Origin of the sequence: Pseudomonas sp. 14P_8.1_Bac3 (assembly GCF_025466085.1) — a bacterium.
GTDB lineage: Bacteria > Pseudomonadota > Gammaproteobacteria > Pseudomonadales > Pseudomonadaceae > Aquipseudomonas.
The window spans coordinates 57672-106728 of record NZ_JANLOD010000059.1; the positions used below are offsets into that span (position 1 = coordinate 57672).

41 protein-coding genes, 1 tRNA gene and 2 pseudogenes (1 of these 44 running past the window's edge) are annotated in these 49057 nt (G+C 61.1%); 27 read left to right on the plus strand and 17 right to left on the minus strand.

The window, feature by feature from the left end; translation table 11 throughout:
- Window positions 1-65, plus strand: the end of a protein-coding gene (locus NTD84_RS18745) for a bifunctional diguanylate cyclase/phosphodiesterase (RefSeq protein WP_262168387.1). Its footprint begins 3682 nt before the window's first position; the window shows 65 of its 3747 coding nt (coding positions 3683-3747); the start codon falls outside the window, past its left edge; it ends in the stop codon at window positions 63-65.
- Between the two features lie 15 nt (window positions 66-80).
- A tRNA-Ile gene (locus tag NTD84_RS18750) sits at window positions 81-157 on the plus strand.
- Window positions 158-208: 51 nt separating this feature from the next.
- Here NTD84_RS18750 and NTD84_RS18755 read toward each other — a convergent pair.
- Window positions 209-835, minus strand: coding sequence for a peptidase M41 (locus NTD84_RS18755; protein WP_262168390.1), 627 nt, complete (start codon window positions 833-835; stop codon window positions 209-211).
- 137 nt (window positions 836-972) lie between these two features.
- Complete coding sequence (locus tag NTD84_RS18760; protein ID WP_262168392.1) at window positions 973-3327, minus strand: glucose/quinate/shikimate family membrane-bound PQQ-dependent dehydrogenase; 2355 nt, start codon at window positions 3325-3327, stop codon at window positions 973-975.
- Between the two features lie 174 nt (window positions 3328-3501).
- Between NTD84_RS18760 and NTD84_RS18765 the strand changes: the two genes are divergently transcribed.
- From NTD84_RS18765 to NTD84_RS18810, 10 genes are all read left to right on the plus strand, one after another.
- Window positions 3502-3963 (plus strand): Lrp/AsnC family transcriptional regulator, encoded by a 462-nt coding sequence (locus NTD84_RS18765; protein WP_046029956.1) that lies wholly within the window; start codon window positions 3502-3504, stop codon window positions 3961-3963.
- A 176-nt stretch (window positions 3964-4139) separates the two neighbouring features.
- Complete coding sequence (locus tag NTD84_RS18770) at window positions 4140-5822, plus strand: flavin monoamine oxidase family protein (RefSeq protein ID WP_262168397.1); 1683 nt, start codon at window positions 4140-4142, stop codon at window positions 5820-5822.
- Window positions 5823-5834: 12 nt separating this feature from the next.
- Complete coding sequence (locus NTD84_RS18775; protein ID WP_262168400.1) at window positions 5835-6629, plus strand: carbon-nitrogen hydrolase family protein; 795 nt, start codon at window positions 5835-5837, stop codon at window positions 6627-6629.
- A gap of 48 nt (window positions 6630-6677) precedes the next feature.
- The gene (pqqF, locus tag NTD84_RS18780; protein WP_262168403.1) at window positions 6678-9104 is read left to right on the plus strand and encodes a pyrroloquinoline quinone biosynthesis protein PqqF; all 2427 of its coding nucleotides are present in this window, start codon (window positions 6678-6680) and stop codon (window positions 9102-9104) included.
- A gap of 155 nt (window positions 9105-9259) precedes the next feature.
- Window positions 9260-9334, plus strand: coding sequence for a pyrroloquinoline quinone precursor peptide PqqA (pqqA, locus tag NTD84_RS18785; RefSeq protein WP_009045898.1), 75 nt, complete (start codon window positions 9260-9262; stop codon window positions 9332-9334).
- A gap of 87 nt (window positions 9335-9421) precedes the next feature.
- The gene (pqqB, locus tag NTD84_RS18790; RefSeq protein ID WP_262168406.1) at window positions 9422-10333 is read left to right on the plus strand and encodes a pyrroloquinoline quinone biosynthesis protein PqqB; all 912 of its coding nucleotides are present in this window, start codon (window positions 9422-9424) and stop codon (window positions 10331-10333) included.
- 139 nt (window positions 10334-10472) lie between these two features.
- Complete coding sequence (pqqC, locus tag NTD84_RS18795) at window positions 10473-11225, plus strand: pyrroloquinoline-quinone synthase PqqC (RefSeq protein ID WP_262168407.1); 753 nt, start codon at window positions 10473-10475, stop codon at window positions 11223-11225.
- Entirely contained in the window at window positions 11222-11497 is a 276-nt protein-coding gene (gene pqqD, locus NTD84_RS18800) for a pyrroloquinoline quinone biosynthesis peptide chaperone PqqD (RefSeq protein WP_262168408.1), read from the plus strand. The genes pqqC and pqqD overlap by 4 nt, the downstream gene beginning before the upstream one ends.
- Complete coding sequence (gene pqqE / locus NTD84_RS18805; protein WP_262168411.1) at window positions 11490-12644, plus strand: pyrroloquinoline quinone biosynthesis protein PqqE; 1155 nt, start codon at window positions 11490-11492, stop codon at window positions 12642-12644. The genes pqqD and pqqE overlap by 8 nt, the downstream gene beginning before the upstream one ends.
- Window positions 12610-14436: a S9 family peptidase gene (locus NTD84_RS18810; protein WP_262168414.1), complete on the plus strand. Its 1827-nt coding sequence runs from the start codon at window positions 12610-12612 to the stop codon at window positions 14434-14436. The genes pqqE and NTD84_RS18810 overlap by 35 nt, the downstream gene beginning before the upstream one ends.
- 141 nt (window positions 14437-14577) lie before the next feature.
- Here NTD84_RS18810 and NTD84_RS18815 read toward each other — a convergent pair whose 3' ends face one another.
- From NTD84_RS18815 to NTD84_RS18825, 3 genes and pseudogenes are all read right to left on the minus strand, one after another.
- A complete protein-coding gene (locus NTD84_RS18815; RefSeq protein WP_007904205.1) occupies window positions 14578-14736 on the minus strand; it encodes a YqaE/Pmp3 family membrane protein in 159 nt (52 codons plus the stop codon).
- Window positions 14737-14820: 84 nt separating this feature from the next.
- Window positions 14821-14892, minus strand: a pseudogene (locus tag NTD84_RS18820) (transcriptional regulator); the annotation flags it as partial.
- Window positions 14893-15054: 162 nt separating this feature from the next.
- Window positions 15055-16338, minus strand: coding sequence for an aspartate aminotransferase family protein (locus NTD84_RS18825; RefSeq protein ID WP_262168416.1), 1284 nt, complete (start codon window positions 16336-16338; stop codon window positions 15055-15057).
- Between the two features lie 169 nt (window positions 16339-16507).
- On the opposite strand from NTD84_RS18825, the gene NTD84_RS18830 reads away from it, so the two are divergent.
- A complete protein-coding gene (locus NTD84_RS18830; RefSeq protein ID WP_262168419.1) occupies window positions 16508-17428 on the plus strand; it encodes a LysR family transcriptional regulator in 921 nt (306 codons plus the stop codon).
- 227 nt (window positions 17429-17655) lie between these two features.
- On the opposite strand, the gene NTD84_RS18835 is transcribed toward NTD84_RS18830, so the two are convergent.
- From NTD84_RS18835 to bioB, 10 genes are all read right to left on the minus strand, one after another.
- Entirely contained in the window at window positions 17656-19434 is a 1779-nt protein-coding gene (locus NTD84_RS18835; RefSeq protein WP_262168423.1) for an acyl-CoA dehydrogenase C-terminal domain-containing protein, read from the minus strand.
- 220 nt (window positions 19435-19654) lie between these two features.
- Complete coding sequence (locus tag NTD84_RS18840; RefSeq protein WP_262168425.1) at window positions 19655-21451, minus strand: acyl-CoA dehydrogenase C-terminal domain-containing protein; 1797 nt, start codon at window positions 21449-21451, stop codon at window positions 19655-19657.
- Between the two features lie 89 nt (window positions 21452-21540).
- Window positions 21541-22830 (minus strand): GGDEF domain-containing protein, encoded by a 1290-nt coding sequence (locus tag NTD84_RS18845; RefSeq protein ID WP_262168427.1) that lies wholly within the window; start codon window positions 22828-22830, stop codon window positions 21541-21543.
- 310 nt (window positions 22831-23140) lie between these two features.
- Window positions 23141-24946, minus strand: coding sequence for a phenylacyl-CoA dehydrogenase (locus NTD84_RS18850; protein ID WP_262168430.1), 1806 nt, complete (start codon window positions 24944-24946; stop codon window positions 23141-23143).
- Window positions 24947-25224: 278 nt separating this feature from the next.
- A complete protein-coding gene (locus tag NTD84_RS18855) occupies window positions 25225-25521 on the minus strand; it encodes a pyrroloquinoline quinone biosynthesis protein PqqE (protein WP_262168433.1) in 297 nt (98 codons plus the stop codon).
- A 108-nt stretch (window positions 25522-25629) separates the two neighbouring features.
- Window positions 25630-26310: a dethiobiotin synthase gene (gene bioD, locus NTD84_RS18860; protein ID WP_262168436.1), complete on the minus strand. Its 681-nt coding sequence runs from the start codon at window positions 26308-26310 to the stop codon at window positions 25630-25632.
- A complete protein-coding gene (gene bioC / locus NTD84_RS18865) occupies window positions 26307-27131 on the minus strand; it encodes a malonyl-ACP O-methyltransferase BioC (protein WP_262168439.1) in 825 nt (274 codons plus the stop codon). Before bioC ends, bioD begins: the two co-directional genes overlap by 4 nt.
- Window positions 27124-27855, minus strand: a complete 732-nt coding sequence (locus NTD84_RS18870) for an alpha/beta fold hydrolase (protein WP_262168441.1) — start codon at window positions 27853-27855, stop codon at window positions 27124-27126. Before NTD84_RS18870 ends, bioC begins: the two co-directional genes overlap by 8 nt.
- On the minus strand, window positions 27848-29026 hold the full coding sequence (gene bioF / locus NTD84_RS18875; protein ID WP_262168444.1) for an 8-amino-7-oxononanoate synthase: 1179 nt from the start codon (window positions 29024-29026) through the stop codon (window positions 27848-27850). The genes NTD84_RS18870 and bioF overlap by 8 nt, the downstream gene beginning before the upstream one ends.
- A 120-nt stretch (window positions 29027-29146) precedes the next feature.
- Window positions 29147-30202 carry a biotin synthase BioB gene (bioB, locus tag NTD84_RS18880; RefSeq protein ID WP_262168446.1) on the minus strand — a complete coding sequence of 352 codons (1056 nt, stop codon included), beginning with the start codon at window positions 30200-30202 and terminating at the stop codon, window positions 29147-29149.
- Window positions 30203-30294: 92 nt separating this feature from the next.
- Here bioB and NTD84_RS18885 point away from each other — a divergent pair, with 92 nt between their 5' ends.
- The 6 genes and pseudogenes from NTD84_RS18885 to rarD all read left to right on the plus strand — a co-directional run bounded on the left by NTD84_RS18885 (window position 30295) and on the right by rarD (window position 36196).
- Entirely contained in the window at window positions 30295-31035 is a 741-nt protein-coding gene (locus NTD84_RS18885; RefSeq protein ID WP_262168449.1) for a ComF family protein, read from the plus strand.
- Window positions 31036-31220: 185 nt separating this feature from the next.
- Window positions 31221-31985: a TOBE domain-containing protein gene (locus NTD84_RS18890; RefSeq protein WP_262168451.1), complete on the plus strand. Its 765-nt coding sequence runs from the start codon at window positions 31221-31223 to the stop codon at window positions 31983-31985.
- Window positions 31986-32043: 58 nt separating this feature from the next.
- On the plus strand, window positions 32044-33945 hold the full coding sequence (locus NTD84_RS18895) for a PhoX family protein (RefSeq protein ID WP_262168454.1): 1902 nt from the start codon (window positions 32044-32046) through the stop codon (window positions 33943-33945).
- A 204-nt stretch (window positions 33946-34149) separates the two neighbouring features.
- Window positions 34150-35124 (plus strand): serine/threonine protein kinase, encoded by a 975-nt coding sequence (locus NTD84_RS18900; protein WP_262168456.1) that lies wholly within the window; start codon window positions 34150-34152, stop codon window positions 35122-35124.
- Window positions 35125-35127: 3 nt separating this feature from the next.
- Window positions 35128-35238: pseudogene (locus tag NTD84_RS18905) on the plus strand (outer membrane lipoprotein carrier protein LolA); the annotation flags it as partial.
- A gap of 70 nt (window positions 35239-35308) precedes the next feature.
- Window positions 35309-36196 carry an EamA family transporter RarD gene (gene rarD / locus NTD84_RS18910; protein ID WP_262168457.1) on the plus strand — a complete coding sequence of 296 codons (888 nt, stop codon included), beginning with the start codon at window positions 35309-35311 and terminating at the stop codon, window positions 36194-36196.
- Window positions 36197-36410: 214 nt separating this feature from the next.
- Here rarD and NTD84_RS18915 read toward each other — a convergent pair whose 3' ends face one another.
- Window positions 36411-36929: a glycine cleavage system protein R gene (locus NTD84_RS18915; protein WP_262168459.1), complete on the minus strand. Its 519-nt coding sequence runs from the start codon at window positions 36927-36929 to the stop codon at window positions 36411-36413.
- Between the two features lie 557 nt (window positions 36930-37486).
- Here NTD84_RS18915 and NTD84_RS18920 point away from each other — a divergent pair.
- Window positions 37487-39664 (plus strand): malate synthase G, encoded by a 2178-nt coding sequence (locus NTD84_RS18920; protein WP_262168462.1) that lies wholly within the window; start codon window positions 37487-37489, stop codon window positions 39662-39664.
- Between the two features lie 170 nt (window positions 39665-39834).
- On the opposite strand, the gene NTD84_RS18925 is transcribed toward NTD84_RS18920, so the two are convergent.
- Window positions 39835-40281 (minus strand): response regulator, encoded by a 447-nt coding sequence (locus tag NTD84_RS18925; protein WP_262168464.1) that lies wholly within the window; start codon window positions 40279-40281, stop codon window positions 39835-39837.
- A 255-nt stretch (window positions 40282-40536) separates the two neighbouring features.
- Here NTD84_RS18925 and NTD84_RS18930 point away from each other — a divergent pair, with 255 nt between their 5' ends.
- The 7 genes from NTD84_RS18930 to NTD84_RS18960 all read left to right on the plus strand — a co-directional run bounded on the left by NTD84_RS18930 (window position 40537) and on the right by NTD84_RS18960 (window position 48951).
- A complete protein-coding gene (locus tag NTD84_RS18930) occupies window positions 40537-42477 on the plus strand; it encodes a putative nucleotidyltransferase substrate binding domain-containing protein (protein ID WP_262168466.1) in 1941 nt (646 codons plus the stop codon).
- The gene (locus NTD84_RS18935; RefSeq protein ID WP_262168469.1) at window positions 42474-43181 is read left to right on the plus strand and encodes a PolC-type DNA polymerase III; all 708 of its coding nucleotides are present in this window, start codon (window positions 42474-42476) and stop codon (window positions 43179-43181) included. Before NTD84_RS18930 ends, NTD84_RS18935 begins: the two co-directional genes overlap by 4 nt.
- Before the next feature lie 239 nt (window positions 43182-43420).
- Complete coding sequence (locus NTD84_RS18940; protein ID WP_262168471.1) at window positions 43421-43939, plus strand: RNA polymerase sigma factor; 519 nt, start codon at window positions 43421-43423, stop codon at window positions 43937-43939.
- Window positions 43936-44907, plus strand: coding sequence for a FecR domain-containing protein (locus NTD84_RS18945; protein ID WP_262168474.1), 972 nt, complete (start codon window positions 43936-43938; stop codon window positions 44905-44907). The genes NTD84_RS18940 and NTD84_RS18945 overlap by 4 nt, the downstream gene beginning before the upstream one ends.
- Before the next feature lie 235 nt (window positions 44908-45142).
- A complete protein-coding gene (locus tag NTD84_RS18950; protein WP_262168476.1) occupies window positions 45143-47572 on the plus strand; it encodes a TonB-dependent siderophore receptor in 2430 nt (809 codons plus the stop codon).
- A 72-nt stretch (window positions 47573-47644) separates the two neighbouring features.
- Complete coding sequence (locus NTD84_RS18955; RefSeq protein ID WP_262168478.1) at window positions 47645-48775, plus strand: PepSY-associated TM helix domain-containing protein; 1131 nt, start codon at window positions 47645-47647, stop codon at window positions 48773-48775.
- Complete coding sequence (locus NTD84_RS18960) at window positions 48772-48951, plus strand: hypothetical protein (RefSeq protein ID WP_262168479.1); 180 nt, start codon at window positions 48772-48774, stop codon at window positions 48949-48951. The genes NTD84_RS18955 and NTD84_RS18960 overlap by 4 nt, the downstream gene beginning before the upstream one ends.
- The last annotated feature ends 106 nt before the right edge of the window (window positions 48952-49057 follow it).

The following is a 49057-nucleotide window of genomic DNA, read 5'->3' on the forward strand; positions in this document are numbered from 1 at the left end:
CGACGTTTCTTCGTATACGGGTTTCAGACTTTTCGGATAGCACAGCCGAGAAACCGTCGCTATAATCCGCGGCCTACTGAGGGCCTATAGCTCAGTTGGTTAGAGCAGAGGACTCATAATCCTTTGGTCCACGGTTCAAGTCCGTGTGGGCCCACCAAATAAAGAAAGCCGCGCTGAATGCGCGGCTTTTTTGTGTCTGCAAATCGCCTCAGCGATCAGGCCTGGAAAACCGTCGAGCGTAGTGCAGGTCCAGCGTTTCGCCCGTCAGCACGGCCTCATACGTATCCGCAACCCGACCCCATTGCTCCACGATAACCATGCGGTCAACCAGCATTAGGGCCAATTCGGCAATGGTGGCCGTCCGTTCCTCGATGACCGTCTGCGTCCGGTCCCACAAGTGATCCGTCATCGCTTTCAGCTCAGCCGTGACGCGGTCAGATGCCGCGGGATCGGTATCGGGATAGCTGAGATTGCGCAGCAGCTGCTGAAGCTCTTTCAGCTTGGCGTAATCCTGTTCTGCCCCCGAAGCGCCTTTGAGGATCGTGACCGCTTTCAACTTGTCGACGCACTTTCCGGACGATAAGGTCTGCCCCATGGCGCCGGCCATCAGCACCATCATCCGGGCTTCCAAATGCGCTTTCATGGCGTCTATCGACGAAATCGAACGCGCCAAGGTTATGGAAGCGCTTCCCTGGTGCCGCAAGTCCATGGTCACAGACAAACTCACGCCGCCTGTTGCAAATCCCAAGGTGCGGGCCACAACGTAATGGCTCATTTCGTGATGGGCAATCTGCAACGCATGATCCCGTACAGCGGTGGGCATGTTCCTCGTCATCTCAGCGCCTCGCCTCCCCGATTACGCATTCGACTACGAGGGACAGTCGCTGTCCATCCTGTCATGCGTTGAGCACGATTCGCTCAGGCAAAAAAGCCGCGCAAGTGCGCGGCTTTTTCGTACGAGCGATTCAGCCTTTACTTGGGCAGCGCGTACGCAATCACGTAGTCCCCGCGATCCGTCGACTGACGCGCGCCGCCGACCGTCAACAAGATGTACTGCTTGCCGGTTTTCGGCGAAACGTAGGTCATCGGGCCGGACTGACTGCCGACCGGCAAGCGAGATTTCCAGATTTCATTGCCGTTGCCGGTATCGAAGGCACGCAGGTAGAAGTCCTGGGTGCCGGCGAAGAACAGCAGGCCCGATTGCGTGGCCAGTGAAGCCCCGAGGGTCGGCATGCCAATCGGGATCGGCAGGTGCATGCGGATGCCCAGCGGGCCGGTGTCCTGCACGGTGCCGACCGGGACTTGCCACATCAGTTTGTGGGTCTTGAGGTCGATGGCGGACATCGTGCCGAACGGTGGCTTCTGGCACGGAATGCCCGCCGCCGAAAGGAAACGTTCGCGCATCGCGCCAAATGGCGTGCCTTCCTGTGGCACTACGCCCATTTCGATACCACTGGCACCGGCGGCGATCTTGTTGCGCGGGATCATGTAGTTGGCGAGGCCCAGGCGCATGTCGTTGACGAACATGTAATTCGTGTTCGGATCAACCGACACGCTGCCCCAGTTCATGCCGCCCAGCGAGCCCGGGAACTGCAGCGCACGATCGAGTCCCGGCGGAGTGTAGACGCCTTCGTGACGCATGCCTTTGAACTGGATGCGGCACATCAACTGGTCGAACGGCGTGGCGCCCCACATGTCAGCTTCAGTCAGGGTCTTGTTGCCAATGGACGGCATGTCGACCGAAAACGGCTGGGTCGGCGAGTAGCGTTCGCCGGGCACGTTGCCCTGCGGCACCGGACGCTCTTCGACACGGGCAATCGGCACGCCGGTTTCACGGTTGAGCAGGAAGATTTCGCCCTGCTTGGTGACTTGCGCCAGCGCCGGTTGCACGCCGCCCTTGTCGTCCGGCACGTCGTACAGCAGCGGTTGCGCCGGCAGGTCGAAGTCCCACAGGTCGTGATGTGTGGTCTGGAAGTGCCAGCGTACCTGACCGGTCTTCACGTCGATGGCGACGATGGACGAGTTCCACTTGTCATCGAAGGCGGTGCGTTGGCCGCCGAAGAAGTCCGGGGTGGCGTTGCCGGTGGGCAAGTAGACCAGACCCAGTTTGGCGTCGTAGGACATGGCCGACCACACGTTCGGGGTGCCACGGGTGTAAGTCTCGCCGGCCGGTGGGCGTTTGGTGGTGTTCGGATTGCCCGGATCCCACGCCCACACCAGTTCGCCACTGCGAACGTCGTAGGCGCGAACCACGCCGGGTGGTTCGCCGGTGGAATAGTTGTCGGCCACGCGCCCGCCAACGATCACCACCTCACCCGCGACCAATGGCGTCGAGGTCTGCTGGTAGTAACCGGGTTTCACTTCGCCCATGTCGGTGGTCAGATCCACCGTGCCCTTGTTGCCAAACTCTTCACACGGCTTGCCGGTGTCGGCGTTGATGGCGATCAGACGAGCATCGCCCGTCGGCAGAAACAGACGTTTCGTACAGGCAGTTGGCTGAACGTCTGAAGACATAGGGGTTTCGGAGTAACCCAATCCCCGGCAACGCTGCCAGTTTGGCGCAGTGCCTTGTGGATCAAATTTCCAGCGCTGGGTGCCGGTGTCGGCATCCAGGGCGAAGACTTTGCCGTAGGCCGTGCAGGTGTAAACCGTGTCGCCGATTTGCAGCGGGGTGTTCTGGTCTTCAGCGCCAGCGCCGGTACTTTGCGGAATATCGCCGGTGCGGAAAGTCCACGCCACCTGCAATTTGTCGATGTTGCCCTTGTTGATCTGGTCCAGCGCAGCAAAGCGGTTGCCCGCGGTGGTGTTGCCCCAGTGGGCCCAATCTTTCTGCTCGGTGCCGGGAGTGACGGGCGTCACCGCAGGTTCGATGTCGGCCTTGACCACGTGGGTCGGCACGAACATGTAAGCCATAGTGGCGACGATGCCGAGGCCCAGAATGCCGGCGAGGCCGTAAGCACCGCGTCCCGCCGTCGCCCCCGACGCACGCACCAGCATCGGGTAGATCAAGGCCACCACCAGGCCGATCACCGCAAACGTCAGCACCCGCGATACCAGTGGCCAGTATTCAAAACCGCTGTCCCACACGGCCCAAATCGCGGTCAGGATCAGTGCCACCCCATACAGCCGCGCGCCTTGTGGGTTGCGACGGGCGATCATCAGCCCGGACGCCAGCATCGCCACGCCCATCAGCAGGAAATACCAACTGCCTCCCAGCACGATCAGGTAGCCGCCACCAGCCGCGAGGCCGAGCCCAATCAGTGCGATCAGGACACCCAGTCCCGCCAGCAACCATTTGCCGCCGCCGGCAGCTCCAGAATTATTCATGTCGGAATTTATCCCCATTTGTGACAAGCGCGGAATAATGTACTACCTGGTTACTTATGGCAAATTGTCGCAGGCAAAAATGGCATGAACGGTATCCAGCGTAGATCAAGCATCCGCATTTCGGGCTGTGCCTGTAACATGCTGACCCAATGATTTGCATCGCTGGAGACCCCCTTGCCCGACATCCGCCCGCCTGTTCTTGACGAAATCGACCGCCAACTGATCGCGGCGCTGCAGATCAATGCCCGCGAAAGCGTGGCCATGCTCGCCCGGCAATTGGGCATCGCCCGTACCACCGTGACGTCGCGGCTGGCGCGGCTGGAGAAGGCCAAAGTGATCACCGGTTATGGCGTGCGCCTCGGTCAACGGGTGGTGGACGGCGGGTTGCAGGCGTATGTCGGGATCACCGTGCAGCCGCGGTCCGGCAAGGAAGTGCTGCGCCGCCTTAGCGCCATGGCCCAGGTACAGCAGTTGTGCGCGGTGAGTGGCGAATTCGATTACGTGGCGTGGTTACGCACAGATTCGCCGGAGCAACTGGATCAGTTGCTGGATCAGATTGGCAGTGTGGATGGGGTAGAAAAGACGACCACTTCGATCATCCTGAGCAGCAAGATTGATCGCGGGCAGCCGGTCTAGGCACAGTTCCTCTTACATTGATCAGTGTGTAGTTATAGATCGTCATATTGGTCGACAACTCATCAAAACGACGACACATTGCGTCTTATTAACGTGTTCTACGCTCTCTAGAATGGCTGCCATCTTTTCCTATACTCAGACGCGCACCCCGCGTCCGGTCGCTAGCAAGGTCAGCCATGAACAAGAACAATCGCCATCCTGCAGACGGTAAAAAACCGGTCACCATTTTCGGCCCGGACTTTCCTTTCGCCTTCGACGACTGGATCGAGCACCCGGCGGGCCTCGGCAGTATTCCGGCGCACAACCACGGCGCTGAAGTGGCGATTGTCGGCGCGGGCATCGCCGGTTTGGTGGCCGCTTATGAACTGATGAAACTGGGCCTGAAACCGGTCGTCTACGAAGCCTCGAAATTGGGCGGCCGTCTGCGCTCCCAGGCTTTCAACGGCACTGACGGCATCGTCGCCGAACTCGGCGGCATGCGCTTCCCGGTCTCGTCCACGGCGTTTTACCACTACGTCGACAAGCTCGGCCTCGAGACCAAGCCTTTCCCGAACCCGCTGACGCCGGCGTCGGGCAGCACGGTGATCGACATTGAAGGCAAAACCCATTACGCACAGAAACTGGCGGATCTTCCTGCACTGTTTCAGGAAGTGGCCGACGCCTGGGCGGATGCGCTGGAAGCCGGTTCACAGTTCTCCGATATCCAGCAGGCGATTCGCGACCGTGATGTGGGGCGCCTAAAAGAGTTATGGAACACCTTGGTGCCGCTGTGGGACGACCGCACGTTCTACGACTTTGTCGCCACCTCCAAAGCGTTCGCCAAGCTCTCGTTCCATCACCGCGAAGTGTTCGGCCAGGTCGGCTTCGGCACCGGCGGCTGGGACTCGGATTTCCCGAACTCGATGCTGGAAATCTTCCGGGTGGTCATGACCAACTGCGACGATCACCAACACCTGATTGTCGGCGGCGTCGAACAAGTCCCGCAAGGCATCTGGCGCCATGTGCCAGACCGTTGCGTGCACTGGCCCGAAGGTACCAGTCTCAAATCGCTGCACCGAGGCGCGCCGCGCTCCGGGGTGAAAAAAATCGCGCACGCCGCGGACGGCCGCTTTGCCGTCACCGACAACAACGGTGACACCCGCGAATATGCGGCGGTGCTGACCACTTGCCAGAGCTGGCTGCTGACCACCCAGATCGAATGCGACGAAACCCTGTTCTCGCAGAAAATGTGGATGGCCCTGGACCGCACGCGCTACATGCAATCGTCGAAAACCTTCGTGATGGTCGACCGGCCGTTCTGGAAGGACAAGGACCCGGAAACCGGTCGTGACCTGATGAGCATGACCCTCACCGATCGCCTGACCCGTGGCACCTACCTGTTCGACAACGGTGACGACAAGCCTGGGGTGATCTGCCTGTCGTACTCGTGGATGAGCGATGCGCTGAAAATGCTTCCGCACCCGGTGGAAAAACGCGTGGAGCTGGCGTTGAACGCGCTGAAAAAGATCTACCCGAAAGTGGACATCGCAGCGCGCATCATTGGCGACCCGATCACTGTGTCCTGGGAGGCCGACCCATATTTCCTCGGCGCGTTCAAAGGCGCCCTGCCCGGTCACTATCGCTATAACCAACGCATGTACGCGCATTTCATGCAGGACGACATGCCGGCCGAACAACGTGGGATTTTCATCGCCGGCGACGACGTTTCCTGGACCCCGGCATGGGTGGAAGGCGCGGTGCAGACCTCGCTCAATGCGGTGTGGGGGATCATGAAACACTTCGGCGGTGAAACTCACGCCGAGAACCCGGGTCCAGGAGATGTGTTCAACGAGATCGGTCCGATCGCCCTGCCCGAGTAAGAGGAGTCCTAAATGCGCGTAGCCCTTTACCAATGTCCACCGCTGCCCCTGGATGTCGCCGGCAACCTGCAACGCCTGCATCGGCTGGCGCAGGAAGCGAAAGGCGCCGACTTGCTGGTGCTGCCGGAGATGTTCCTGACCGGCTACAACATCGGCCCCGATGCCGTCAGCGTGCTGGCGGAGGTGCACAACGGTGAGTCGGCCCAGCAAATCGCGCGCATTGCCAAAACAGCCGGGATCGCCATTCTGTACGGTTATCCCGAGCGCACCGAGGACGGGCAGATCTACAACGCCGTGCAGTTGATCGACGCCAACGGCGAGCGCCTGTGCAACTACCGCAAGAGCCACCTGTACGGCGACCTCGATCACTCGATGTTCAGCGCCGGGCAGGGTGAGTTTCCGCTGGTGGAGCTCAATGGCTGGCAGCTGGGTTTCCTGATTTGTTACGACCTGGAGTTTCCGGAAAACGCGCGCCGCCTGGCGCTGGCCGGCGCCGAGTTGATTCTGGTGCCAACGGCGAACATGATTCCCTACGACTTTGTCGCCGACGTCACCGTGCGCGCCCGAGCCTTCGAAAACCAGTGTTACGTGGCCTACGCCAATTACTGCGGCAATGAAGGCGACATCCATTATTGCGGCCAGAGCAGCATCGCCGCACCGGACGGCCGCCGCGTCGCCCAGGCTGGCCTGGATGAGGCATTGATCGTCGGTGAGCTGGATCGCCAGTTGATGGTCGATTCCCGTGCGGCCAACCGCTACTTGCTCGATCGCCGCCCGGAGCTTTACGGCGACCTGAACAAGCGCTGATACCGCTTTATCCGCTAGCATTAGCGCTTCTCTGTTCTGGAAGTGCTCATGCCTGCGTTGAATCCCCCTTGCCCCCCTACCGAAACCCTGGCCAATGGTCTGCGGGTGACGCTGCGTCATGCCCCGCATTTGAAGCGGTGCGCGGCAGCGTTGCGGGTCGCGGCAGGCAGTCATGATGTGCCATTGGCGTGGCCGGGGCTGGCGCACTTTCTTGAGCACCTGCTGTTTATCGGCACTGAGCGGTTTCCCGCTGATCAAGGATTGATGGCCTACGTACAAGGTCACGGCGGCCCGGTGAATGCGCGGACCAGTGAACGCAGCACCGACTTCTTTTTCGAACTGGCGCCCCGAGCATTCGCCGGTGGGTTGGAGCGTCTGTCAGACATGCTCGCCCATCCGCGTATGACTCTGGACGATCAGCAGCGGGAACGGGAAGTGCTGCAGGCAGAGTTTGTCGCCTGGTCCCAGGATGAGGGGGCGCAACAGCAGTTGGCGCTGTTCGATGGGCTTTCACCGAGTCATCCGTTGCGCGGGTTTCATGCGGGTAATCGCGACAGCCTGCCGGTGCAGCAAGCGGATTTTCAGCAAGCGCTGAAAAATTTTCATCAGCGGTTTTATCAGACCGGGCAAATGACGCTGAGCCTGGTCGGGCCGCAAAGCATTGAAGAGATGAAGCGCATGGCGCTCAATTTCAGCGCAGTCATTGCAGAAGGAAAGCATGTTCCTCAGGCGGCACCTGCGCCGCTGATGCAATCTTCCGAGACAATGTATCAACAGGTGAGCGAGGGTCGACTCGACCTGCTGTTTACGTTCGAATCGCTGCCCCCTTCGTCGGCTGAAGCGCTGGCGTTCCTGTGCCATTGGCTGAACGCCGCAAAACCCGGAGGGCTGCTGGCTGAGTTGCGCTCACACGGTGTGGCTGAGCAGTTGAACGCCAAGCCGCTGTATCAGTTTGCCGGACAAGCCGTGCTGCACGTCCAATTCAGCACCACGGCGCCGGCGAGCATGATTCGCGAAAAGCTTCTGGATTGGCTGGGCTTTTTGGCGTCGCAGCAGGACTGTGTCCGTCTGCGTGAAGAATACGCCGCCGTGCTTGAGCGCCAGCAACAGGTCAGCAGCGCACTGGAAATGGCTCGGTTCGACAGCGAACAGCTTGAAACCGGGCTATCCGAGCAGGGCGTTGTAGCGCTAAAGGACATCCTGAAGAAAATCGGCGCTGTGGATAACTTCAGCGGCGACTGGCAGCTGCCAGCGCCCAACCCATTTTTGCGCGTCGAGCCGCCGAGTCAAAATGCCGGGCTGATTCGCGGACAAACCAGCAAACACCGTGGTCTGCGAACGTTTGCCCAGGATCGTTCACGCAGCCGGCGGGAAAACTCCCCGATGCAATACAGCCAGGCCGTGCCGGATAACACCGTGGAAGGCGCCATTTATCTGCGCTGGCGGCTCGGGTCCAAACCCCATGCCCGCCTCCAACAGCGACTGGAATCCCGTCTGCAATCGTTGCGTGAAAACGCGCGTCAGGCCGGCGTGGACATGTCCTTCAGTGCCTCAGGCAATGAATGGCTGCTGAAGGCGACGGGACTGCAAGCACCGATGCCCACAGTCCTCGAACATGCGCTAACAGCACTGACGAAGACTGACAGCGATGTCTCACACGACGCACCGAAAAGCCCCGCGTTGATACCGATCAAGTACCTGCTCAAGGCACTGCCCGAGCTTTGCCTTGAACCCGTGGCGGCTTCAGATGACTTGCAGCAACTATGGTCAAATGCACGTTGGGAAGGCCTGGCGGTCGGCCTCTCGGCACACATTCAAGCGGCATTGGGTCTGGCCCTGAGCCGCGTACCCGGCGTTGCCGACACCCGCCCGTCCCCGCCGTCTTCGATCAACGCACGGCGCTTGTGGACAACTTTGGACACCGGCGCCAGCGAACATGCGTTGCTGCTGTTTTGTCCGACGGCTACGCGGGAAATCTCCGACGAAGCCGCCTGGCGTTTGTTGGCGCTTGTCTGTCAGACGCCGATCTATCAACGCCTGCGTGTGGAGCTGCAATTGGGTTATGCGGTGTTCAGCACACTGCGCCAGATCCACGGGCAGACCGGCATCCTTTTTGGCGTGCAGTCGCCGCAGACTGCGCCGTTGCAATTGCTCGAACATATGGAGCGCTTCCTGAGCGACCTGCCCGAATGGATAAACGGCATCGACGAAGCAACCTTCGTCACCCAGCGCCAGGCGTTGGCCGATCAATTCGATAAGGAAGCATTACCGCTCTCGCAAGCTGCCGAGTTGCTTTGGCAGGCCAGGCACGCTGGCCACTCGTCGGATTATCTGACCCGGCTACCCTTGTCGATTCTGGTCCTTGAGCGCGCCGACCTGATCGCTGCCGCCCATCGCCTGAACAGCGCCGAAGGCGGCTGGCGCTGCCTGGCCAGCAGTTCCGCGCCGGGAGCGCCTTGGCAAGTGACAAAATGATCATTACCGCTGGTGCAATTAGCTTTTTCCAAGAATGCCGGCCAATCGAACTGTAATTTTGAGTAACATAGCCACCTAACTATCTGAACATCTCCGGCTGGAGGTGGACTATATGTATAGATCTCAACCGTCCCATCACCTGAAGGAGCGCTCCCATGTCCTGGTCCAAACCTGCTTACACCGACCTGCGTATCGGCTTTGAAGTCACCATGTACTTCGCAAGCCGCTAAGGTTTGCTGTTGTAGATGGAAAGCGATAGGCAACGCCTCGGTTTACCGGGGCGTTTTTATGTTCAGCGTTGAAATGATGGAGCGTCCATGTTTGTCCAGATTCTAGGTTCCGCCGCCGGCGGCGGTTTTCCTCAGTGGAACTGCAACTGCGTGAACTGCGCCGGTTTTCGCGACGGAAGCCTGAATGCCAAGGCCCGCACTCAGTCATCTATCGCGATTTCCGATGACGGCGTGAACTGGGTCCTGTGCAACGCCTCGCCGGACATCCGCGCCCAGCTCCAGAGTTTTGCTCCGATGCAACCGGGCCGCGCCCTGCGCGATACCGGGATCAGCGCGATCATTCTGATGGACAGCCAGATCGACCACACCACCGGCCTGCTCAGCCTGCGCGAAGGTTGCCCGCACGATGTCTGGTGCACCGACATAGTCCATGAAGACCTGAGCAGCGGTTTCCCGCTGTTCACCATGCTCACCCACTGGAACGGCGGGTTGAACTGGAACCGTATCGAGCTCGACCAAAGCTTCATCATCCCGGCCTGTCCGAATCTGCGTTTCACCCCGCTGCCGCTGCGCAGCGCGGCACCACCGTACTCACCGCACCGCTTCGATCCGCACCCGGGCGACAACATCGGACTGATCGTCGAAGACCTGAACACTGGCGGCAAGCTGTTCTACGCGCCGGGTCTGGGCAAGGTCGATGCACCGCTGCTGGAAATGATGGCCGGCAGCAACTGCCTGCTGGTGGACGGCACGATGTGGGACGACGATGAAATGCAGCGCCGTGGCGTCGGCACCCGCACCGGCCGGGAAATGGGCCACCTGGCGCAGAACGGCCCCGGCGGCATGCTGGAAGTGCTGGAACAGCTGCCCAACCAGCGCAAGGTGCTGATCCATATCAACAACACCAATCCGATCCTTGATGAGGATTCGCCGGAGCGCGCGGAACTGGTTCGGCGTGACGTTGAAGTGGCGTATGACGGCATGAGTATTGTGTTGTAGGGCATACAGACCGCTGCACGGTCTATCGCCAGCAGGCTGGCTCGCACATTGGAATGCGATCAACTGTGGGAGCCAGCCTGCTGGCGATAACGCCCTACCCGAAACGTAGAAATCCATCGGTTGCACCCGGAGAGCCGCAATGACCGACACCCCAATGTCCCCCGCCGAATTCGAGGCCGCCCTGCGCGCCAAAGGCGCCTATTACCACATCCATCACCCCTACCACGTGGCGATGTATGAAGGTCGGGCGAGCCGCGAGCAGATCCAGGGCTGGGTGGCCAACCGTTTCTACTACCAGGTGAACATTCCCCTGAAGGACGCCGCGATCCTCGCCAATTGCCCGGATCGCGAGATTCGTCGCGAATGGATTCAACGCCTGCTTGACCATGACGGCGCCCCGGGTGAAGACGGCGGTATCGAAGCCTGGCTGCGACTGGGCCAGGCCGTCGGCCTCGACCCCGATCAGCTGCGCTCCCAAGAGCTGGTGCTGCCCGGCGTACGTTTCGCCGTGGACGCCTACGTCAACTTCGCTCGCCGCGCCAGCTGGCAGGAAGCCGCCAGCAGCTCACTGACCGAGCTGTTCGCGCCGCAGATCCACCAATCACGTCTGGACAGCTGGCCGCAGCATTACCCATGGATCGACCCGGCCGGCTACGAATATTTCCGCACCCGCCTGGGCCAGGCCCGCCGTGATGTGGAACACGGCCTGACCATCACGTTGCAGCACTACACGACGCGCGAAGGCCAGGAGCGCATGCTGGAAATTCTCCAGTTCAAACTGGACATTCTTTGGAGCATGCTCGATGCCATGAGCATGGCCTATGAACTGAAACGTCCGCCGTACCACAGCGTGACCGAACAACGGGTCTGGCATAAAGGAATTACCTTATGAGTTTCGACCGCAGCAAGACCCCGACCTGGCGTCCCGGCTACCGTTACCAGTACGAACCGGCGCAAAAAGGCCACGTGCTGCTGTACCCCGAAGGCATGATCAAGCTCAATGAAAGTGCGGCACTGATCGGCGGTTTGATCGACGGCGAACGTAACGTCGCAGCAATCATTGCCGAACTGGACGCACAGTTCCCCGGTGTACCGGAGCTCGGTGAAGACATCGAGCAATTCATGGAGGTCGCCCGTGCTCAGCACTGGATCGAACTTGCCTGATTCCGTATCGGACAAGTTACCGCCCAAACCGGAAATTGGCCTGCCGCTGTGGCTGCTGGCCGAGCTGACTTACCGCTGCCCACTGCAATGCCCTTATTGCTCCAATCCGCTGGACTTCGCCGAGCAAGGCAAAGAGCTGAGCACCGAACAATGGATCAAGGTGTTTCGCGAAGCGCGGGAGATGGGCGCAGCGCAGCTGGGTTTTTCCGGCGGTGAACCACTGGTGCGCCAGGACCTTGCCGAGCTGATCGCCGAGGCGCGCAAGCTGGGTTTCTATACCAACCTGATCACCTCCGGCATCGGCCTCACCGAGCAGAAAATCAGCGACTTCAAGAAAGCCGGCCTGGACCATATCCAGATCAGTTTTCAAGCCAGCGACGAGCAGGTCAACAACTTGCTGGCCGGCTCGAAAAAAGCCTTTGCGCAGAAGCTGGAAATGGCGCGTGCGGTGAAAGCCCACGGTTATCCGATGGTGCTGAATTTCGTCACCCACCGGCACAACATCGACAAGATCGACCGGATCATCGAGTTGTGCATCGCCCTTGAGGCCGACTTCGTCGAACTCGCGACCTGCCAGTTTTACGGTTGGGCGCAGCTCAATCGGGTCGGTCTCTTACCGACCAGGGAACAACTGGTCCGCGCCGAACGCATCACCAATGAATACCGCGCCAAACTGGAAGCCGAAGGGCATCCGTGCAAACTGATTTTCGTCACCCCGGACTACTACGAAGAACGTCCCAAAGCCTGCATGAATGGCTGGGGCAGTATTTTTCTGACAGTGACCCCGGACGGAACCGCCCTGCCCTGTCATGGCGCCCGACAGATGCCGGTGCAGTTTCCCAATGTTCGCGACCACAGCATGCAGCACATCTGGTACGACTCGTTCGGCTTCAACCGCTTTCGCGGTTACGACTGGATGCCCGAACCGTGCCGCTCCTGCGACGAGAAAGAAAAGGACTTCGGCGGCTGCCGCTGCCAGGCGTTCATGCTTACCGGTGATGCGAGCAACGCCGACCCGGTGTGCAGCAAGTCGGAACATCACGGCGTGATTCTCAAGGCCCGCGAAGAAGCCGAGCACGCGACCCAGACCATCGGACAACTGGCCTTCCGCAATGAACGAAACTCACGACTCATCGCCAAAAGCTGAACCGTTCAGCGCCGCCAAGGCCGTTGCCGCGGGTGTCGACTTCGCCGAATTGCAGGTCGGACCGCATGGGCTGTTCTGGAACGAATACCGCCCCGAGGACGCCGCTTGCCGGATCTGGCATTGGCGCGATGGCCAGGCGCACTGCCTGACGCCGGTGGGTTTCAGCGTGCGCAGTCGCGTGTACGAATATGGCGGTGGCGCGTTTTGTCTGACGGGCGATGGAATTGTTTTCGTCAACGAAGCGGATCAGCAGCTGTATCGCCAATCGCTCAAAGGCGAATCACCGGTCGTACTGACATCCGGCGAATGCCGCTACGGCGACCTGCAGTTTGCCGACGGGCAGGTGCTCGCGGTGGAGGAGCAACAAGACCGGCATCGTCTGGTGGCCATCGATCTGGCAAGCGGCGTGCGGCATCTGTTGGTTGAAGGTGCGGATTTCTATGCCGCGCCGACGCTCAGCCCCGACGCAAAACGGCTGGCCTGGATCGAGTGGAGCCGTCCGGATCAGCCATGGACCGCGACCCGCCTGATGGTTGCCGAATGCCAGAACGATGGTCGGTTTGCTCAAGCCCGTTGCGTGGCCGGTGATGAGGTTCTGGAGTCGTTGCAACAACCACGGTTCGATTCCACAGGTTGCCTGTATTGCCTGACGGATCGCGGCGGTTACTGGCAGCCCTGGGTGGAATCTTCAGCCGGCTTGCGCCCGCTGCCCTGCGTCACCGCCGATCATGGACCCGCGCCTTGGCAGTTGGGGGGGTGTACCTGGCTGCCGCTCGGCGACAGTAACTACCTGGCGAGTTGGACTGAGGACGGATTCGGTCGGCTGGCGCTGCGGGGTGACGTCTCGGAAGACTTCACCGGCGACTACAGTCGGTTCCGTCATCTCGCACTGGATGCGCAGTTTATCTATTGCATCGCGGCATCGCCGGTCAGCGCCTCCGCCGTGATCGCCATCGACCGCAAAACCCGTCAGATCAAAGTGCTGGCCGGGGGATTGGCGCCGCTGCCCGCGGAGCAGATCAGTGTCCCGCAGACCCTCCGTTATTCGAGCGGATCGGGCGACGCGCACGGCTTCTTTTACCCGGCCATGACCGGCGAGAAGAAACCGCCGCTGGTGGTCTTCATCCACGGCGGCCCGACCTCGGCGTGTTATCCGATGCTCGATCCGCGCATCCAGTTCTGGGCGCAACGCGGCTTCGCCGTGGCCGACCTCAACTATCGCGGCAGCAGCGGCTATGGCCGGGCGTACCGTCAGGCGCTGCATTTGAGTTGGGGTGACGTCGATGTGGAGGACGCCTGCGCGGTGGTCGAGCACCTGGCCGGACGTGGGTTGATCGACGGCGACAAGGCGTTTATCCGCGGGGGCAGCGCTGGCGGCTACACCACGTTGTGCGCGCTGGCATTCAAGAAAGTTTTCCGCGCGGGCGCCAGCCTATACGGCGTCAGCGATCCCGTGGCCCTGGGTCGCGCGACCCACAAGTTCGAGGGTGACTATCTGGATTGGCTGATCGGCGATCCCGTCCAAGACGCCGAACGCTACGCCGCGCGCACGCCCCTTCTGCATGCGAGCAACATCAGCGTGCCAGTGATTTTCTTCCAGGGCGAACTCGACGCCGTCGTGGTGCCCCAACAGACCCGCGACATGGTCGAGGCGCTGGAGAAAAATGGCATTCTGGTTGAAGCGCATTATTACGCGGACGAGCGCCACGGCTTCCGCAAGGCCGGGAACCAGGCGCATGCGCTGGAGCAGGAGTGGTTGTTCTATCGACGGGTGATGGCGCTCGCGGACTGAAGACGGCATTCATTCTTGAGACAGCGGCGCCTCATTCGCGAGCAAGCCCGCTCCCACATTGGATCGAGGTTCTCTTTGAGGACCCGGTCGAATGTGGGAGCGGGCTTGCTCGCGAAAGCGTTCTACCTGACGCCGCGAAACTCAGCGCTTGGCAATGATATAAACCGCATGCACGATCCCCGGAATATAGCCGCACAACGTCAGCAGAATATTCAGCCAGAACGCGCCAGCAAAACCGACTTGCAGAAACACACCCAGTGGCGGCAACAGAATGGCGATGATGATACGAATGAAGTCCATGGGTCAGCTCCTGATTTGAAGTTGGCTCGTACAAGCCACACAACCAATCGACCTGTGCCGTTCGTCAGGGTTCAGTGCGTTACTTCACGCCAGTATTTCAAGTCCGTGTTTCTGAACGATGCTCAGCAATTTGAGCGCCATGCCGCTGGGATGTTTGGCGACGCCCTCTAAAAAGCCATCGATTCCTCTAACGCTCAAGCCCCGATTGCCATCCGGCAAAACGCCGAGACAAAAAAACGCCCCACGTCAAAAGAATCAAACATGGGGCGATGCGTTATACCGCGAGACGGTTCGGGATTTTGTGTAGGAAGACGCCGATCAGACGGCAATCCCTTTGCGACACTGCAACTGGGCGGTTCGGACGCGGGAAAAGGCACGGGCCAGCCGCAGGAGCATTTCGTCAATGTTGGCGTTGCTGACGGTGAGCGCCGGGGTAAAGCGCAGGCAATTGGCTTGAGGGGCGTCGACTAACAGGCCTTCGTGCATCGCCGCTTTGACTACGGCATCAGCTGAATCGTCTGACAGGGTAAGGCCCCAGAGCAGCCCCTGTCCGCGCAACTCGCCCTGACCATAACGATGAGCCAGACGTGCCAGACCTTCACGAAGGTGCTGGCCGGCGTCCTGGACATGCTTGAGAAAACCCTTGTCCTGCACGCTGCCGAGCACCGCCAGGCCGGCCGCCGTCATCAGTGCATTGCCATGGTGGGTGCCCGCCAGTTCGCCGAGGTCGAAACAGCAGGCCTTGCCCCGCGCCAGTAAGGCCGACAGCGGCACACCGCCGCCCAGGCCTTTGCCGAGGACTACAATATCCGCCCGTACGCCGTAGGCGTGTTCCGCGAGCAAGTTACCGAGTCGGCCGATACCGGTTTGCACTTCGTCGAAGATCAACAGAATGCCAAGCTCACGGCACAGGCGTTCGACGCCCTTGAGGTAATGCTCGGTGGCGGGAATAACTCCAGCTTCGTTCTGGATCGGTTCAAGCATGATTGCCACCGTTCGCGCGTCCACCGCGGCATGCAACGCGGCAAGATCGTTAAACGGTACGTGGCTGAAACCCGGCAGTTGCGGTTCGAAGCGATTGGTCAGGCTGGAACTGTCTGACGCGGGAATCGTCCCCAGACTACGTCCATGACAGCCATGGCTGGCCACGATGATCCGCGAAGCACCACCGCGATGTCGTTGACCCCACTTGCGTGCCAGCTTGATCGCGGCTTCGCAGGCTTCGCTGCCGCTGTTGAGCAGGTACGCCTGATCGCTGCCCGTGCTGGAACACAGGCGCTCGGCGAGGTTGAGCATGCCGCGATTATGCAGGCCGAAACCCGGATTGATCAGCGACTGGGCCTGCGCGGTAATGGCATCGACCAGCACCGAAGGGCTATGCCCGAGGCTATTGGTGCCGCCGCCCTGAGAGAAGTCCAGATAAGCCCGGTCCTCGCTATCCCACAACCACGAACCCTGACCTCGCACGAAAATCTGTTCCGGCCGTTCGACACTGGGCATCAGGCACTCGCTGGAAGGATGATTACCGGTGGATGGCTTGAACGCGTCCGGCATGAGGTCATCAAGGCTGGGCGTGTGACGACGCAAACTGAACAGATTCATCCGAAAAAACCTCGGCTGCGATTTTTTGCCTTACCTATGTAAACACCTTCGGCAGAAACGATATTCATCGCGCTTTATGGCCCTGTAAGCCTTATGAATGCAGTTAGACTAGGCCTATACAGGCCTCCGAGCCATTTCGATTTCCGAGCACTTTTGATAAGTACACCTTATGGATTTCAAGCAGCTGCGTTACTTTGTCGCGGTCTATGAAGAGGGTCATGTCGGCCGCGCCGCCGAGCGGCTCTCCATCTCTCAACCGGCGCTGTCCCAGCAGATTCGCCACCTCGAACAGAACCTCGATGTCAGCCTGTTCGAACGCAGCAGCAAACGCCTGCTGCCTACCCTGGCCGCCCATACCCTGTACAACCACGCTGTACCCCTGCTCGACGGATTGCATCGGGCGCGGGAAGCGTTGGGTAATTTCAAGGGAAAAGCGCTGCGAACCCTGGCCATCGGCGTGCTGCAAACTGTTCATAGCAGTCTCGTGCCGCAGATGCTCGAACGGGTGCGCAAGGCGCAGCCCCATCTGGTGGTGCAGATCTATGAACTGACGGGCCTGGAGATCGAACGACGACTGCTCAACGGCTCTCTGGACATCGGCATCAGCTACCTGCCCCCCCGTCAGCCGGGGTTGCACGGCGTGATGCTGTACGAAGATGAACTGACCCTCGTCATCCCCGCAGATCACCCGCTGCGGGAATTCAAGAAAGTCTCCATGAGTCAGGCCGCCGAATTGCCGATGTTACTGCTGGGAGAAGAGTTTCAGGTGCGGCAGATCTGGCAGACGCAACTGGCCAATCTCGGACGACGCCCGCACGTGCAGGCTGAGTTGAACAACATGGCGGGGATTCTCGACAGCCTACCGCACACCCGTCTGGCGACGGTGCTTCCGGGGCGTTCGCAAAAAGCGCTTGGCCACCATGATCTGCTCTGGAAGCCACTGACCGAACCGCGGGTGCCGTTGAAAGTCGGGCTGGTGTGTCGCGATGTGCAGCGCCAGCAAGCATCGCTGACCTTGCTGCGGACCCTGCTCGAAGAGGTGCTTCACGGCACCGATGAACGCTCGACGCCCAGTGACGGGCTGAGCTGACTACTTTTCTGCAGGCAAAAGAAAACCCCGCCGAAGCGGGGCTTTGCAGACTGTTTCCCTGACATCCATTTCACTCCGCCGTCCTGGCAGAATCCTACGTGTCCGTGTTGTGGCTTTGCGCTTCCTGCGCGACGTCCATGTGAAGTAGATTAGCTGTGGATCCAATCTGTATCTATGGGAGAAATGCAGCACGTCACGTAAGAGAATGCTTACACGACGTCACCGGGTCAGAATTGCGCCGCATCCAGCAAGAACAGTGACTCGCTGCCCGCCTTCACCGACGCGCTCAACGAATGAATGCGCGGCAGCAGGCGTGCGAAATAGAACCGCGCCGTGCCCACTTTGCTCGCGTAAAAATCGTCCTGCGCTTCTTTGCCCAACGCCGCCTTGGCCATCAGTGCCCACATATAGGCGTAGGCCACATAACCGAAGGTTTGCAGATACTCGACCGAGGCCGCGCCGATTTCGTTCGGGTTGCTTTTTGCTCGGTCCAGCAACCACGCGGTCAATTCATCGAGGGTGGTCACGGCATCGTTCAGCGGCTTGGTGAACTCGGCCAGGTCAGCGCTGGCGGTCGCGGTGAAGTGACGAATCTCGTCGGCGAACAGGTTGTAAAACGCCCCGCCACTGCCGACGATCTTGCGCCCTACCAGGTCCAGCGCCTGGATGCCGTTGGTGCCTTCGTAGATCTGGGTAATGCGCACGTCGCGAACCAGTTGCTCCTGGCCCCACTCACGAATGTAACCGTGGCCGCCAAACACCTGCTGGCCGTGGACAGTGGTTTCGAGACCGAGGTCCGTCAGGAACGCCTTGGCCACCGGGGTCAACAGCGCAACCAGATCTTCCGCGCGCTTGCGGGTGGTCGGGTCTTCGCTGAACTTGGCCGTGTCCAGTTGCATGGCCACGTAGGTGGAGAACGCACGACCGCCTTCATTCGAGGCTTTCATGGTCAGCAGCATGCGGCGCACGTCCGGGTGGACGATGATCGGATCGGCCACTTTGTCCTTGTTTTGCGCGCCGGTGGGGGAACGACTTTGCAGACGGTCGCGGGCGTATTCGATGGCGTTCTGGTAGGAACGTTCGCCGGAGGCCAGGCCCTGGATACCGACGCCCAGACGCTCGTAGTTCATCATGGTGAACATCGCCGCCAGGCCTTTATTCGGCTCGCCGACCAGATAACCCACCGCCTCGTCGAAGTTCATCACGCAGGTCGCGGAGGCCTGAATGCCCATCTTGTGTTCGATCGACCCGCAGTTCGCCGGGTTGCGCGCGCCCAGACTGCCATCGGCATTGACCATGAACTTCGGCACCAGGAACAGCGAGATGCCTTTCGGCCCCGCCGGCGCATCCGGCAACTTGGCCAGCACCAAGTGGATGATGTTCTCGGTCAGGTCGTGTTCGCCGCCGGTGATGAAGATCTTGGTGCCGCTGACTTTGTAGGAACCGTCCGCCTGAGGCTCGGCCTTGGTGCGAATGATCCCCAGGTCCGTCCCGGCGTGGGGCTCGGTCAGGCACATCGAACCGGCCCAGACGCCGGCGTACATGTTCGGCAGATACGCTGCTTTCAGTTCTTCACTGGCGTGAGCGTTGATCGACAGGCAGGCGCCTGCGGTCAGCATCGGGTACAGGCCGAACGACAGGCTCGCCGAGTTCACCATCTCTTCCACCTGGGCCGAGACCGCCTTGGGCATGCCCATGCCGCCGTAGGTCGGATCACCACCGACACCCACCCAACCGCCCTCGGCATACGTCTGATAAGCCTGTGGGAAACCTGCCGGCGTGGTGACGGCACCGTTTGCCCAATGGCAACCTTCTTCGTCAGCCGAACGGCTCAAGGGGGCGATGCTTTTACTGGTGACCTTGCCGGCTTCTTCGAGAATGGCTTCAACGGTTTCCGCATCGACGGTATCGGCCAGTGCAGGCAACTCGGCCCAGAGTTTGGCGACCTCGAAGACTTCATTGAGGACGAAGCGCATATCGCGCAGGGGCGCTTTGTAGTCAGCCATGGCAAACCTCGCAGGATCTTTACAGGTGATTCGTAGGAAGAGTGATTTCGTTAGGCCCGAGTGTAACCCAACAACTTTTGCGACACATAGGGTCAGCTAGTGACCATTTTGTAATTTTTAGTCACATGAAAAAAGATCGCCGCCTTCGCCAGTGCCCGCACAGAAACCCATATCTCTGCAGGAGCAGCCGAAAGCGGCGATCTTTCGCGGTAATGCCGGATTAAAGCGCAAACAACTCCGCCGGTAACTTCATCAGACAATCGCTCCCCGCTTCGATCGCTGCGCGATGAGCGGCAGTCCGTGGCAGCAAGCGCTTGAAGTAAAACTCGCTGGTCGCCAGTTTGCCCCGACAGAAGTCGGCATCGCCGCTTCCCGCATCCAGTTGCGCCTGCGCCACCAACGCCATGCGTAACCACAGATAGCCAAGGATGATGTAACCGCTGTACATCAGGTAGTCGACGGACGCCGCACCGACTTCGTCCGCATTCTTCATCGCAGCCATGCCGACCTGAGTAGTCAGCTCACCCCACTGCTGATTCAAACCGTTGAGCTGTGCTGCATAACTGGCGAGTTGCGGATGCTCAGCGTTCGCCGCACAAAACTTGTGGACGATTCTGGTGAAGCCACGCAGCAGTTTGCCCTGGCTGCCGAGCACTTTGCGACCGAGCAAATCTAGCGCCTGAATGCCGTTGGTGCCTTCGTAGATCGGCGCGATACGGCAATCGCGAACCAGTTGTTCCATGCCCCATTCACGGATGAAACCGTGGCCGCCAAACACCTGCATGCCGTGGTTGGTGACTTCCAGCCCGGTGTCGGTCATGAAGGCCTTGCAGATCGGCGTCAGGAAGGCCAGCAGGTCTTCGGCGTCCTGCCGCGCAGTTTCATCCGGGCTCAGGTGCGCGACATCCAGCAGTTGCGCGGTGAAGTACGTCAGCGCGCGATTGCCTTCGTTGAAGGCCTTCATGGTCAGCAGCATGCGGCGCACATCAGGGTGAACGATGATCGGGTCGGCGGCCTTTTCCGGCGCTTTCGGACCGGTCAGCGAGCGCATTTGCAGGCGCTCGTTGGCGTACCTGATCGCGCCCTGGAAGCTCGCTTCACCCAGGCACAAGCCCTGCATCCCGGTGCCGAGACGCGCATGGTTCATCATGGTGAACATGCAGTTCAGGCCTTTGTTCGGCTCACCGATGAGAAAGCCTTTGGCCGCGTCGAAGTTCAGTACGCAAGTCGCCGACGCCTTGATGCCCATCTTGTGCTCGATCGAGCCGCAGGAAACGCCGTTGCGCTCACCCGCCTCGCCGTTGGCGTCGGGTAGGAATTTAGGAACGATGAACAGCGAAATGCCTTTGGTGCCGGCCGGCGCATCCGGCAATTTCGCCAACACCAGATGAATGATGTTATCGCTCATGTCGTGCTCGCCGGCGGAGATGAAGATCTTGCTGCCGGAGATCGCGTAACTGCCGTCCGCTGCAGGCACCGCGCGGGTCTTGATGATGCCCAGGTCGGTGCCGCAATGGGCCTCGGTCAGGCACATGGTGCCGGTCCATTGGCCTGCGGTGAGTTTGCTCAGGTAGGTGTCTTTCTGTTCGTCGGTGCCATGGGCGTGGATCGCCGACATCGCGCCGTGGGTCAGGCCAGGGTACATGCCCCAGGAGGTATTGCTGGACCCAACCATCTCGCTGATGACCAGCCCCAGGGAACTGGGCAAACCTTGACCACCGTAGGCAGGATCAGCCGCCAGACCATGCCAGCCACCTTCCACATAGTGGGCAAATGCCTGCTTGAAACCAGCAGGTGTCGTCACCACGCCATCGGCGAAATGGCAGCCTTCTTCATCACCGCTGCGATTGAGCGGCGCGAGCACGTTCTCGCAGAATTTCGCCCCCTCTTCAAGGATCGCACTGACCATGTCCGGGCTGGCGTCGGTGGCGCCCAGTGCGGCGTAGTTGCTGTGAAAGTCGAAGACGTGGTCGATCAGGAAGCGCATGTCGCGCAGGGGAGCTTTGTACTCGGGCATGGTCATTCTCCGGCAGCAGATTTCTTAAACCTACTGCCGCCGAACCCGCCTCACAATCACAGTCCAGACGCTGAATGCGCCATCATCACTCAACCCGCAGCGGCGCCCATGCGCACGGCGCCCCGGCGATTCTGACCGTAGGCCACCACACAATTTCGCCCGGCACCTTTGGCGGCGTAGAGCGCTTCGTCGGCGGACTTGAGGACTTTTTCGGGGTTGCGCTGCTCCACGCGTTCGGCGACACCGATGCTGACCGTGACCGAAACGGACGTGGCCGCGGAACCCGTCCGACGCTGACGACCTTGCTGGTCGTCCTGCGGACGGCTGTCCTGATTACGCAGATGAATGTTGTAGGTCGCAATGGATTCGCGAATGACCTCCAGGTGCGGCATGCACTCTTCGAGCGTCTTGCCCGCAAATACCAGCGCAAATTCCTCACCGCCATAGCGATACGCCCTACCGCCACCGCCGATTTTCGACAGCTTGCTGGCGACCAGTCGCAGTACTTGATCGCCCACGTCGTGACCGTGGGTGTCGTTGAATTTCTTGAAGTGATCGACGTCGCTCATCGCCAGCACGTAGTTGCGCCCCAGCCGTTGCATGCGCTCGTTCAACGCACGCCGTCCCGGCAGACCGGTGAGCTCGTCGCGGAAGGCCATTTGGTAGGCTTCATGAGCCACCGCTGCGGCAATCATCAACATCACCTGACTGCACATGATGTTGAGGGTGAACGGCAGGATGAAGGTTTTCGGCAACGCCCAGAACAACCCGATCAAACCCACCAGTTGGGCCGCGTGCAGCGGTCTGGGGCTACGCCAGTATTGCCAGCTCAGCAGCAGGAACGAGGCGATGAACACCGGATAGGACAACTGGATCAGGCTCATCCAGGCGCCATGCAGGGCTGGCCAGCGGATTTCCGACAGCCACATCAGCAATGCCTGCGGGTAACTTTGCTCCAGCCCCAACGCCACGCTTCCTACGGCCGCCAACACCGCGAAACGCGCCACCATGTCCTGAAACAGATGGGTGCGCTCCTGCCACGCGGCGAACACGCCGAACATCAGCGGCAGCAGCAGGCAGCACAGGTGAAAAACCACTGCAGCGTCTTCGCGCACCTTGCCGTTGTCGCGGTAATAGTCGGTCTGGGTGTCGAGCAGAAAGTAGGCGATGTACACCGTGACCATCAGAAACAGTTCACGCTGGCGTCGGTAAACCGCGCAGTAAGCGCCGCCGAGCAGCAGCACCAAGGTCGGCAATACATTGAACAGCGAGGTGAAGAAGACGTTCAGGTCCTTGACGTACGCAGCCGCCAACCCTGCGATCAATAGCAGCAGTGACGGTAGGAAATGACTGAAACGTACAGCGGAAGAACGCGGCAAGGGTAAAGCTCCGACCGTCAGATCAAAAGATGGCAATATGCCCACCTACTGTAACGGCAGCAGCCCTGACTTTCTGAGCAATTTACCAAGGTTTTTTTCTGAGGCTGTGTAACGGATGCAACCCGCGCAACCCATACACCTACCGAAGCTTCAGAGTCGGTGTAAACGGCTGCGATGGCCCCCTCCCCGACGGGGCAGCCCTACGCCACCCGTGGATCGGTCAGGCCGATCTCGATGAAATTTGACCAATGCGCAAAAAAAACCGCCCCTCCCGAGGGAGCAGCGGTTTTTTGTCCGACTGCGTTAAGGCTTAGTAGCCCAGTGCGAAGTCTTCTTCTTTCATGTCCATCAGGTTGTTCGCGCCCGACAGCATGGTTGCCACGTGCGTGCGGGTACGCGGCAGGATGCGCTGGAAGTAGAAGCGCGCGGTCTGCAGCTTGGCGGTGTAGAACGCCGCGTCGGTGGTGCCGGCAGCCAGTTTCTCGGCAGCCAGGCGCGCCATGTCTGCCCAGAAGTAGGCCAGGCAGGCGTAACCGGAGTACATCAGGTAGTCCACCGAGGCCGCGCCGACTTCTTCGCGATCTTTCATGGCGGCCATACCGACCTTCATGGTCAGTTCGCCCCATTCTTTGTTCAGTGCAGCCAGCGGTGCGACGAATTCCTGAACCGCTTCGTTGCCTTCGTTGGTCTGGCAGAACTTGTGGACGATCTTGGTGAAGCCTTTCAGGGCTTCGCCTTGAGTCATCAGCACTTTGCGGCCCAGCAGGTCGAGTGCCTGGATGCCGGTAGTGCCTTCGTACAGCATCGAAATACGGCTGTCGCGAACGTTCTGCTCCATGCCCCACTCGGCAATGAAGCCGTGGCCGCCGTAGATCTGCACGCCGTGGTTGGCCGATTCGAAACCGACTTCAGTCATGAAGGCTTTGGCGATTGGTGTCATGAATGCCAGCAGTGCGTCGGCTTTCTTCTTCTCTTCCGCATCTACGCCGTATTTGACGATGTCGACTTGCTTGGCGGTGAAGTAGACCATCGCGCGGTTGCCTTCGGCGAACGCCTTCATGGTCAACAGCATGCGACGCACGTCCGGGTGGACGATGATCGGGTCAGCGGCTTTTTCCGGCGCTTTCGGGCCAGTCAGGGAGCGCATTTGCAGGCGATCGCGAGCGTATTTCAGGCCGCCCTGGAAACCGATCTCGGCGTGCGCCAGACCTTGCAGCGCAGTACCCAGACGCGCAGTGTTCATGAAGGTGAACATGCAGTTCAGGCCTTTGTTCGCCGGGCCGATCAGGAAACCGGTGGCCGCGTCGAAGTTCATCACGCAGGTAGCGTTGCCGTGGATGCCCATCTTGTGTTCCAGGGAACCGCAGGAAACGGCGTTACGCGCGCCGAGCGAGCCGTCTTCGTTCGGCAGGAACTTCGGCACGATGAACAGCGAGATGCCTTTGGTGCCGGCCGGTGCATCCGGCAGGCGGGCCAGCACGATGTGGACGATGTTGTCGGCCATGTCGTGTTCACCGGCCGAGATGAAGATCTTGGTGCCGGAGACTTTGTAGGAACCGTCGGCCTGAGGTTCTGCCTTGGTGCGCAGCATGCCGAGGTCGGTGCCGCAGTGCGGTTCGGTCAGGCACATGGTGCCGGTCCATTCGCCGGAGACCAGTTTGGTCAGGTAGGCCTGTTGCTGCTCAGGCGTACCGTGCTCGGAAATGGTGTTCATCGCGCCATGGGACAGGCCCGGGTACATGCCCCACGACCAGTTGGCTTCGCCGACCATTTCGCTCACCGCCAGGCCCAGCGACTCTGGCAGGCCTTGACCGCCGTGCTCGACGTCGTGCGCCAGGCTTGGCCAGCCGCCTTCAACGAATTGCTTATAGGCCTCTTTGAAGCCGGTCGGGGTTTTAACGCCGGACTCGCTCCAGGTGCAGCCTTCGATGTCACCCACGCGGTTCAGCGGAGCCAGCACCTGCTCACAAAACTTGGCGCCTTCTTCGAGAATGGCGTCAACCATGTCCGGAGTTGCGTCTGCACAAGCCGGAAGGCTCTGATAATGCGCTTCGTAGCCGAGCAGTTCGTCACGAACGAAGCGAATATCACGCAAGGGGGCCTTGTAGTCAGGCATAGCGATAAACCTCTGCTGATGTAACCGGGAATGAACGACCGCGTCGATTTGTGCTGGCGGTCAAACAGTTGTTTGAAACATACGTTTACGCCTAAACCTTGTCAAGCGCCGATCTTTTGCCGTTCGTCATCGCACTGTGCCAATGCCGTGCACGCGAAGCCGTGGCGCTACTGACCAGGCAACGCGCCGTTAAAGAAAGTTTTAGTTAGGAGAGAATGACTTACACACAAAAACGCCGCGAAAGATCGCGGCGTCGGCGGTGCGGGTTGAGCGGAAAATCAGGCGAAGGTATCGATCAGCGTACCGAGCACTTCATCGGAAGCCTTGGCGACTTGAACACCCGCCTCGACCTGGAACTTGCCTTGAGCCATCTCGACCATATTGCTGGTCAGATCCGATTGCTGGCTGCGGTCGACCGAACGCAGGCGATCAACCTGAACCCCGGAAGACTGGCTGGTGACCGAACGCTCGATCGTGTTGTTGGCAATCTGGCCGGCGGCCTGATCGACACGGTTCTGCCCAGTCTGAATAGTGCTCAGACCGGCATAAAAAGCGGTGCTTCCTGAGATTTCCATGGGCGGACTCGTCCTGACGAAGAATCAATAGCGGCCATTGAAGCAGACACGTGAGCAAAACACCCGACAAAAACACTAATGGCACAGTGCCTTGTCATAGGCAAAGCCTTAGTCCAGCAAATCCAGCTGCAGGTGCTCGGCCACCGCCTCGGCCGTCACCAGCTTGAGTTTCGGCACCCGCCCCAGGCACGGCGCGGGGATCCGCTCGGCCAGCGTTGCCAGGTTTTCCTCCAGGCGCGAGGTCTTCGCGTCGATAATGTTGGCCACCCAGCCCGCCAGCTGCAATCCGTCTCGAGCAATCGCCTCCGCCGTCAGCAGCGCGTGATTGAGGCAACCCAGGCGCACACCGACCACCAGAATCACCGGCAGATTCAGCGCAATCGCCAGGTCCGACAGGTTGTCCTGATCCGCCAACGGAACACGCCAGCCACCCGCACCTTCGATCAGAGTGAAATCCGCCTGCAGTTCCAGGATTTGCCGCATCGGTGCCAGCAGCGATTGCACGGTCAACGCCACACCCGCCTCCCGCGCCGCCAGATGCGGGGCGATAGCCGGCTCGAACGCGACCGGGTTGACCTGCGCATAGGTCAGCGGCACCGAGCATTCCGCCAGCAGCGCCAACGCATCGGCGTTGCGCAAACCCTTGGGCGTGACGTCGCAACCCGAGGCCACCGGCTTGCCCGCCGCCGTGCTCAGGCCCGCCAGCCGCGCGGCATGCAGCAGACCGGCGGCGACGGTGGTCTTGCCGACATCGGTGTCAGTGCCCGTGATGAAATACGCTGCGCTCATAAGGGTTTCTCCAAAACGGCATACACCACTTGATAAGTCGCCGGCAGGCCCTCGGCCTGACGAAACTGCTCATAAGCTTGGACCAGGCCGAGAATCCGCGCGCGGCCGGTCAATCCACCCGGTCGCCCAGGGTTCAAGTTGTGCGCGCCCAGGGCCTTGAGTTCATGGGTCAGGCTGCGCACATCCGGATAATGCAGCACATGCGGACGGGTTTGCAGGCAGGCGACCCGCAAACCGCTAGCCGCACACAACTGCTGATAAACGCCAAATTCGCGGAAGCGGTTGACGTGGACCCTACCATCCACCTGTCCCCAACTGTCACGCAGTTCCGCCAGCGTGCCCACGCACAGACTAGCAAATGCAAAAACGCCGCCCGGTTTCAGAACCCGACGGGCTTCGCTGAGCACTGAGGCAAAGTCCGCACACCACTGCACCGCGAGGCTGGAGAAGATCAGGTCACAGGTCGAATCCTGCAGCGGCAAGCACTCGGCATCCCCGGCGATAAAATGTGTGGCGCCCCCCAACGGCCGCGCGTGAGCCAGCATACCTTCGGCGATGTCCAGCGCGACGCCGTCACCCGCCGGAAAACGCTCGCTCAGGTCCCGGCTGAAATGCCCGGTGCCACAGCCCAGGTCCAGCCAGCGACCTGGGACGAAGTCGTCCGGCAAACGGTTCAACAACTGGTTGCCGACATCACGTTGCAATTCGGCCACGCTGTCATAGCTGGCCGCCGCGCGGGAAAAGGAGGCTGCCACCTGACGCTTATCCGGCAAACCACCGGACTGCTGTGGAGGGGGAAGCGGAAGGGATAAATCAGTCATCACCGGACTCATGCAAAAAGGCCTGGATCGCCCCCGCCACACCGTGGGGATCTTCCAGAAGAAACGCGTGGCCGGCCTGTTCAATCAGACCGATTTCGACATCTGGCAGCAAGGCCAGCAACTCACCCGCAGCTTCGGCCGGCACCAGGCCGTCGAGCCCGGCGAACAGGTGCAGTTGCGGACCACGAAACGCTTGCAAGGCCTGACGGATGTCCAACTGTGCAAGCAACTCCAGGCTGCTCACCAACACCGGTACAGCACTGTTCGGCGCGCCGCCGAGCAGCAATCGCGACAGCCCGCGCGGGTCTTCGGCGCCCTGGGCGCAGAGCAGCGAAAAACGCTTCAACGTCATGCGCGGATCGGCCATGCAGCCGGCCAGGAACGCCTCGAAGGTTTCGCCGGGCATCGCGCTCGGCCATTGCTCATGGGCGACAAACGAGGGATTGCTCGCCAGGGTGATCAGGCCGCAACAGCGGTCGCCGCGACGGGCCGCCAGCTCGGCAGCGAGCATGCCACCGAGGGACCAGCCACCGAGCCAGGCGTCCTGAGGCACGCTCGCGTCGAGTTCGTCGAGCCACTCTTCAAGATCGCTGGACTCTAGCTCCGGCAGCGGTTCAATCTCGACCCGCAGGTGTTCATCCAGCCCTTGCAGCGCGGCCGCCAAAGGGTCCAACGGGGAAATCCCAAGGCCCCATCCGGGCAGCAGAATCAGGCGATCACGCATGGCTTGGCTCCGGTCCCAGTTGCTGAAAACAATCGGCCAGTCCATTCAACAATAGCTGCACCTGCGCTTCGCTGTGGGCAGCGGTCAGGGTCACGCGCAAACGGGCGCTGCCGGCAGGCACGGTCGGCGGGCGGATCGCGGTCACCATCAAACCGCGTTCGCGCAGCATCTGCGACAGCCGCACCGCACGCCCGTCGTCGCCGATCATGATCGGCTGGATCGGGGTGAAGCTGTCCATCAGCGCCAAGCCAATCTGCTCGGCGCCCTGGCGGAACTGACGGATCAGCGTGTTCAGATGCTCGCGTCGCCAGTGTTCGCTGCGCAGCAGTTCGAGGCTTTTCAGCGTGGCACAGGCCAGGGCCGGCGGTTGGCTGGTGGTGTAGATGTACGGGCGGGCGAACTGGATCAGGCTTTCTATCAGCTCTTCGCTGCCGGCGACAAACGCGCCAGCCGTGCCGAATGCCTTGCCGAGGGTGCCGACCAGCACCGGCACATCTTCCTGGCTGAGGCCGAAATGCTCGACGATCCCGCCGCCGTTGGCGCCCAACGGACCAAAACCGTGGGCGTCATCGACCATCAGCCACGCGCCTTTGGCCTTGGCTTGCCGGGCCAACGTCGGCAGGTCGGCGATGTCGCCGTCCATGCTGAACACGCCGTCGGTGACCACCAGCGTATTGCCGGTGGCCTTCTCCAGACGGTTGGCCAGGCTGGCCGCGTCGTTGTGCAGGTAGCGATTGAAGCGCGCGCCGGAAAGCAGGCCGGCATCGAGCAACGACGCATGGTTGAGCCGGTCCTCCAGCACCGTATCGCCCTGTCCCACCAACGCGGTCACCGCGCCGAGATTGGCCATGTAGCCAGTGGTGAACAGCAGCGCACGCGGGCGGCCGGTCAAGTCAGCCAGCGCCTCTTCGAGTTCATGATGTGGCGTGCTGTGGCCAATGACCAAGTGCGAGGCCCCGCCACCCACGCCCCATTTCGACGCGCCGGCACGCCAGGCCTCGATCACTTGCGGATGATTGGCCAGGCCCAGGTAATCGTTATTGCAGAACGCCAGCAATGGCTGACCGTCGACCACCACTTCCGGGCCTTGGGGGCTTTCGAGCAGTGGCCGTTGGCGGTAGAGATTGTCGGCACGACGGGCAGCAAGGCGTGCGGCGAGATCGAATGACATGCAGGCCTCAAGGGTCAGATTGCTGGAGCCGGCTGGCTGGCAATGCATCACCTCGAATATTCAAACAGACCGTGGTGACGCCATCGCCGGCAAGCCGGCTCCTACAGGGTTTCGCGTTGATCAGACGGCGGCGTTATAGAACATCTCGCTGCTCTTCTGCTCCACCAGCGCCTGTTCGATCGCTGCTTGATGCACTTCGTCAGCGTGCTCTTCGCGTGCTTCCGGCAGGATGCCCAGGCGCGAGAACAGTTGCATGTCCTTGTCCGCCTGTGGGTTGGCGGTGGTCAGCAGTTTGTCGCCGTAAAAAATCGAGTTTGCGCCAGCGAAGAACGCCAGGGCCTGCATCTGCTCGTTCATGGCTTCGCGGCCGGCGGACAGGCGCACGTGGGATTGCGGCATGAGGATGCGCGCGACTGCGAGCATGCGAATGAAGTCGAACGGGTCGATGTCCTCGGCGTTTTCCAATGGCGTACCGGCGACTTTCACCAGCATGTTGATCGGCACCGACTCCGGATGCTCCGGCAGGTTGGCCAGCTGGATCAGCAAGTTGGCACGGTCATCGAGGGACTCGCCCATGCCGAGGATGCCGCCGGAGCAGATCTTCATCCCCGAATCCCGCACGTAGGCCAGGGTTTGCAGGCGCTCGCTGTAGGTGCGGGTGGTGATGATGCTGCCGTAGAACTCCGGCGAGGTGTCGAGGTTGTGGTTGTAGTAGTCGAGGCCGGCCTTGGCCAGCGCTTCGGTCTGGTCCTGATCGAGACGACCGAGGGTCATGCACGTCTCCAGGCCCATGGCTTTCACGCCCTTGACCATCTCCAGCACGTACGGCATGTCTTTGGCCGATGGATGTTTCCATGCCGCGCCCATGCAGAAACGAGTCGAACCGATGGCCTTGGCGCGAGCTGCCTCTTCGAGGACCTTCTGCACTTCCATCAGCTTCTCTTTTTCCAGGCCGGTGTTGTAGTGACCGGACTGCGGACAATATTTGCAATCTTCCGGGCAGGCGCCGGTCTTGATCGAAAGCAGCGTGGAAACCTGGACGCGGTTGGCGTCGAAATGCGCGCGGTGCACGGTCTGCGCCTGGAACAACAGGTCATTGAATGGCTGAACGAAGAGTGCTTTGACTTCGGCCAAAGACCAGTCATGACGCAGGGTGGCAGAGGTGCTGGCGCTCATGGGCGTTTCCTTTGTTTTATGCTTGGCAAGCGTTCACGGGATGGAATACCCACAGACGCGACACGGATGTTCGGCATATTTAAGGAAGAGCGATGCGCTGTCAACCACAATACAAAGGACCGGTTTACATCTGGTTAAAAAACAAACAATCCTGTTTGCTCTGCGGCGAGTCGGCGGATGAAGCCACACCGATTTGCATGGCCTGTGAAACCGACCTGCCCTGGCTTGGCGATCACTGCGACACTTGCGCCCTGCCGTTACCCGCGGCGGGGCTGACCTGCGGCCAGTGTTTGCAGGAGCCGCCGGGCTTCGAGCGGGTGATTGCCCCCTGGACCTACAGCTTTCCGGTCGACAGCCTGATCACCCGTTTCAAGCACGGCGCGAAGTGGCCGTTTGGCCGGTTGCTCGCCGAACTGCTCGTCCAGTCCGTGCACCATCGATTTGAAGAAGGCCTGGAGCGGCCCGACGCCCTGGTCCCGGTGCCGCTCGCCGTCAAACGGCTGCGCCAGCGCGGTTTCAACCAGGCGGCGATGCTGGCCCGCTGGTTGAGCGCCGGCCTGGAAATCCCCTGCGACGAACAGCTGCTCAGACGGGTTCAAGACACCAGCGCGCAGCAGGAACTCAAGGCCGACGCGCGCAAAAAGAACCTGCGCAACGCCTTCGCCCTGATGCCCGATGCGTCGGTCAAAGGACGTCACCTGGCGCTGGTGGACGACGTGCTCACAACCGGCGCCACCGCTCAAGCACTGGCGCGTCTGCTGATGGCGGCGGGTGCTGCGCGGGTCGACGTCTATTGCCTGGCCAGGACACCTAAACCGGGTGACACCGCCTGACTCAAGCACACACAAAACCTGTGGGAGCGGGCTTGCTCGCGAAAGCGGCCTTTCAGTGCCGCCGATATTGACTGACACGCCGCCTTCGCGAGCAAGCCCGCTCCCACTGGATCACTGCCTGACTTGACTCCCGAGCCTCCAGCAGCCAACGTCATCGCCATCGTCACAGCCCAAAGCGCCCCGCCATGTCCTTGCCCACTTTATTGTCCCAGCACATCGTCCGCCGCCCGCAGCGCATCGCGTTGCTGCAACACATTGCCGAACAGGGTTCCATCACCCGTGCCGCGAAAAGCGCCGGGCTGAGCTACAAAGCGGCGTGGGACGCCATCGACGAACTCAACAACCTCGCGCAGAAACCGCTGGTGGAGCGAAGTGTCGGCGGCAAGGGCGGCGGTGGCGCCAAGCTGTCCAGTGAAGGCGAGCGCGTCTTGCGCCTGTATCAAAAACTGCAGACCCTGCAGGCCCAGGTGCTCGAAGCCGCCGAAGACGCCAGCGACCTCGATCTGCTCGGCCGCCTGATGCTCCGGACCAGTGCCCGCAATCAGTTGCATGGCACGGTCAGGTCGATTGAAGGCCAGGGGCGCAACGACCTGATCCGTCTCGAACTGGCCGGCGGCCTGATCCTCGATGCGCAGATCACCCACGACAGCACCCTGCGCCTGGAGCTGGAACCCGGCACCGAAGTCGTCGCCCTGATCAAGGCCGGCTGGCTCGACCTGCTGGCCATCGAAGCCCCTGTAATCCCGGGTCACAACGACCTGGCCGGCGTCATCGAGGAAATCCTCGACGCCGAGGACGGCCCCAGCGAAGTGCGCATCGGCCTGCCCAACGGCCAGACATTGTGCGCACTGGCTGAACCGCTCAACCTGCGAACCCGCGGCCTCGACGTCGGTAAAGCGGTACGCGTGCGATTCGCGGCGTCTTACGTGTTACTCGGTACACCGCTTTGAAACATAAGCGTCATTAACGCGCTTTAAGGTGACTGCAAAAACCCGCAGGGAGCCTGACATGAGCCTATTAGAAGACAACCAACCCACCGACCTCGAGAACATGGTCGGCCTCAGCCGTCGTGGCTTTATCAGCGCGGGCGCCTTGTGCGGTGCCGCGATGTTCCTCGGCGGCAACCTGCTGAGCCGCAGCGTGCTCGCGGCCAGCGTCAGCGCAGGCACCAGCAACCTGTTGGGTTTTGACAGCATCGCCTCCGCCACCAGCGACGCCATCACCCTGCCGCCGGGCTACAAGTCTTCGGTGCTGATCAGTTGGGGCCAGCCGCTGCAAAAGGACGGTCCGGCGTTCGACCCGAGCGGCAACGGCAGCGCCGAGCATCAGGAAGTCCAGTTTGGCGACAACAACGACGGCATGAGCCTGTTCGAGTTTCCCGGCGAAAAAGACCGCGCGCTGATGGCGATCAACAACGAATACACCAACTACCGCTACCTCTACCCCCACGGCGGCATGCCGCAGTCGGCGGAAGAAGTGCGCAAGGCGCTGGCCTGCGAAGGCGTGTCGGTGATTGAAGTGCAGCGCAAGAACGGCCAGTGGCAATTCGTCCAGGGCTCGCGCTACAACCGACGCATTCACGGCAACGCGCCGATCCGCCTCAGCGGTCCGGCAGCGGGCCACAACCTGCTGAAAACCAGCGCCGACCCGCACGGCAAAAATGTCCTCGGGACCTTCCAGAACTGCGCCAACGGCAAGACGCCGTGGGGCACCTACCTGACCTGCGAAGAGAACTTCACCGACTGCTTCGGCAGCAGCAACGCCGAGCAGAAATTCGACGCCGCGCAGAAACGCTACGGCGTGGTGGCCGCCAGTAAAGAGATCAACTGGCACCCACACGACGAGCGTTTCGACATGGCGAAAAACCCCAATGAACTCAACCGTCACGGCTGGGTGGTGGAAATAGACCCGTTCGATCCAAAATCAACCCCGGTCAAGCGCACCGCACTGGGCCGTTTCAAACATGAAAACGCCGCCCTGGCCGAGACCCGCGACGGTCACGCCGTGGTGTATATGGGCGACGATGAGCGCGGCGAATTCATCTACAAGTTCGTCAGCCGCGACAAGATCAACCACAAAAACCCGAAGGCGAATCGCGACCTGCTGGACCATGGCACCCTGTACGTGGCGCGTTTCGACGCGGGGGACGGCAATGCCGATCACCCGAAAGGCCAGGGCGAATGGATCGAGTTGACCCATGGCAAAAACGGTATCGACGCCAGCACCGGCTTTGCCAACCAGGCCGAAGTGCTGATTCACGCGCGCCTCGCGGCCACCGTGGTAAAAGCCACGCGCATGGACCGCCCGGAGTGGATCGTCGTCAGCCCCAAGGATGGCCAGGTCTATTGCACCCTGACCAACAACGCCAAGCGCGGCGAGGATGGGCAACCGGTGGGCGGGCCGAACCCGCGGGAGAAAAACGTCTACGGGCAGATTCTGCGCTGGCGCACCGACCGCGATGATCACGCCTCGAAAAGCTTTGCCTGGGACCTGTTTGTGGTCGCCGGCAACCCGGGTGTCCACGCCGACACGCCGAAGGGCGGCTCGTCGAACATCACGCCACAGAACATGTTCAACAGCCCGGACGGCTTGGGTTTCGACAAGGCCGGACGGTTGTGGATTCTCACTGACGGCGACACCAGCAATGCCGGAGATTTCGCCGGCATGGGCAACAATCAGATGCTGTGTGCCGACCCGGTAACCGGGGAGATTCGCCGCTTCATGGTCGGGCCGATCGGTTGCGAGGTGACGGGGATCAGTTTCTCGCCGGATCAGAAAACGCTGTTTGTCGGGATTCAGCACCCTGGGGAAAACGGCGGGTCGACGTTCCCTGAGCATTTGCCGAATGGCAAGCCGCGGTCTTCGGTGATGGCGATTACGCGTGAAGATGGCGGGGTCGTCGGCGCCTGATAGGCCCTCATCGCGAGCAGGCTCGCTCCCACAGGTCCTGATGTGCGGCAATTTTGAGTACACAACCGGACCAATGTGGGAGCGAGCCTGCTCGCGATGGCGGTGCCCCTGACACCGGACATCTCAACCCCAGCCACCATGAACAGCCCGTGTGCGCTACCATGCTTGGCCGGACGCGGCAGCCTGCTGCGCGCAGGAGTCAGCATGGCCCACCCGTTTGCAACCCTCACCCCAGACCTCGTGCTCGATGCCGTCGAAAGCATCGGCTTTCTCAGCGACGCGCGCATCCTGGCGCTCAACAGTTACGAGAACCGCGTCTATCAGGTCGGCATCGAAGACTCCGAGCCCCTGATCGCCAAGTTCTATCGCCCGCAACGCTGGACCAACGAAGCGATTCTCGAAGAGCACCAGTTCACCTTCGAACTCGCCGAGTGCGACGTGCCCGTGGTGGCGCCGATGATTCACAACGGCGCCAGCCTGCACGAACACAACGGTTTTCGTTTCACCCTGTTTCCTCGTCGTGGCGGCCGCGCGCCGGAGCCGGGCAATCTCGACCAGCTGTATCGCCTCGGCCAGTTGCTCGGCCGCCTGCATGCCGTGGGCGCGACCAAACCGTTCGAACACCGTGAAGCGCTGGGTGTGAAGAACTTCGGTCATGACTCGCTGACGACGTTGCTCGAAGGCAATTTCATCCCCAAGAGCCTGCTGCCGGCTTACGAGTCCGTGGCCCGCGACTTGCTCAAGCGCGTCGAAGAGGTTTACAAGGCGACGCCGCACCAGAACATCCGCATGCACGGCGATTGCCACCCCGGCAACATGATGTGCCGCGACGAGATGTTCCACATCGTCGACCTCGACGACTGCCGCATGGGCCCCGCGGTGCAGGACATCTGGATGATGCTCGCCGGCGATCGTCAGGAGTGTCTCGGTCAGTTGTCGGAATTGATGGACGGCTACAACGAGTTTCACGACTTCGACCCGCGGGAACTGGCCCTCATCGAACCACTGCGCGCGTTGCGTCTGATGCACTACAGCGCCTGGCTCGCCCGCCGCTGGGACGACCCGGCGTTCCCGCACAGTTTTCCGTGGTTTGGCAGTGAGCGGTATTGGGGTGATCAAGTGCTGGCGTTGCGCGAGCAACTGGCTGCGCTCAACGAAGAGCCGCTGAAACTCTTCTAAACACCACCGCCCCCTGTAGGAGCGAGCTCGCTCGCGAGGGTCGTCAACGATAACGCGGGGAACCTGATGCCCCGCGGTGTTCTCAGGTTTTTCGCGAGCAAGCTCGCTCCTACAGAAACCAGCACATCCGAGAAAATCTCCTTACAATCCTTTTTTTTGTTAGCTGCCTAAGCAAGGATTCTGCATGCAAGCCGCCAACCCGCGTCGCGGGTACATCCTGGGCCTGAGTGCCTACATCATCTGGGGACTGTTCCCGATCTACTTCAAAGCCATCGCCAACGTGCCGGCGGTGGAGATCATCATCCACCGCGTGCTCTGGTCAGCGCTGTTCGGCGCCCTGTTGCTGATGGTCTGGAAGCATCCCGGCTGGTGGCGCGAGTTGCGGGACAACCCGAAACGCCTGGCGATCCTTGCCCTGAGCGGCACGCTGATCGCGGCCAACTGGCTGACGTACGTGTGGTCGGTGAACAACGGGCGCATGCTCGAGGCCAGCCTCGGTTACTACATCAACCCGTTGGTCAACGTATTGCTGGGCATGCTGATTCTCGGTGAACGGCTGCGGCGCATGCAGTGGATCGCGGTGGGGCTGGCGGCGGTCGGCGTGGCGCAACAGGTGTGGCAGGTCGGCAGTTTGCCGTGGGTGTCGCTGGTGTTGGCGCTGACGTTTGGTTTCTACGGTTTGATCCGCAAGCAAGCGCCGGTCAAGGCCCTGCCCGGCCTGGTGGTGGAAACCTGGATGCTGGTGCCGATTGCGATTGCCTGGCTGCTGTTCAATCAGACGGCCACCAGCGCCCAACCGGAGTTCTGGACCACATCCGAAGCCTGGTGGCTGGTCGCCGCCGGACCGGTGACGCTGGTGCCGCTGGTGTGTTTCAACGCCGCTGCGCGGCATTTGCCCTACACGACGTTGGGATTTCTCCAATACATCGCGCCGACGCTGGTATTGCTGCAGGCGGTACTGCTGTTTGGTGAACACTTATCCTCCAGCACGCTGGTGGCGTTTATCTTTATCTGGGCCGGGTTGGCGGTTTACAGCGTCGATGCGTGGATAAGTCTGCGCCGGCGCACCTGATCAAAAATCGTACAAACCTCTACAGGCCACGCGCTGTGTGGCCTGCAGGCACCTTTCCCAAGGTTATCCACAGCGTGATCCCCGCCGTTTGTGCGCAACTCGTTGAAACTGATGGTTTTTTGATCAGACACTGAAGAAGCCCGGCCGGCGTGGGCTGGCGGGCTGTCTCTACAGGTTATCCACAGGCAGGTGCACGTTTAACTTGGATAACCTGTCAGGGCTCGCTGCGCAGGACCAATTCCACCATCAAATCGTCCGCCAGGGTTTCCAGGCGCGTCTGCAACACATCCAGCGACAGGGTCAGCGGCACAGCAAGGATTGCTTCGGCATGAAACAGCGGCTCGCTGCTCATCGGTGCCGGCCGCACTTCGGTCACCAGACGCTCCAGGTTCACGCCCTGTTCACTCAACAGGCGCGTGATGTCGCGCACGATCCCCGGCCGATCATTGCCCACCAGTTCCATAGCGATCGGTTTCCAGGTGCAGGACTGCTCGATACCGCTTTCGGCAATCAGCACGCGAATGCCATGGGCGGACAGTCCCTGCAGGGCATCGACCAATTCGTCGTAGGCCTCGGCTGGCACCCCCACCCGCAGAATCCCGGCAAACTGCCCGGCCATGCGTGACATGCGGCTTTCCAGCCAGTTGCCGCCGTGCTCGGCAATGCACTGGGCGATGCGCTCGACCTGCCCGGCCTTGTCCGGTGCGAATACGGTGAGTACGAGGTGGTCCATGGCGCAGCCCTCTTTTGTTATTGAATGGGAAGTATAGGCAAGGGTTTACAGATGCTTTGGGCAGACCCGGACCAATGTCGACCGGACGGGCCTCATCGCGGGCAAGCCCGCTCCCACAGGGCATGCACAACCTGTGGGAGCGGACCTGCCCGCGATGAATTCCCTCACTGGAACCGACGAGACACACAAATCGTGTACAAGTTTTTATATTTAACTGGAACAATCCGATGGTTTTTTGAGAACATCCCGTTCCGCGACGTGACTGCAATGCGTCATGGGGTCGCAGAACGACGTAATTAGTCTAATTTTCACAAGCGCAATTCATCATGTAGTATGCCGCAGCGCACACTACATAACGTTGGATCGATGTCTGCCCCAGGCGCAGTCGCAGCCCTGAAAGCCCTGTCAGCAAGGCCTCAACGCCGTTGATCGGTTCCATTCCAGCCGCCCGAAATGGCATGTACTGGTGGAAGGGGTTTGTGGTTTAAATAGCCCGAGGCTTCATTGTTAATTTGAAGAGCTGAAAAGCGAAATAGCTGAGCAGAGTGAGGCAAGCAATGACTGAACACGTTCAAGTCGGTGGCCTGCAGGTCGCCAAAGTCCTGTTCGACTTCGTGAACAACGAAGCCATTCCCGGAACCGGCCTCACCGCCGATCAATTCTGGGCCGGTGCCGACAAGGTCATTCACGACCTGGCGCCGAAGAACAAAGCCCTACTCGCCAAACGCGATGATTTCCAGGCCCGTGTCGATGCCTGGCACCAGGAACGTGCCGGCCAGGCGCACGACGCCGTGGCTTATAAAGCCTTCTTGCAAGACATCGGTTATCTGCTGCCAGAAGCGGCTGATTTCCAGGCAACGACGCAAAACGTCGATGATGAAATCGCCCGCATGGCCGGCCCGCAACTGGTGGTGCCGGTAATGAACGCACGCTTCGCGCTCAACGCCTCGAACGCCCGCTGGGGTTCGCTGTACGACGCGCTCTACGGCACCGACGCCATCAGCGAAGCTGGCGGTGCGGAAAAAGGCAAAGGCTACAACAAGGTGCGCGGCGACAAGGTCATCGCCTTCGCCCGCGCCTTCCTCGACGAAGCCGCGCCGTTGGCCGCGGGCTCTCACGTCGATTCCACCGCCTACAAGATCGTTGACGGCAAACTGGTGGTCGCCCTCAAAGGCGGCAGCAACAGCGGCCTGCGTAACGATGCACAGCTGATCGGTTTCCACGGCGATGCGACGGCACCGACCGCGATCCTGCTGAAAAACAACGGCCTGCACTTCGAGATCCAGATCGACGCCAGCACTCCGGTCGGCCAGACCGATGCGGCCGGCGTCAAAGACATCCTGATGGAAGCCGCGCTGACCACCATCATGGACTGCGAAGACTCCGTCGCCGCCGTCGATGCCGATGACAAAGTGGTGATCTACCGCAACTGGCTCGGCCTGATGAAGGGTGACCTGTCGGAAGAAGTCTCCAAGGGTGGCAAGACGTTCACTCGCACCATGAACGCCGACCGCACTTACACCGGCGTCGATGGCAAGGAACTGAGCCTGCACGGTCGTTCGCTGTTGTTCGTGCGCAACGTGGGTCATCTGATGACCATCGACGCGATCCTCGACAAAGACGGCAACGAAGTGCCGGAAGGCATTCTTGACGGTCTGGTGACCTGCCTCGCAGCGATCCACAGCCTCAACGGCAACAGCTCGCGCAAGAACAGCCGCACCGGCTCGGTGTACATCGTCAAGCCGAAGATGCACGGTCCGGAAGAGGCCGCGTTCACCAACGAGCTGTTCGGTCGCATCGAGGATGTGCTCGGCCTGCCACGCAACACCCTGAAAGTCGGGATCATGGACGAGGAGCGTCGCACCACGGTCAACCTCAAGGCTTGCATCAAGGCGGCCAGCGAGCGTGTGGTGTTCATCAACACCGGCTTCCTCGATCGCACGGGCGACGAAATCCACACGTCCATGGAAGCCGGCCCGATGGTGCGCAAGGCGGACATGAAGGCGGAGAAATGGATCGGTGCCTACGAAAACTGGAACGTCGATATCGGCTTGAGTACCGGCCTGCAAGGTCGTGCGCAGATCGGTAAAGGCATGTGGGCGATGCCCGACCTGATGGCGGCGATGCTCGAACAGAAAATCGCTCACCCGCTGGCCGGTGCCAACACGGCCTGGGTTCCGTCGCCCACTGCGGCGGCGCTGCATGCGCTGCACTACCACAAGGTCGACGTATTTGCCCGTCAGGCCGAACTGGCCAAACGTCCCCGCGCCTCGGTCGACGACATCCTGACCATCCCGCTGGCGGTAAATCCGGGCTGGACCGCGGAGCAGATCAAGAACGAACTGGACAACAACGCCCAGGGCATTCTCGGCTACGTGGTGCGCTGGATCGACCAGGGTGTCGGTTGCTCGAAAGTGCCGGACATCAATGACATCGGCCTGATGGAAGACCGCGCCACGCTGCGGATTTCCAGCCAGCACATCGCCAACTGGCTGCGTCACGGCATCGTCACCGAGGCACAGGTGATGGAAAGCCTCAAGCGCATGGCGCCGGTGGTCGATCGTCAGAACGCCAATGACGCGCTGTACCGTCCGCTGGCACCGAACTTCGACAGCAACATCGCCTTCCAGGCGGCGGTCGAACTGGTGATCGAAGGCACGAAGCAGCCGAACGGCTACACCGAGCCGGTTCTGCACCGTCGTCGTCGCGAGTTCAAGGCTGCCAATGGCCTGTAACTGAGCGTTGATGCCGGACAAAAAAGGCCCTGATCTTTGGATCAGGGCCTTTTTTTGGCGATCCCGTGGGGGCGGGCTTGCTCGCGAAGGCGCCAGCATACTCAACATTGGGGTTGGCTGACCCACCGCGTTCGCGAGCAGGCTCGCTCCCACATGGGAATGTGAAAAGCTTAAGGCTCCATCCCCAACTCATGCTTGACCAGCGCCAGCAGCTTATCGGTATCGATCGGCTTGAGCAGGAAATCCACCACGCTCAAATGCATCGCGGCAATCGCATCCTTCACGTCGGCATCGCCGGACACAATGATGATCGGCATCGCCGCCCGTACCGACTCACGCACCTGCCGAATCAATTCCAGACCATCAACATGCCCCATCCGCAGGTCGGTGATCACCAGGCCGATCGAGGGTTTTTCGTCCAGCATCTTCAGGGCGGTTTCGCCACTCGCGGCGGTCATGCAGCGGATGCCATCCAGACCCAGTATTTCCGATAGCAGCTCGCGGGCGTCCTTATCGTCATCGACGATCAGCACCCGTTGCGGCGGCAGGTCGGGCTCCAGCATGACGGCACTCAGCGCCTCGCGCTCGGCGTCACTCAAAATATCGTGGTCGGACATGGCTTTCTCTAGATATTCAAATTCTTTCCCTAGCACAGTGGTGAGACATCGCTAAGCAGACCTTCTAATGTGCACTTCGTCGGATTTATTTCCTATAGGGGAAAGGATAGGTTCATCCAGAAATTACGTAGGGTATTTCCGAAATTTCATCGTCCGCAGGCCCGACCTAGACTTACGTCCAATGGGCACCCCGGGCTCGGGGGCCGACCATGGCCGAGTCATCCGACAACAACAATTCGAAAAAAGACTGCGGTAATGGTTATGAGTAAAGCGGACGCCTTCACCCAGGCAGGGAAAACCGCGGTGTTGCAGAACATCCAGGGCACTTTGCAATTCCTTCAGCGCTTCCCGCCCTTCAATCAAATGGAACACGCCCACCTGGTTTACCTGGTTGAACAATGTCAGCTGCGTTTCTATGGGCCCGGCGAGAGCATCATCAAGCCCGCCGACGGCCCGGTTGAACATTTCTACATCGTCAAACAGGGCCGCGTCGTCGGTGAACGCCCGCACACCGCCAAGGGCGGCACCGAAACCACCTTCGAAATCACCACCGGCGAGTGCTTTCCCCTCGCCGCGTTGCTGGGTGAACGGGCGACCCGCACCGAACACCTGGCGGCCGAAGACACCTTCTGCCTGCAACTGAACAAGCTGGCGTTCATCAAGCTGTTCGCGCTGTCCAATGCGTTTCGCGACTTTGCCCTGCGCGGCGTCAGCAGCCTGCTCGATCAGGTCAACCAGCAAGTCCAGCAAAAAGCCGTGGAGACCCTCGGCACTCAATATTCGCTGAACACCCGCCTGGGCGAATTAGCCATGCGCCACCCGGTGACCTGCAGCCCGATCACGCCGTTGCGCGAAGCGGTGACCCTGATGCACGAACAGCAGGTTGGCAGCATCGTGGTAGTCAATGAGCACAAGGCGCCACTGGGGATTTTCACCCTGCGCGACCTGCGGCAGGTGGTGGCCGGCGGCACCAGCGACTTCAACGAAACCATCGAGGGCCACATGACCCGGGCGCCGTTTTTCCTGACGCCGGACCACAGTGCCTTCGACGCGGCGATTGCCATGACCGAGCGGCATATCGCCCACGTGTGCCTGGTCAAGGATCAACGCCTGTGCGGCGTGGTCTCGGAGCGCGACTTGTTTTCCCTGCAACGGGTGGACCTGGTGCACCTGGCGCGCACCATCCGCAGCGCCCAACGTGTGGAAAACCTGGTGGCGATACGCGGCGAGATCGGCCAACTGGTCGAGCGCATGCTTGCCCATGGCGCGTCGTCGACCCAGATCACCCACATCATCACCCTGCTCAACGATCACACCGTGTGCCGGGTGATCGAACTGACCCTCGCCGAGAAAGGCGACCCCGGCGTGCCGTTCAGCTGGTTGTGTTTCGGCAGCGAAGGCCGCCGCGAGCAGACGCTGCACACCGACCAGGACAACGGCATTCTGTTCGAGGCCCGGGACGCGGCGCACGCCGCCGAGATCCGCGGCAAATTGCTGCCCATCGCCCAACAGATCAACCAGAGCCTGGCGCTCTGCGGCTTCACCCTGTGCAAGGGCAACATCATGGCCGGCAACCCCGAGCTGTGTTTGTCCCGGGCCGAGTGGGCGCGACGTTTTTCGGCGTTTATTCGCGAAGCAACGCCGGAGAACCTGTTGGGTTCGAGCATTTATTTTGACCTGCGCGTGGTCTGGGGCGACGAGCAAAGCTGCGAGCAGCTGCGTCGGGGGATTCTCGATCAGGTGGGCGACAACCGTTTGTTCCAGCGCATGATGGCCGAGAACGCCCTGCGCAACCGTCCACCGGTAGGACGTTTCCGCGAGTTCGTGCTGGCGCGCAAGAATGGCGAGAAAGCCACGCTGGACCTGAAAATCCAGGGCCTGACGCCTTTTGTCGACGGCGCGCGATTGCTCGCACTGGCCCATGGCATCGAGGCTAACAACACCCTGGAGCGCTTCCGCCAACTGGTGGAAAAACAGGTGATCGAGCGGCTGGACGGCGCAGCGTACGAAGAGGCGTACCACTTCATCCAGCAAACCCGCATGCAGCAACATCAGCTACAGACCCGGGAGAATTTGCCCTACTCCAACCGGGTCGATCCCGACAGCCTCAATCATCTGGATCGACGAATCCTGCGTGAATCCCTGCGCCAGGCCCAACGCCTGCAAAGCAGCCTGACCCTGCGGTATCAGCTATGAGCCTGTTTTCCTGGCTGCGCCCGGCAGCGCCGATGTTGCCCGGTGAATTGCAGCAGCGCCTGAACAAGTTGCCCGCGCTGGCCGAATTGAGCAACTGCAGCCTGCGCGAGCAGCGCTGGGTGGTGCTGGACCTGGAAACCACCGGGCTCAATATGAACAAGGATCGGGTGCTGTCCATCGGTGCCGTGGTGATCGAGGACGGTGCGATCGACTTTAGTCAGCAATTCGAACGCACCCTGCAATGTGCTGACATGAAAGTGGCGCCCAGCGTGTTGATTCACGGTTTGGGCCCGAGCGCGATCGCCGCCGGCAGCGATCCGGCGCAGGCCCTGGTCGAGTTCATGGAGTTTGTCGGCGACAGCCCGCTGCTGGCGTTTCATGCACCGTTCGATCAGCACATGCTCGGGCGCGCGTTGAAGGATCATCTGGGCTACAAGCTGCAGCATTCGTTTCTGGATGTGGCGGAGATTGCGCCGCTGGTGTGCCCACAGGCGCAGATTCGCGAGGCGGGGCTGGATGAGTGGATCAACTGGTTCAAGCTCGAGGTGTTCGAGCGGCACAACGCCAGTGCCGATGCACTGGCCACCGCCGAACTGGCGCTGATCCTGTTCAGCCGCGCGCGGCAGCAACAGATCCATAGCCCATTGAATCTGCAGCAGCGGTTGAGTCAGTGGAAGCGCCGGCAACGGGCGCCCTCTTTCTAAATCTCCAGTGCTTTTGCGACCGTCATCGCGAGCAGGCTCGCCCCCACGAGGTTCTTCAGTAGACATGGATTGTGTGGATACCCAAGGCCACTGTGGGAGCAAACCTGCTCGCGATGAACGATAAGGCGCGACAAAGCCCTCCACATCACCTGACCAGTGGCCAATTGCTTACCTCCCCCGCCTCTGCCACAATCGCGAACAATTCTCGTTAGTTAACACTTCCCAATCGGTGATGCTGCGTGTCGTCAGTCCAAAGCCCCCACAGTGAGCTCGTCGGTGCGCTATATCGCGACCACCGCAGTTGGCTATTGGCCTGGCTTCGACGCAACGTCGCCTGCCCGCAACGGGCCGAAGACCTGAGCCAGGACACCTTCGTGCGTTTGCTGGGCCGCGATCAGTTGAACGAGCCGCGGGAGCCGCGAGCGTTTCTGGTGGCGATCGCCAAGGGCCTGCTGTTCGACTACTTCCGCCGCGCCGCGCTGGAGCAGGCGTATCTCACCGAGCTGATGCTGATCCCGGAAGCCGAGCAGCCGTCGGTTGAAGAACAGCAGATGATCCTCGAAGACCTGAAAAACATCGACCGCCTGCTCGGCAAACTGTCGAGCAAGGCCCGCGCCGCGTTTCTCTATAACCGTCTCGACGGCCTCAGCCACGGGGAAATCGCCGAGCGCCTGGGTGTGTCGGTACCGCGGGTGCGTCAATACCTGGCGCAAGGCATTCGCCAATGCTACGTCGCGCTGTACGGTGAGCCGGTATGACTCCGGTTAGCTCCAAACCCGTCTCGGCACAGGTGCTGGATGCGGCGATTGCCTGGCAGTTGTCGCTGGATTCCGCCAACCCGGTGGAACGCGAAGAGTTCGCCAAATGGCACGCCGCCCACGAAGAGCACGCCCGTGCGTGGCGCCAATTGGGCATGCTCGATCAGCGTTTCAGCGTGGCCAGCGGTCCGGCCCGCACCGCATTGCTGCAATCGCGCGAAGGCATCCGGCGTCGTGTGCGCAAACTGGGCAGTGGCGCGGCGAGCGTCGTGGCGGTCATTGGCCTGGCCCTGTTCGCCGGTGAGCGTTATCTGCCGGTCGACTATTGGCTGGCCGATCAACGCACTGCCACCGGCGAACAGCGCACCTTGCGCCTGAGCGATGGCACGGTGATCAACCTCAATACCCACAGTGCAGTGGACGTGCGCTTCGATGAGACGCGGCGACGCATCGTTCTGCAGGACGGCGAAATCCTCGTCGAAACCGGTCACGGCGACGCCCGGCCATTCATCGTCGAAACCCGCGAAGGCAGCATGCGCGCGCTGGGTACGCGATTCCTGGTCAAGCGCGAGGACCAAGGCACACGCCTGAGCGTGTTGAAGTCCGCCGTCGCCGCCCACCCCGAATCGAGCCCGGAAGAACAGATCCTGCGCGAAGGCCAGCAAGTGTTGATGCGCAACAATGGCCTCGGGCCGATCGTTGCGCTGAATGTCGGCGCCGACGCCTGGACCCGCGGCATGCTTGTAGTGGACAACGCGCGCCTGGAGGACCTGGTGCAGGAGCTTGGCCGTTATCGTCGCGGGCATCTGGGCGTCTCGCCGGAGGTTGCCGACCTGCGGATTACCGGCAGCTTCCCGTTGCATGACACCGATCTGGCGTTGAGCGCGCTGCTGCCGACGCTGCCGGTGCAGATCGAACAGCACACGCAGTGGTGGGTAACGGTCGCGAAGGCTGACGTTAAGCCCTGATTTAAGTGGTGTCTGGTCTGGCGCCTTCGCGGGCGACCCCGCTCCCACAGAGTTTTTGTGTCGTACACAAAATTCCCGTACGACACGGCACCTGTGGGAGCGGGCTTGCCGGCGAAGAGACCATAAACCGCACCACCATTGCTGAATCGAAATTATTTTCATCCAGCCCTATCACATTTGAATTTTCGTCCGGCACATAGGCAATTGAGAAGTATTCCCTTTCAGGAGCCGCCGTATGTCACGTTCGCTAGACACCTTGTTGCGCCCCAGTTTGCTGGCGGTCGCCATCGCCCTTTGCACCCCGTTGGCCAGCAGCCCGCTGATCGCCGCTGAACAGGCTTCCAGCGTGCGCGCCTACCAGCTGCCGGCAGCGCCACTGGCGAGCACCCTGAACCAGATCGCCAGCCAATCCGGCCTCGCGCTGTCGCTGAACCCGGCGCTGGCGGCGGGCAAGACCTCGGCACCGGTCGACGGCCAGTACGACGCCGCCGGCGCCTTGCGCGCAGCCTTGCGTGGCACCGGCCTGCAACTGGAGCAGAGCAGCACTGGCACCTACAGCCTCGTCGCGGTGCCTGAAGGGGTGATGGCGCTGCCGGAAACCGCGATCATCGGCGTGGAAAACACCGAAAGTGCCTGGGGTCCGGTAGAAGGTTTTCTGGCCAAGCGCACCGCCGCCGGGACCAAGACCGATACCGCGCTGGTCGAAGCGCCGCGTTCGATTTCGATCGCCACCCGCCAGCAAATGGACGACCGCAGCGTACACAGCCTCGACGACGCCGTGCGCTACATGCCCGGGATCACGGCCAGCAGCTACGGCAGCGACACCCGCGCCGACTGGTTGCGCGTCCGTGGCTTCGAGCCGACCCAGTTCCTCGATGGCCTGCCACTGCCGAAAGGTGTGTACGCCAACCCGAAACAGGAAACCTGGAACCTTGACCGCCTCGCCCTGCTGCGCGGTCCGGCCTCGTCGATCTATGGCCAGACTCCGCCGGGCGGTTTGCTCGATATGGTCAGCCGCCGTCCCAGCGCCGAGTCGAGCAACGAAATCCAGGTCCAGTACGGCAGTGACAATCACCGTCAGATCAACTTCGCCAGCACCGGCAAGATCGATGAAGAAGGTCAGTTTCTCTACGGTCTGAGCGGCGTAGTGCGTGACAGCGGCACGCAGATCGATCACGTCGACAACAAGCGCTACAACATCGCACCGAGCTTGACCTGGAACATCGACGACGACACCAAATTCACCCTGCTCACGCAATTCACCCGTGACGATACCGGCATCACCAGCCAGTTCCTGCCAGTCCAGGGCACCAGGATCCATTCGCCGCTTGGCGAAATTTCCCATCACAAAAACCTGGGTGACCCCGACTGGGAATACTACGACCGCACCTACTACGCGTTGGGTTACGCGTTTGAACACCGCCTGAATGATGTCTGGCAGTTCAAACAGAACCTGCGTTACACCAAGTCGGACCTGTCATTCCAGGCCCTCACCCCTGGCGCCTATCCGTTCACCCAGGTCGATGCCAACGGTAATGTCGGCCGTACCAGTACCACCACCGACGAAGACATCAGCCAGTTCGCCGTGGACAACAACTTCCAGGCCGACTTTGCCACCGGCGACATCCGCCATACCCTGTTGATCGGCCTCGATCACCAACGCAGCAATAACAACTACACCTCGATTTTCGGCGATGGCCTGACCACTAACGTCATCACCCCGATTTATGGTCAGCCGATCGTTCGGCCGCCGCGCTCCTCTGCGTTCTACGACTACAACCAGAAGGTCTACCAGACCGGCCTGTATGTTCAGGACCAAATGGCACTGGACCAATGGCGCCTGACCCTCGGCGGTCGTGAGGACTGGGTGCATGCCAGCACCAGGTTCATCAACAAGGGCGATGCCACCAGCACCGAGCGCGATAGCAAGTTCAGCGGCAACGCCGCGATCAGCTACGTGTTCGACAACGGTATCGTGCCGTACCTGTCGTACGCCGAGTCGTTCCAGCCGACCAGCAATGCCACTTCCTCGCCATCCGATTCCTTTAAACCCACCGAGGGCGAGCAGTGGGAACTGGGCATCAAGTACCAGCCACCGGGCAGCAATACCTTGCTGACCGCGGCGATCTACGACCTGACCCAGAAAAACGTCTCGGTCACCACCACCAACTCGAGCGGCGTCTCGATCACCAGCCAGACCGGTGAAGTGAAGGTCAAGGGCCTGGAGCTGGAAGCTGTTTCCGACGTGACCGAAAACCTCAAGGTCATCGCGGCCTACACGCTGGCCAAGTCCGAAGTGCAGAAAGGCGACTTCAAAGGCAACCGCCTGCAATTGATGCCCAACCAGCAGGCTTCGCTCTGGACCGATTACACCTGGCACAACGGCGTCCTGGATGGCTTCGGTGTCGGCGGCGGCGTGCGCTACACCGGCAACACCTACGGCGACCAGGGCAATACCGAGCTGGGCAAGGCCAATGCGTACACCGTCTTCGACGCCTCGGTCCATTACGACCTGGGTCGTCTGGACAACAGCCTGAAAGGTGCGTCCCTGGCACTGAACGCGACCAACCTGTTCGACAAGGAATACATCTCCACTTGCGACAGTTTCTACTGCTACTACGGCGACACCCGCAGTGTCGTCGCCAGTGCCACCTACAAGTGGTAAACGCTTGATTTGATACCCGCTGCAACCAGGCCGTCCTTCATGGACGGCTTTGGTATTTCTGAAGGCTATGAAATGAAAAGCAAAACAATTCGTCGCTGGTCCTTCGTCCACACCTGGACCAGCCTGATCTGCACGGTCTTCCTGCTGATGCTGGCACTGACCGGCCTGCCGTTGATCTTTCATCACGAGATCGATCACCTGCTGGGCGATGCCGCCGAGTTGAAAGCCCTGCCGGCCGACACCCCGCATCTGGATCTGCAGCAACTGGTGCAGGCGGCGGAAAAACATCGGCCCGGCGAAGTCATGCAGTATTTCGGCTTCGAAGACGACGAACCCAACGCCGCGATCGCGATCATGGCGGCCACCGCCGGCACCGAACCGAATTCGTCGCACACCTTCATGCTCGACGCCCGTACCGGCGAGGCGCTGGAGATGCCGTCCGCCAATGGCGGCTTGATGATGGTCATGCTGCGCCTGCACGTAGACCTGTTCGCCGGCCTGCCGGGCAAGCTGTTGCTGGCGTTCATGGGGATCCTGTTCGTGGCGGCGATCGTGTCCGGGACGGTGTTGTACCTGCCGTTCATGCGCCGGCTGAAATTCGCTACCGTGCGCCAGGACAAATCCACTCGCTTGCGCTGGCTCGACCTGCACAACCTGATCGGCGTGGTCACCCTGACCTGGGCGCTGGTGGTCGGCGTCACCGGCGTCATCAGCGCCTGCGCCGACCTGCTGATCGCCGCGTGGCGCAACGACAGCCTCAGCGCGATGGTCGCGCCGTACCGCGATGCCCCGCCGCTGACCCAACTGGCGCCAGCCACCCGCTTGCTCGACATCGCCAAGGACGTCGCGCCCGGCATGCAGCCGGACTTCATCGCGTTCCCCGGCACGCGGTTTTCCAGCGAGCACCATTACGCCGTGTTCATGAAGGGCAGCACGCACCTGACCTCGCATTTGCTGACGCCGGTGCTGATCGACGCCAGCACCCTGCAAGTCACCGCTGTGGCCGAACGGCCGTGGTACATGGACGCCATGGGCATGTCGCAGCCGCTGCACTTTGGCGATTACGGCGGCATGCCGATGAAAATCCTCTGGGCGACCCTGGATGTGCTGACCATCATCGTGCTCGGCAGCGGCGTCTACCTGTGGGTGGTGCGGCGCAAAGCCGCCAGGCCGGTGGCTGAACCGGTGGAGGCGAATGAATGAAGCCGCGGCAGTCGAACTTCTGGAAGGTCTTCACCGCCCCTGCCGTCATTGGCCTGCTCAGCGCGGCAGGGTTGTTCGCCGCGCTGCTCGGCGACGGCGTGTGGGATGCCTTGAGCTGGCTGGGTTTGGGTGTTCCGGCGGGCCTGGCCCTGCGTGGCCTGCTGCAACGCCGCTGACCTGCAGCGGCCCCCCATCCTGTGGGGGGGGGGGGGGGGGGGGGGGGGGGGGGGGGGGGGGGGGCGGCGGGGGGGGGGGGGGGGTGGGGGGGGGGGGGGGCGCGCC

Excerpts from the sequence above, each read along its gene's own strand:
- NTD84_RS18775 (WP_262168400.1), top strand. The coding sequence starts at position 5,835 with ATGCGCGTAGCCCTTTACCAATGTCCACCGCTGCCCCTGGATGTCGCC.
- NTD84_RS18855 (WP_262168433.1), bottom strand. The coding sequence starts at position 25,521 with ATGGAAATCTCAGGAAGCACCGCTTTTTATGCCGGTCTGAGCACTATT.
- pqqD (WP_262168408.1), top strand. The coding sequence starts at position 11,222 with ATGAGTTTCGACCGCAGCAAGACCCCGACCTGGCGTCCCGGCTACCGT.
- NTD84_RS18815 (WP_007904205.1), bottom strand. The coding sequence starts at position 14,736 with ATGGACTTCATTCGTATCATCATCGCCATTCTGTTGCCGCCACTGGGT.
- NTD84_RS18945 (WP_262168474.1), top strand. The coding sequence starts at position 43,936 with ATGACTCCGGTTAGCTCCAAACCCGTCTCGGCACAGGTGCTGGATGCG.
- NTD84_RS18950 (WP_262168476.1), top strand. The coding sequence starts at position 45,143 with ATGTCACGTTCGCTAGACACCTTGTTGCGCCCCAGTTTGCTGGCGGTC.
- bioB (WP_262168446.1), bottom strand. The coding sequence starts at position 30,202 with ATGAGCGCCAGCACCTCTGCCACCCTGCGTCATGACTGGTCTTTGGCC.
- NTD84_RS18895 (WP_262168454.1), top strand. The coding sequence starts at position 32,044 with ATGAGCCTATTAGAAGACAACCAACCCACCGACCTCGAGAACATGGTC.
- NTD84_RS18830 (WP_262168419.1), top strand. The coding sequence starts at position 16,508 with ATGGATTTCAAGCAGCTGCGTTACTTTGTCGCGGTCTATGAAGAGGGT.
- NTD84_RS18955 (WP_262168478.1), top strand. The coding sequence starts at position 47,645 with ATGAAAAGCAAAACAATTCGTCGCTGGTCCTTCGTCCACACCTGGACC.
- bioD (WP_262168436.1), bottom strand. The coding sequence starts at position 26,310 with ATGAGCGCAGCGTATTTCATCACGGGCACTGACACCGATGTCGGCAAG.
- NTD84_RS18890 (WP_262168451.1), top strand. The coding sequence starts at position 31,221 with ATGTCCTTGCCCACTTTATTGTCCCAGCACATCGTCCGCCGCCCGCAG.
- pqqC (WP_262168407.1), top strand. The coding sequence starts at position 10,473 with ATGACCGACACCCCAATGTCCCCCGCCGAATTCGAGGCCGCCCTGCGC.
- NTD84_RS18920 (WP_262168462.1), top strand. The coding sequence starts at position 37,487 with ATGACTGAACACGTTCAAGTCGGTGGCCTGCAGGTCGCCAAAGTCCTG.
- NTD84_RS18825 (WP_262168416.1), bottom strand. The coding sequence starts at position 16,338 with ATGAATCTGTTCAGTTTGCGTCGTCACACGCCCAGCCTTGATGACCTC.
- NTD84_RS18755 (WP_262168390.1), bottom strand. The coding sequence starts at position 835 with ATGACGAGGAACATGCCCACCGCTGTACGGGATCATGCGTTGCAGATT.
- NTD84_RS18835 (WP_262168423.1), bottom strand. The coding sequence starts at position 19,434 with ATGGCTGACTACAAAGCGCCCCTGCGCGATATGCGCTTCGTCCTCAAT.
- NTD84_RS18900 (WP_262168456.1), top strand. The coding sequence starts at position 34,150 with ATGGCCCACCCGTTTGCAACCCTCACCCCAGACCTCGTGCTCGATGCC.
- NTD84_RS18810 (WP_262168414.1), top strand. The coding sequence starts at position 12,610 with ATGAACGAAACTCACGACTCATCGCCAAAAGCTGAACCGTTCAGCGCC.
- NTD84_RS18960 (WP_262168479.1), top strand. The coding sequence starts at position 48,772 with ATGAAGCCGCGGCAGTCGAACTTCTGGAAGGTCTTCACCGCCCCTGCC.
- bioF (WP_262168444.1), bottom strand. The coding sequence starts at position 29,026 with ATGTCATTCGATCTCGCCGCACGCCTTGCTGCCCGTCGTGCCGACAAT.
- rarD (WP_262168457.1), top strand. The coding sequence starts at position 35,309 with ATGCAAGCCGCCAACCCGCGTCGCGGGTACATCCTGGGCCTGAGTGCC.
- NTD84_RS18930 (WP_262168466.1), top strand. The coding sequence starts at position 40,537 with ATGGTTATGAGTAAAGCGGACGCCTTCACCCAGGCAGGGAAAACCGCG.
- NTD84_RS18850 (WP_262168430.1), bottom strand. The coding sequence starts at position 24,946 with ATGCCTGACTACAAGGCCCCCTTGCGTGATATTCGCTTCGTTCGTGAC.
- bioC (WP_262168439.1), bottom strand. The coding sequence starts at position 27,131 with ATGACTGATTTATCCCTTCCGCTTCCCCCTCCACAGCAGTCCGGTGGT.
- NTD84_RS18770 (WP_262168397.1), top strand. The coding sequence starts at position 4,140 with ATGAACAAGAACAATCGCCATCCTGCAGACGGTAAAAAACCGGTCACC.
- pqqF (WP_262168403.1), top strand. The coding sequence starts at position 6,678 with ATGCCTGCGTTGAATCCCCCTTGCCCCCCTACCGAAACCCTGGCCAAT.
- NTD84_RS18885 (WP_262168449.1), top strand. The coding sequence starts at position 30,295 with ATGCGCTGTCAACCACAATACAAAGGACCGGTTTACATCTGGTTAAAA.
- NTD84_RS18935 (WP_262168469.1), top strand. The coding sequence starts at position 42,474 with ATGAGCCTGTTTTCCTGGCTGCGCCCGGCAGCGCCGATGTTGCCCGGT.
- NTD84_RS18870 (WP_262168441.1), bottom strand. The coding sequence starts at position 27,855 with ATGCGTGATCGCCTGATTCTGCTGCCCGGATGGGGCCTTGGGATTTCC.
- NTD84_RS18760 (WP_262168392.1), bottom strand. The coding sequence starts at position 3,327 with ATGAATAATTCTGGAGCTGCCGGCGGCGGCAAATGGTTGCTGGCGGGA.
- NTD84_RS18925 (WP_262168464.1), bottom strand. The coding sequence starts at position 40,281 with ATGTCCGACCACGATATTTTGAGTGACGCCGAGCGCGAGGCGCTGAGT.
- pqqB (WP_262168406.1), top strand. The coding sequence starts at position 9,422 with ATGTTTGTCCAGATTCTAGGTTCCGCCGCCGGCGGCGGTTTTCCTCAG.
- NTD84_RS18840 (WP_262168425.1), bottom strand. The coding sequence starts at position 21,451 with ATGCCCGAGTACAAAGCTCCCCTGCGCGACATGCGCTTCCTGATCGAC.
- NTD84_RS18915 (WP_262168459.1), bottom strand. The coding sequence starts at position 36,929 with ATGGACCACCTCGTACTCACCGTATTCGCACCGGACAAGGCCGGGCAG.